Source organism: Halorubrum trueperi, from assembly GCF_042662525.1.
Taxonomy (GTDB): Archaea; Halobacteriota; Halobacteria; order Halobacteriales; family Haloferacaceae; genus Halorubrum; species Halorubrum trueperi.
Genome location: NZ_JBHSXI010000010.1, coordinates 50,983 through 107,303 on the forward strand (window position 1 = coordinate 50,983; position 56,321 = coordinate 107,303).

A 56,321-nucleotide genomic window follows, 5' to 3' on the forward strand; every position below is an offset into this window, starting at 1 on the left:
CGGCCGCTTATAAGCGGCCGCGGGCTCCCTCAGTTCTATCTTTAAATACTACATCGCCGGCGGCGGTCTGCAATACCTACTCCCGGTATCGTTCGGCCGCTTCACGAACCGACCCGCGCACAATACCGAGTAGCGCCGCCGCTCCGCGAGTCGCGTCGAAACGAGAGAACCGCAAAACGCGTCTCGTCGGTTCGAAAACGTGAACCGGTGTTAGCGGGCCGCGGCGGCGACGCGCTCGCGCTCCTCCTTCTGCGAGATGGAGTAAGAGGCGTTCGCGTCGTAATCGGCGGCGGCGATCAGCTCGTTGGCGAGCGCGTCGGCGGCGGACGTGCTCGACTTGTACGTCGCGCTGGCGACGCCGTCGGAGATGAACAACAGCGCCTGGTCGACGCGGCGCTGGGGCGCGACGTCGACCGCCTTCGGGACGGAGATCCCGCCGTACTTCAGGCGGACGGTCTCCTCGCGTGGCGCGGCGTTCTCGACGGCCGTGACGAGAATCTGAACCGGGTTCTCCTCGGTCCGTTCGTGGACGATGTCGAAGGCGTCACGAACGATCCGCGTCGCCTGCTGTTTCTTCCCCGTGTTCTCATCGGTCTGCATCAGGCGATTGATCAGGCGCTCGACCAAGGAGATCTCGCTTTTCTTGAACTGCTTGGACGCGTGACGTCCCATGGTGTGTGCGATGGGCGTCACGGTCATGTACCGCTTCGTCGAGGGATCCTCGTAGGCGATCTCGGTAACGTCCCAGACGCCGAACAACTGCGCGTTCTCGTTGGCGGCCTCGCTGGCGGCGGGCGCGTCAGGCTCCGGCTCGTCGGCGGCGACGTCCGCGTCGGACTCCGCCTCGGCTTCCTCCCCGCTCATCTGACGGGCTTCTCCGCGTTTCCGCGAACCAGTTCGATCATCGAGACTCCGTTGACCTTCTCGACTTTGTAATTGACGCCGGAGAGGTCGCCCATCGCGCGACCCTTTGCGCCGCCGATCCCGGCGATCGTGACCTCGTCGTGCTCGTCGATGAACGAGATGGCACCGTCACCGGGACAGAACGCGGTGACCTGCTTCCCGTTCTTGATGAGCTGCACGCGGACGCACTTTCGAATCGCCGAATTCGGCTGCTTTGCCTCGATTCCGACCTTCTCCAGGACGATCCCGCGGGCTTGCGGGGCTCCCTCGAGGGGGTCGGACTTCTTCTTGAGCCCGCGCTCTCGCCGAGCGTACTCGGAGTCGGACCAGCGACGCTTCTGCCGGTCCTGTTTGAGCTTACGGGCCGCGTATTTGCCGTTCGCCATCGTACTTCCACTTCCAAGCGAAGCTACTTAAGCGTCGTCTTTCGGTGCGACGAAACGCCCTCAGATCGCTCGAACGGTACCTCTCGTCCGTTCTGAGAGTGTTTCTTCGGTCTCGCCGAGCGCAAAGGACGGCTGCTCGTTCCCGCTGAGACGGTAAGCGGACGCGAGCGGCCGTCGTTGGCGTCGTTGAGATAGTTTCATCTTTGTCGCTTGGCGTCTCGCTCGGCCCGCCGTGTGGATCACTTGTTCGCGGTATCCCGGGCGTTCCGGGCGTCTGCCGCCCAGTCGGGCTCCGGTATTTCCGCGCCAGGGTCGCGGTAGTCGATACCGACGTCGACGGTCGCCGTCCGCCCGTCGTGTTTGCCCTCCCACGACTGCTCGAGCCGAGGGACGACGCCCGACTCGAATACGTGCAGCGTTGCCGATGCGGTCTCTATCGACTCAGGAATGGTCCGATCGCCGTCGAAGGCGTCGGCCGTGAATCGAGCGGTTCGATCACCGCGAACCTCGCTCCCACCGTCGCTCGCCATGTTCCAGCGGTTCAGCCCCTCGTACTCCGCAGCTCCGTTCGCGGTCTCGCCCTCGACGCGGATCCCCGTCAGGGCCTCCGAGCGCATCGCCTCGGTGAGCCGATCGGCCGAGCGATCGACCGATTGCCGGTCGTACTGGGTCTCCTCGCCGATCACCTGCCGGATCAGCGCTTCGCCCTCAGCGATGTACAGCTCTGAGACGTCCGTCTCCTCGGTCTGGGTCAGTTCCTGTCGCACGTACCAGCGTCCGTTGGTCAGATCGTATCCGGACTCGTACTCCTGCGTGGGGAGCCACGGGGCGGGTTCTTCGTCGCCGTCGTGACTCGTCTCCGCGGTCGAGAAGAGGGTGACTCCGCCGGCATCTACGAGCGTTTCGACGTGGCTCTCGGCGAGCGTATCGAGCGCGAGTTCGTCTCCCTCGCGCCACTCGGCGTCGGCGAACGGTCGATCGGTCCCCGAGTCCGTGCAGCCGGCGGTCCCCACGGCGGTCACGGTGCCCAGCGCGGCGAGAAAGCGTCTCCGATCCATGCGCCGAGAAACGGCCCGGTCGGCAAAAGGTCGCGGGTTTCGTTCAACGATCGCGAGTCGTCACGTTAGCTGGATGTCGTCGATGTCGTGGTGACGCTTCGCCAGCGTCCGCGCCGTCTCGATGTTCCTCCCGTCCGCGCCGATGGCGACGCCCCGATCCGGGTCCGGCACCTCGACGTACGCGACGCGGTCGTTCTGCTCCGAGATCGTCACCGCGTTGACCGCGGCGGGCGAGAGCGCGCTCGCGACGAACGCCTCGGTTGTGTCGGCGTCTTCGACCAGTTCGATCGACTTATCGAGCCGACGCTCCGCTTCCTCGACGGTCTCACCGGCCTGTCCGATCGCGGCGGCCATCTCACCGGCCGGTACGAGGAACACGAGCCGGTCGCCCTCCACGAGGCAGTCCTTCGGCGCGACCCCGGTCAGTTCGTCGAACCGACCGATGTATCGCCTCGCCTCGTCGGAGAGCTCGACGTACATTAGTCGTCGCCGACGACGCGCGACCCCATCCGCAGGTCGACGTCACCCGTACCGAGCGAGATCGGCTTCCCGGCGATGACGTTCTCGATGACGCCGTCGAGTTCGTCGTACTCGCCGTGGATCGCCGCGTCGAGCAGGTGATTGACCGTCACCTCGAACGCCGCGCGCGCGAGCACGGAATCCTTCGAACCCGAGATGCCGTGACGACCGATCGAGTCTATCTCGCCGTTGTTCGTCATGATGTCGGCCACGAGCATGAGGTGACGAACGTTCACGTCGTCGAGCCCTTGCTCTTCGAGCGTGTTCTTCGTCTCGTCGATGATCGTTTCGCGGGCCGCCTCGACGCCGAGATTGCGGTAGATCTCGTGGATGTTGTTACACGTCGTGCGCGAGGCGTCGACGCCCTCGATGTCGAGGGTGTCGCCGAACGCCGATCCCTCGGTGTAGAGGACGAACTCCTCGTCGCCGTCGATCTCCTCTTTCCGGATGACGACGCGCTCGATCTCCTCTATCCCCTTGAACACGATGTCGCGGAGTTGCTCGACGAGCTGGAGTAGCTCGCGGTAGCTCGGCTCGTTCGGACCGAACTCCACGATGGTTCCCGACTGCCGGGCGTCGACGCCGAGCGAGTCCTCGATGGTCTCCGCGATGATCGCGGCGACCTCGGACGGGTCAGAGTGGGTCGGCCACCGTTCGAGGAGGGTGTCGTCGTTCAGGTCGATCCGCACCAGCATGTCCGCGACGTTCGTCGACACGTCGCCGAGCGCGAGGATTCGCGTCGCCTCGATAGACCAGACGACCTCGTGGGCCTTCTGGCGGTCCGTCGCGTACTCGCCCTCGAGATGCACGGTCATCATCGGCGTGTCCGGCGTCTTCCGGGCGTCCACCAGTTCGATGAGCCGGGGGAGCCCCTGGGTGACGTCGATCTCCGCGACGCCGGCGTAGTGGAACGTGTTCATCGTCATCTGCGTCCCGGGTTCACCGATCGACTGTGCAGAGACGGTCCCGACGGGGTCCAGGGGATCGACCCGCGTCTCGACGTAGCGGTTCTCGACGCCGGTCGCGATGTCGGTGGCCTGCTCGACGGTGACCTCGCCGGTCTCCTCGGTCTTCCGATCGATCGCCCCGTACACCTCGTCTTTCAGGCGGGCGGGCAGCTCCGTGGCCTCCACGACCGCCTCCATGTCGTCGGTGACGTGGTCGTACTCAGTCATCCGACTCCACCCCCGCGGCCTTGTTCAGTCCGGGTCCAGCGTGCTCCGAGAGGTTCGTCGGCGGCGCGCGCTCGCCGAGGAACCGCTCCTTCTCGTCGGCGGAGTCGAACTCGGCGTCGACCACGCGGTCGACGATGTCGTCGACGTCGATACCGTCGCCCTCGCCGGAGGAGACCTTGACCGGAGAGGTGCCGTCCTCGCCGAACTCGAACTGCACGATCCGGCCCGAGGTGTCTCGGACCGTACCGTCGTACTGCGCCTCCAGTTCCGACAGCGCGTTGATGAGCCGGCGTTGGAGGTAACCGGACTTCGAGGTCCGGACCGCCGTGTCGACGAGCCCCTCGCGGCCGCCCATCGCGTGGAAGAAGAACTCCTCGGGCGTGAGCCCTCCGCGGTAGGAGTTCTCCACGAAGCCGTGCGCCTCCGCGGACAGGTCGTTCTCGCGGTAGTGCGAGAGCGTCCGGTCCTCATAGCCGCGGTTGATCCGCTCGCCGCGAACCGCCTGCTGGCCGACGGAGCCGGCCATCTGCGTCAGGTTCAGCATCGAGCCACGCGCGCCCGAGCGAGCCATCACGACCGCCGGGTTGTCGTCGCCGAAGTGCTGGTCGGCGATCTCGCCGGCCGAGTCGCGGGCCTTCCCGAGCGTCTGCATGATCTTCATCTCCAGCGTCTCGTCGACGCCGCGGCCCGGTAGTGACTCCAGTTCACCGGCCTCGTACGTCGCGATCAGCTCCTGGACGCGCTCGTACGCGCTGTCGATCGCGTCGTCGACCTGTTCTTCGGCCTCCGGCGGGATCGATTCGTCGTCGATCCCGATCGAGAACCCGAAGTGCATGATCGCACGCATCGCGAGCGAGGCGATCTCGTTGATGAACACGCGCGAGCGCGTCTCGCCGTACTCCTTCGTGAGGGTGTCCACGACCTCGCCGCCGAACGCGCCGACGGCGTCCTCGTCGATCGTCCCCTCGACGAGCTGACCGCCCTCGATGACGACGTCGTCGCCGGTCGAGGAGGTGAACTCCAGCGAGAGGTCGTCGGGGAGGAGCTCCGAGAACAGCGTCTGGCCGGTCCAGAACTCGCGGCCGTCGTCGTCGACGCCGTCCGCCTCGGGCAGTTCGTCCACTCGGGTCGCCCGCAGCAGGTCCAGCGCCTGCGTCTCGGTGAATTCGGGATTCGAGTGCGTGAGCAGGTACGTCCCGGAGATGTGGTCCTGGATCGCGCCGATGATGTTCCCGCCGAACCGCGGCGAGAGGATCTGCTCTTGGACGCGCATGAGGACGCGTGCCTCCGCGCGCGCCTCCTCGTTCTGGAGCGCGTGCATGTTCATCTCGTCGCCGTCGAAGTCGGCGTTGTACGGCGGACAGACGACGGTGTTGAGCCGGAACGTCTTGTACGGCATCACCACGACCTCGTGGGCCATAATGGACATCCGGTGGAGCGACGGCTGCCGGTTGAAGATCACGATGTCGCCGTCGACGAGATGTCGGTTCACCTCCCAGTCGGCTTCGATCTTCTCGGCGAGCTCCTCGCAGTTCTTCTCGGTCACCTTCAGCCGCCGCCCATCGGGCCGACGGACGTAGTTCGCGCCGGGATGCGCCTCCGGTCCGTTACGGACGTACTGGCGCGCCTCCTCGACGTTGCGCTCGGTGACGTTGAGCGTCTGAGTCATCTCCTTTGCGACCCGGTCCGGGACGCCGACCTCGTTCAGGCTCAGGGTCGGGTCGGGCGAGATGACGGTCCGCGCGGAGAAGTTGACGCGTTTCCCCGACAGCGAGCCGCGGAAACGACCTTCCTTACCCTTCAGCCGCTGGCTGAGCGTCTTGAGGGGTCGGCCGGAGCGGTGCCGAGCCGGGGGCGTTCCGCTGATCTCGTTGTCGACGAACGTGGTGACGTGGTACTGAAGGAGTTCCCAGAGGTCCTCGATGATGAGTTGCGGGGCACCCGCCTCGCGGTTCTCCATGAACCGCTGGTTGATCCGGATGATGTCGACCAGCTTGTGCGTGAGGTCGTCTTCGGAGCGCTGGCCGTTGTCGAGCGTGATGGAGGGACGCGTCGTGACCGGCGGAACGGGGAGGACGGTCAGGATCATCCACTCCGGGCGGGAGTGCTCGGAGTCGATGCCCAGCACCTCCAAGTCCTCGTCCGGGATGTCCTCGAACCAGTCGCGGATATCCGAGGGCATCAGCTTGTTCATGTCCTCCTCGGTGAGGTCGATGTCGAGCGCCGACTCGATGGCACGGCGGTCCTCCTTGCGCGGGCGGAACTCGCCGGCCATGATATCGTTGATCCGATCGAGCGCGATGTCGGTCTCCTCGGCGAGCTCCTGCGGCGAGGTACCGGGCTCGTCCTCCTCCTCGTCGGGCTGCATCGCGGCCGCGATTCGCTCGGAGTACTCGCCCGAGAGCACGTCTTGGACCTCGTAGTACGTGGTCGGCTTCTCGTGTTTGATGTCCGCCTGCGGCTCGCCGCAGAACGGACACGTCGACGCCTTCCGGGCCTGCCGAACGGCCGCCTTCAACACGTCGTGTTCGTCGTCGCCGAGCTCCTTCGCTCGCTCGTAGCGGTCGCGGAACTCGTCGCGCTGCGCCTCGTCCAAGGCGAGTTTGCCGCACTCCCGACACGTCGAGCGGAGTAGCCGCCGGATGAGCTTGGTAAAGCCCACGTGGATGACGGGGGCCGCGAGTTCGATGTGACCGAAATGACCGTTACAGGAACCGGAGTGCGACCCGCAGGTCCGACACTCCAGACCGGGGTCGATAACGCCCAGTCGCGGGTCCATCAGTCCCATGTCGATCGGGTAACCGTCGTCGTCGTACGTGTCGGCCGTGATCACCTTCGTCGCGGACATGTCCCGGTACGTCTCCGGGTCCATGAGGCCGAAGTCGATGCCGCCGAGCACTTTCGGTGTTTGCATTGACATTTAAATCGCGTCCTCCAGTTCGAGCTTCGGTCGGATGCCCAGGGCGATCATCTCGTCGAGGAGGAGCTTGAACGCGTAGCTCACCTCGAGCTCGTGGATGTCGTCTTCGTCGCCCGTGACGGGATCGTACACCCGGCGCTGTTCGCGGTCTTCGACGGCGACGAGTCCGGTCTCCGCGGAGACGTGTACCGTCTCGGCGTCGGAGGACTCCAACAGTCGCTCGTTGAGCACCATCGACGCGCCGTGGCCGATGATCGTGTCGCGCTCCATCTCCCCGACGCGCAGGCCGCCCTCGCGGGCGCGCCCCTCGGTCGGCTGTCGGGTGAGTACCTGCACCGGACCGCGCGAGCGGGCGTGGAGCTTGTTCGACACCATGTGGTACAGCTTGTGGTAGAAGATCGTCCCGACGAAGATCTCCGCGTCGATCTTCTCGCCGGTGACGCCGGAGTACATGACCTCCTTGCCGGAGGACTTGAACCCGTGCTCTTCCAGCCCACCACGGAGCTCCTCTTCGTCCTCGCCCTGGAACGGCGTCCCGTCGACCCGCGAGCCGCGCAGCGAGCCGACCTTCCCGCCGAGCATTTCCAGCACGTGCCCGACCGTCATCCGGGAGGGCAGCGCGTGCGGGTTCATCACGAGGTCGGGGACGACTCCCTCCTCCGTGAACGGCATGTCCTCCTGGGGCGCGAGGTGACCCACGACGCCCTTCTGTCCGTGCCGTGACGCGAACTTGTCGCCCAGCTCGGGGACGCGCTGGTCGCGCACCTTCACCTTCGAGAGCTTCGAACCGTCCTCACCCTCCATCAGCGTCACCGTGTCGACGACGCCCGATTCCCCCGAGCGCATCGTCACGCTCGTCTCCCGACGCTTCTGCGGCGAGAGGCCGCCCATGTCGTCGGGCTCTTCCAGGAAGCGCGGCGGGCTGGTCTTGCCGAGCAGGACCGAGGATTCGTCCACCTTCGTCTCCGGATTGACGAGACCGTCCTCGTCGAGGTGGGTGTACGCGTCCTCGCCGCGTGCGCCGCGGACGTCCTGGTCCGGGATCTCGAAGCGGTCCTCCTGTCCACCGGGGTACCGCCGCTCCTCGCCCTCGTAGGTCCGGAAGAAGTGCGAACGGGTGAGCGCCCGGTCGACGGAACCCTGGTTCATCACCAGCGCGTCCTCGATGTTGAATCCCTCGTACGACATCACGGCGACGACGAAGTTCTGGGCCGCCGGCCGCTTGTCGAAGCTGATCTGGTCGGACGTCTGCGTCTTCACCATCGCCAGCTGCGGGTAGTGCAGCAGGTGCTGACGCGTGTCCGGCCGGATCCGATAGTTGGCGGAGGGGAGTCCGAGCGACTGCTTCATCATCCCCGCGCCCATCGTAATCCGGGGGCTCGCGTTGTGCTCGGGGTACGGAATCATCCCCGCGCCGATACCGAACACGAGCTGCGGGTCGATCTCGAGGTGCGTGTGGTCCTCGGACACGTCCTCCTCGTCGACGGCGACGAGGATGTCCTCCTCCTCCTCGGCGTCGATGAATTCGACGTAGCCGCGATCGACGAGATCCTCGAACTCCACGTCGCCCCGTTCGAGCGCGTCGATCTCCTCGTCCCCAAGGAGCGGTTCGCCGTTCTCGACGACGATCAGCGGACGGCGGGCGCGTCCCGCGTCAGCGTTGACGATCACTTCCTGGGTTCGGTCCTTGACCGAGACGTTCACCATCTCCGAGACGTCGCCGCGTCGACGCGCCTCGCGGATCTGTTCGGCGAGTGCCTCGGGGTCCGGATGGGTCCCCACGAGGCTCCCGTTGACGTACACCTTCGCTTCGCGTTCTGCCTGAGCCATGTTAGTCGTCCGCCGTCTGTCGTTCGACGCCCTCGATGCCGGGGATCCCCTCGACACCCATCGACGCCAGTTCTCGCTTCAGTCCCTGTTCGTCCTCGACGGTCTGTGAGAGCTCCATCGCCTGCGCGAAGTTCTTCACGAGCCCGCAGTTCGGCCCCTCCGGGGTCTCGGAGGGACAGATACGACCCCACTGGGTCGCGTGAAGGTCCCGCGCCTTGAAGTGCGGCTGCGAGCGCGACAGCGGCGACCGCAGGCGACGCAGGTGCGAGAGCACGCCCATGTAGTCCGTTCGGTCGACGAGCTGGGAGACGCCCGAGCGCCCACCGACCCAGTTGCCCGTCGCGATCGGGTGTTCGAGGCGCTCGGTAAGCACGTCCGAGCGGACGACCGTGTTTACGGTGAGCTGCCGGTTCCGCATGTTTGCGCGCTCCAGCTGGTACTTCACGTCGCGCGCCAGCTTGTTCAGGGCGGTCCGGAACAGGTCGCGCATCAGATCGCCGGAGACCTTCAGGCGCTTGTTTGCGTAGTGGTCCTTGTCGTCGGACTCGCGGCGGTCCAAGGCGAGTTCGAAGCACGCCTCGGCCATCCGGCAGAGGTAGTACGCCTTGTTGATCCGGACGTCTTCCTCGTCGACGCCCTCTTCGTGGAGGTGCGGGAGGAGGTAGCGGTCGATGACGTAGTTCGCCCGCTTGAGCTGGTAGTTCTTCCCCTGTCCGCTCGCGACGCGCTCGCCGAGGGTCTCGATGGCCTCCTCGGTCGTCTGCACGTCGGCTTCCTCCAAGTTCTCCAGCATGAACTTCACGATCTCGGGGTCGTCCGAGACGCGGTGGACGATCTCCTCGTCTGATTCGAGTCCGAGCGCGCGCACGAGGGTCACGAAGTCTATCGAGCCCGAAACGGACGGGAACGACACTTCGAGCAGCCCCTCGCGGTTGCGCTCACAGAGCACCAGCGCGCGGTACCCGCGGCGCTGGGAGAACGTCTTCGCGACCTGGATCTCGTCGCCGTACTTCGAATCGTACTCGGCGAGAATCTTGTTCGGCGCGAGGTCCTCCGAGGTCATCAGCACGCGCTCGGAGCCGTTGACGATGAAGTAGCCGCCTGGGTCGACGGGGTCTTCGCCGATGTCGATGAGTTCCTCGTCGGAGAAGCCGGCCATGTTGCACTTGTTCGACCCGACCATGATCGGCATTCGGCCGACCTTCGTTTCGGTCGTGTCGACGACCTGCTCGGGTTCCTCTTCGCCGCCGCGCACGATGGACATCTCCATGAACACGGGCGCGGAGTAGGTGATGTTCCTGAGCCGAGCCTCCTGCGGGTACAGCAACTCCTCGGAGCCGTCGGCTTCGCGGACGCGCGGAGTGACCATCCGCACGTCGCCGAGTTCGACGTAGACGGGCTCTTGGCCTTCCTTGTCTCCGATGTCGGTTTCGATCGTCTCCTTTTCGTCGACGACCTCCTGCATTCCTCGGTCGAGGAAGTTGTTGAACGATCGGAAGTGGTGTTCGGCGAGCCGTTCGTCCGAGAAGTACTCGCGTGACACCACGCGTCGGTCTTGCCTGTTCATGAGACGACTAATCGGTACACGACTGCCTCCTCGGTCGTGCGGGAGTTTCGAACGATCTTCACCACGTCGCCGACCTCTGCCTCGTCGGGGAGCGCGGGATCCGTACGTTTGATCTTCGGTAGGTTCGTCCGCTTCACGTCGTACTCCGCCAGGACCTCGTCGATCTCGTCGGCGTCGAGAAGGACGTGATCCGGGACGAGTTCGTGTTGGCTTACGTCTACCATGGGTGGTGGTTATTGAGAGAAGCTATCACGAGATACTACAGATCGCTATATGCGCCAACGGCATAAGACTTACCAACCACGTCCGCCGCGCACGGCTCACGACGACGGGGGCGTACGATACTCCTACTCATGCGGGTATCACACAAAAGCGTACCGCCGCGATCGCTCTCGCGACACCCCGCCGTCCCCTGTCACCGGTCACCACCGTCGCCGACGATGACAAGCCTTATTTGCCAGACAGGGGTACGAACGAGTGCGACAAGCCCGGATGGTGTAGTGGCCCATCATACGACCCTGTCACGGTCGTGACGCGGGTTCAAATCCCGCTCCGGGCGTCCCCTCTTCGGGGCGCTGTCGCTGTTTGCCCGGATGGTGTAGTGGCCCATCATACGACCCTGTCACGGTCGTGACGCGGGTTCAAATCCCGCTCCGGGCGTATTCTGTCGCCGCCGACTACGAGTGAGGAGCGGAGCAACGAGCGAGTCCGACGGCGGCGAATCGTTTCATAGGGATTTGAACCAGGGAGAGGAGCGAGCGAAGCGAGCGGAACGACTGGGGTTCAAATCCCGCTCCGGGCGTCTTTCTCGGTCGCAACAACGAACGAGGAGCGACGGGAGTCGGTGTTTTTCGCCCCTGGAACACAGCCTCGCCCTCGGCGGAATCAGTTGTCGGCGCTACAGCTCCAACAGCGATCGCAGCTCGTCGACCACGCTCTCCGTCTTCTCGTCCGGTCCGTCGTCCCCCTCCACCGGCGTTCGCCCGTCGTACGTCTCGTGGACCATCGAGACGCCCTCGGCGAGCGTGTCGAGCCCGTACCCTCCCTCGAGAACGTAGGCCTCGGCTGCGCCGACGTCGTCGGCGACCGTCCGTATCCGGTCGGTCATCAGCGCGTATCCCTCCGAAGAGACGCGCATCCGCGAGATCGGGTCGTGTCGATGCGCATCGAACCCGGCCGATACTATCACGAGATCCGGACCGAACCGGTCGAGAGCCGGGGCGATCGCTTCGTCGATAGCGTAGAGGTAGTCGGCGTCGCCCGCGCCGGCGGCGAGGGGGAGATTCACCGTGGTTCCCTCCCCCTCGCCGCCGCCGATCTCGTCGATCTCGCCGGTGTCGGGGTAGAGTCCCTTCTCGTGGATCGACGCGTAGAGCACGTCCTTGCGGTCGTAGAACACGTCCTGCGTGCCGTTTCCGTGGTGGACGTCCCAGTCGAAGATCGCGACGCGGTCCGCGGCCCCTTCGTCGAGGACGGTCTGGGCCGCGATCGCGGCGTTGTTGAAGAAACAGAATCCCATCGCGTCGTCGGGCACCGCGTGGTGGCCCGGCGGGCGGCCGATCGCAAACGGCGTGTTCCGGCCGTCCGCCCCGTCAAGCGCGGACCGCGCCGCCCACTGTGCGAGGCCGGCCGAGGTGAGCGCAGCATCCCAGGTCCTCTCGCTGGCGACGGTGTCGGGATCCCAGCTTCCGCCGCCGTCGTCGACAAACGCCTCCAGTTCGTCCACGTACCCCTCGTCGTGGACGGCGATGACCTCCTCGCGCCTCGCCGGATCCGCGTCGGTGTACTCGACGCCGTGGCGTTTCGCCAGTCCTCGACGGATCGCGCGCAGCCGGTCCGGGTTCTCCGGGTGTCGCTCCCCCGTGTCGTGTGCGAGACACCGCTCGCTGTAGCCGAACCGCATCTACTCGAACAGCGCGAAATACGTCTCGATATCCTCGGCCTGTACGGTCCGCCGGTCGGCGTGACGCGCGAGCGTCGCTGCAGCGCTCGCGACGTTGTCGGCGTAATCCTCCAAGATATCGGCCAACGCGATCCGCGCGTCGACGCCCACGCGGTATCGGTCGTCGATCCGAAGCCGAGCGATCCGATCGATGGGCGCGACGGGCAGCGTGAGGCCCTCTCGACTGATCACCTGCTCGACGCCGAAATCCGACGCCATCAGGGTCTTTCGATCGTCTTCAGTTGCTCGCTCGGCCGCGTCGATCGCCAGCTCAGCGCCGTGCGCTTGGATACGGCGGGCCAACTCCTCGGCGGCGTCCGCGCTGACGCGGAGCTCCCCGGCGTTCCGCCGGATGATCCCGTCGACCGGCGCGAACGGCAACTCGACACTCATACACACAGTCGCGTCCGTGTACCGTATAACGCTTTCCGTTACCGGCGTCTCCGCCCCCGAGCGGCGGCGTCGCGGCTACTCAACGCCTCGATGCGAACCGACGCCGATCGGCGGCGTCTCGGACGGTCAGCGCCTTCGACGCTTCCGGGACGTTCGCGGTCGCGAACACCGATCCGACAGGAACTACCACAGACCGACAGGAACTACCACAGACCGACCGGAATTGCTTCAGAAGACGTCGTCCGCGTGGAGCGTTCCGTCGCGCTCCGCGCCGCGAACCGTGATCTCCTCGCCCAGCCGTAGGTTCGCGTCCGTCTCGACGCTCTTCGTCCGCTGGCCGTCGTCCAACACGACTGGGTCTCCGGTCTGCACGACCGTGCCCGTGAATTCGACCTCCCCCGCGTCGGCTTGCTCCGCGGTTGCCGTCGTCGCGCCCCCGCCGTCCGCGGTGACGACGTCGTCGGACGGTTCCGTCTCTCCGTCGTCGGCGAACGCGCCGAGTCCCGTCTCGCCTCCGCCGGTCCCGTCGCTTCCCGACCGGTCAGGGGTATCGCTCCCGCTTCCCGCGCCGGCCGCTTCGCTTCCGTCGTCCAGCACGCTGACGGTTGAGCGCCAGTTGGCGGACGCCTCGAGGTCGTCCTGCCAGCCGTCTTGAATCTCGATGTCGGTGAAGACGATGCGGTCGGCGAGGTCGATATCCCGGTCGGCCTTGTCCCCCCACAGGGCGACGCGAATCTCCCCCGTCTCGTCTTTGATCCGGACGTTTCGAACCTGCCCCTCGGAGCCGTCGTCGCGGTCGAAGGTCCGCACGGGGTCCGTCTCGATAACGCCGCCGCCGATATCGACGGTCTCGCCGATCTCCAGGTCGGCGATGTCGGTCGTCTCCGGAACGTACTCGACGTTCTCGTCGACGCGCTCGACGGTGCCGCGGTCGCCGACATGAAGCTCCAGATCGCCGTCGCGCTCGCGGACGTAGCCGTCGCCAACCTCGACGACCTCCCCGGCCTCGAACTCCTCGGCGAGGTCGGCTTTGCCGTCCCAGAGCGTCACGCGCACGCGGCCCGTCTCGTCGCCGACGGTGAGGTTTGCGACGCGTCCCTCGGAGCCGTCGTCGCGGTCGAACGTGCGGATCGAGTCCGTGTCGAGCACCTGTCCGACGAGATCCACGTCGGACGCGCCGAGAGAGAGGTCCTCGACCCGATAGGTGTCGAGCACCTGCACGTCGACCTCGGCGTCCTCGTCCGGTTCGACCTTGTCGGCGCTCACCTCCAGCCCGCTGTACCCCTCCTTCGGTCGGCCCATGACGCGGAGCACCTGTCCGACCTCCAGCTGTTCTTCGACCGCCACCGCCATCTCGTCCCACAGCGCGACCCGCACGGATCCGGACGCGTCCGCGACGTCGACGTTGCAGACGCGCCCCTCTTCGTCGTCTTCGTCGTCGCGCTCGAACGTCCGGATCTCGCCGATGGAGGTCACCTTTCCGAGGAACTTCACGTCGTTCATTCCCGGTTCGATGTCGGCGATCGTGTCGGCCTCCTCGTCGCGGAGCTCGTGGGCGATGAGCATCGCGGCGGTCTCATCGTCGGCGAGCCCGCCCATCTGTTCGACCTTGTCCTCGACGGCCGCCTCGAACTCCTCGAACTCGACGTCGGTGTCGAGATCCTCGTAGACGTCCTCTATCACTCCCATACGCGTACCACCACGGTTGTCGAGTCTGCGGATAAGCGTTGTCCTTGCGGGGGTTGTGCGGCCGTCTTCGCCCTCGCAGCCGGCCGTTTCCGCGGCGTCGCCGTCGCGGCTCGAATCCTCGTCATACCCGTCCATGGTCCCCGCCGATACAAAAGGTGTGCAATCCGGATCGGCGGATCGGTCCCCGTGTCGCTCAGCCGGGCGATCCAGTGCTCCACGAGCCCCGTCGATCATCACCGCGTCATCGGCCGGCATCGATTCGCGTCGCGTGCGATCCACCGCCACGCGACCCGTGGACCGTAACCGTCTTAAGTTCCACCGCGATACGCTAAGATGAGTCCTGGTAGGGTAGTGGACTATCCTCTTGGCTTGCGGAGCCAGGGACCGGAGTTCAAATCTCCGTCAGGACGTTTTTCGGATGCACAAACGGTGAGCATCGCGAGCCGTGCGTGCATCCGAAAACTCCCCGGTGATTTGAACCCTGCCAGTCACATGCAGCGAACGGCTGCCACTTGAAATGTTATTACCTTCGAGAATAATCTCTTCCCTGTCAATAATGCTATTGGTTCGCATACACGAGCAATTATTAATTCGATTGCTGTTCTCTGTGGGAGTACGTCCGAGCGGACCACTGCCGGGCGCAGACCGATGACCTCCCGCACCACCACTCCGACGCTCGACTCTTGGAAGAGCGTCGGATATCGGGTTCGCGGGGGGATCGTCGTTCGCTTCGACCTCGTCTCCGCGTAACCCCGACGCGGGGCGAAACGCGTTCGCCCATCGGAGCGAATCCCCCGCTTTCTCTCCCCACTTCCGACACGTAGGCCCGGTAGCTCAAGCGGCAGAGCCTCGGGGTGAGGAATCGACTCCCTCCCGGGTCCGTATGGCAGCACCACCCTGTCACCGCGCGATCGACGTCGCGCTCCGGTTGGCGGTCCCCCGCGACGCCGCGGGCGACCTCCACGCCGGGGTCCGATCCAAACTCGCCGGCTGCGACGACCTCGACGCGATCCTGCACGTCGACGTCGTCGGCCTCCAACCCCGACTCAACGACCTCACGGTCGATGTCGACGCCTCGCTCCGGCTCGCGCCGGACGCGGAGATCGACGACCTCATCGATATCGTCGGGGTCCACGAGGTTCGTCCGCGATAGCGGTCGCGGAGCCGCCGCTTCGCCGACGAAATCGCGATTCGATCCACGCGACGAGGCCGCCAACTGACGAATCGACTTCCACCACGGCGCGAGGGCTCGCGGCACGACGCGACAACACCACCCACCCCAGCCGCCTCACGACGATGTCACGAGACCACTTCCCCTCCGATCGACCCGCGTACACTCACCCGAGCGACGGTTCCGCTCCGTCCCCCCGACCACCGACGGTGACGGTGATCGCGATCCTCACGGTGATCCCCGTGCTGTCGATCCTCGCCGCCTCCTTTCCGATCGCGTCCGCGATCGCACTCGCAGCCCTCGTCGGCGTCGCCGCCGGCATCACTTTGCAGCGGCGGTGTCCCGAGATCCTCGATGAGATCCTGTCGCTCGACGCGGGAGATCCGGCCCCCGCCAGCGATCGTTGACCCGCCGACGCAACGAGCCTCACTCCTTATCCGTGGCCGCCTCCGAGGATCGGCATGACCGATCGCGAGCACGACTCCGGCGACGTCGCCGCCGCGATCTGTGCGGGCAGCGCTCTGTTCAACGAGGGCCACGCCCTCGCGGCGCACGAACCGTGGGAGGCCGCGTGGCTCCCGCTCGACGCCGACGGTGATGAGCGCGAGACGGCCGACGAGCGACTGCTTCACGGGCTGATCGCGTCCGCGGCGGCGACTCACCACGCCAGATCGGGAAACTGGTCCGGCGCGGTCGGCTGTGCGGGGAACGCGGTCGAATACCTGGACGCGATTGTCCCGGATCACCGCGACGTCGATGTCGGCTCCGTGATCCGGTGGTGCCGGCGACTCGCCGTCGATCCGGAGACGATCGAGCGCGCGAGCCCGCCGCCGGTTCGGATCGACGGCGAGTCGCCGGACTTCGGCGATCTCGACTTCACGGCGGCGTTGCTCGCCGCACCCGCGTTGGCGGGAGCGATCGCCGTCGGCGACGAGGAGACGATCGAAACGGCGGCGTCACTCGCGCGAACGGAGCGCGGTACGGGTCGAACCCGGTTCGCTGAGCTGCTGTTCGCGTTCCTCCGCGAACCGGAGACGCGGCCGCAGGTCGCTGCGCGACTCGCCGATCACGTGGAACTGGCCGACAGAAAACGCCGGGACGTCGATGACCTCTTTTGATTCTCCCTCAGGCACCGTCGGTCGGCGTATCGGGGTCAGCGGGGAAATTGGGTTCCGCCGGAGCGTCGTCGTTGGGGCCGCCGTCGGTCCGCTCGTCGACTTCCTCACCGTCGCCGCCCCCGGAGCCCGTGCCGGTCCCGCCCTTCGGATCGCCCTCGAACGTGTAGTCCGCGGAGTTGTCGGCGGGGTCGTACCCGAGCGCCTCGCGGGCGCGTTCGATGGAGTAGTATCGCCGGTCGTTGTTCGAGATCCCGTAGACGATTTCGTAGCCGTAGTCGGCGGTCAGACACCGGTCGAACAGATGCGCGCAGTCGCGGTGTGACAGCCACATCGCCTGTCCGCGCTCGTACTCCCGTGGTGGGTGATCCTTCGTGAGATTCCCGATCCGGACGCAGACGACGCGCATCTCGTGCTCGTCGTGGTAGAGCCGGCCGAGCGCCTCGCCGGTCGCCTTGGAGACGCCGTAGAGGTTCCCCGGCCGGGGGAGTTCGGTACCGTCGAGACGGAACTCGTCGTCGGTGCGGTACAGATCCGGGGTCCGGTCGTCGGTCTCGTAGCCGCCGACCGCGTGGTTCGAGGAGGCGAACACGAACCGGCCGACGCCGGCGTCGACGGCCGCGCGCATCACGACCTGCGTCCCGTCGATGTTGTTCCGGAGCACCGAGTCCCACGGTGCCGTCTTCCGCGGGTCGCCGGCGAGGTGGACGACCGCGCCGACGCCCTCCATCGCCTCCGCGACCGCGCGCTCGTCGGTGATATCGGCGACGTACCTGTCGGCGTCGGAAACCCGGTCGGGGACCTTCGCAGCCGGGAGCGGTTCCCTGTCGAGGAGCCGCCACTCGTAGTCGTCGCCGATGCCGCGGAGGATGGCTTGCCCCACCCGTCCGCCGGCACCAGTTAGCAGGACCGGCTCGTCCATTCAGTCGAAGGTGGGCGGGAAGCGGGCATATATGCCACGGTTCGGCCGTGTACCGACTGATCGGTGATCGAACGGTGTGGGACGCGGCGGAGTGCCCGAAACGCGAGGTGTGCCGAGAAAGCGGAGATCGGTCGCTACAGCTTCTCTCGCGAGATGCTGACGCCGGTCGGCGTGACGACGATCTGGTCGTCGCCCTTCTGGACGATGTCGCCGTCGACCTCCTGGGCGACCTGTCGGAGCTCGTCGATGATGTGTTCGATCGTCCGGTCGGACGTGGAGTGACGGGTGATGTCCGCGATGACGAAGTCGCCGTCGTAAACGGCGTCTTTGATCGGAATGACGTCGCTCTGGTCGCCGATCTCCGCGATGTGTACCTGCATGCCCGTTTCCGCGTGCGCCTCGGCGAAGTCGTCGAGGTCGAGCTCGACGTAATCGTCGACGGAGCGGTTCCCGCCGCCGCCGAGGATCTTGCTCATAATGCCCATACACACCACACGAGGAGGTCGGACATTAGTTCTTGCGTCAGACGCTCTCGTCGGCCCGGCCGTCAGCGGTGCTCGTCGGCCCGGATGTCAGCGGTTCTCGTCGAGACGCTCCTGCCACTCCTGGACCCGAGACAGCAGCTCCACCGGCGCGGTCGCCGTGACGTCGACGTCGCTCAGCTCCTCGATCACCGCGCGCGTCTCGGCGTCGAGTCGGTCGACCTCCTCGCGTTCGGTCGCCGGCTCGGGTGCGGTGTTAGCGGTCGCCGTCCCGCCACCTGCTCGGTCGCTTCCCCCCGCGAACGACCCCGACGAAAGGTCGAAGACGACCTGCCTCGTGTCGCTTCCGGCGTCGCCGTCTCCGTTCCGCTCCCCGCCCCGCGATCCCCCCTTCGCCTCGATCGCCTTCTCCTCGCGGAGCCGGTCGAGCACTCGGTCGGCGCGGTCGACCACGGGGGTCGGAACTCCGGCGAGATCGGCAACGTGGACCCCGTACGAGCGATTCGTCGGTCCGTCGCGGACAGTCCGGAGGAAGGTCACCTCACCGTCGCGCTCGTCGACGGCGACGTGGACGTTCGCGACGCGCGGGAGGTGGTCGGCGAGCGTCGTCAGCTCGTGATAGTGGGTCGCAAAGAGGGTTCTGGCGCGCACCTCGTTGTGGAGGTACTCGGTCGCGGCCCACGCGATGGAGATCCCGTCGTAGGTCGCGGTGCCGCGACCGACCTCGTCGAGGATGACGAGCGAGTCCGCCGTCGCGGAGTGGAGGATGTTCGACAGCTCCTGCATCTCGACCATGAACGTCGACCGGCCCTGCGCCAGTTCGTCGAGCGCGCCGACGCGGGTGTAGATCCCGTCGACGAGCCCGACGGTGGCCGCCCGCGCGGGAACGAACGATCCCGCCTGCGCGAGCAGCTGGATCAGCGCCGCCTGTCGCATGTACGTCGACTTCCCGCTCATGTTCGGCCCGGTGACGATCAGGAAGCCGCGCTCTTCGTCCAGTCGGAGGTCGTTCGGTACGAAGTCGGTCGTTCGCTCGACGACGGGATGCCTTCCGGCGTCGACGTCGAGCCGCCGCTCGTCGGTCAGGTCGGGCTTGACCCAGTCGTTTCCGGCCGCGTGGGTCGCGAGCGACGCGAGCGCGTCGATCTCGGCGACGACCCGCCCGACGTCCTGGAGCAGCTCCGCATCGTCGGCGACGCGCTCGCGCAGCGCCTCGAACAGCTCGTACTCCAGCTCGCCGCGGGCCTCCTCCAGTCGGAGCACCTCGCGTTCCCGCTCTTCCAGTTCGTCGGTGACGAACCGCTTGGAGTTCTTCAGCGTCTTGATCTCGCGGTAGTGCTCCGGCACTTGGTCGGCCACCGACTTGCCGACCTGGATGTAGTAGCCGTCCGTCTTGTTTCGGTCGACGGTGACGTGGCTGAGCCCGTACTGACGCTTCTCGCGCTCCGCGAGCGAGTCGAGCCACTCGTTCGCCTCCTCGTGGCTCGCGATCAGCTCGTCGAGCTCGTCGTCGTATCCCTCGCGGAGGAGGCCGCCTTGCGTCTTCGTCTTCGGCGGGTCGTCCGCGAGTGCGTTCGCGAGTTCGTCGCGGAGGGCGGCGGCGCGGTCGCGGTCGACGCGGTCGAGCACCGCGGCGATCGGCGAATCGGCGAGTTCGGTCCCCTCGATCGCGTCGACGAGCGACGGCACCAGATCGAGGGTGTCGCGAACCGAGAGGAGCTCTCTCGCGCCCGCGCTTCCGCTCGTCGCCCGCGCGGCGAGCCGTTCGAGGTCGTACGCTCCCCCGAGGGTTTCTCGGATTCGATCGCGCGCGAGCGCCGCCGCCGCCAGCGCCTCGACCGCGTCGAGCCGCCGATCGAGCTCCGATCGGTTGCGCCGCGGACGCGTGAGCCACTCCCGCAGGAGCCGGCCTCCCGCCGCGGTGACGGTGTGATCGACCGTCTCGAACAGCGACCCGTCGGCGTCGCCCCGCATCGTCTCAGTCAGTTCGAGGTTGCGCTGGGTGGTCGCGTCGAGTTCGACGTGATCGCCGTCTCCGTACGCGGTGAGCCGGGTCATCGAAGCCAACACGCCCGCGCCCGTCTCCTCAACGTACCCGAGCACCGCCCCCGCCGCGCGGAGCGCGAGGTCGGAATCGACGCCGACGCTGTCGGCCGTCTCGCGGCCGAACTGGTCCCGGACCGCGTGACTCGCGCGTCCAGGCGCGAACGCCTCGGCGTCGAAGACGGAGAGCGACCCGGCCAGGTCTTCCCGGACCGCTCCGAGCAGGTCGTCGTCGTTCCGAACGCGCGGCCCCGGAAGTACCTCCGCGGGGTCGAACCGGTAGAGCTCCGCCCGGAGGTCACTCGCGTCGTCGAGTTCGGTGAGGAGGAACCGCCCCGTCGTGACGTCCGCGAGCGCGAGGCCGTAGGGGCCGTCGGCGTCGTCGCCTTCGCTCGCCGACGCGCCAGCGCCCGGTCCGACCCACTCGCGGACGACCGCCGCGAGGTACCGCGCGTCGTCGTCGGCCGTCTCGAGGATCGTTCCGGGCGTGACGACGCGGGTTATCTCCCGAGCATGGCCGTCGTCGGTCTCGTACTGGTCGGCGACGGCGACCCGGTAGCCGCGCTCGACGAGCGCCTTCACGTACGGCGTTAGTTCGGTGAGGGGAACGCCAGCCATCGGATACGACGAACCGTGCGAGGACTTCTGTGACACCGTCAGGTCGAGCTCATCGGCGACTAACTCGGCGTCGTCCGCGAAGAACTCGTAGAAATCGCCGCACTGCATCGCGAGCACGTCAGCGTCGGTCTCCGCCTTGAGATCGAGGAACTCCCCGACGATCCCCGTTGGCATACGTCCGTACTCCCGGCGTGGGAGGGTAAAACCCTACGGGTGTCGTCTGTCGGAACGCCTCGGCCCAATTAAGTCCCCGGTGATCGAAACTCCGGTCGGACATGATCGCCTTCGACGCGTTCGCGTTCGTCTTTCTCGCCGGGCTCGTCACGGCGCTCGCGACCGGGATAGGTGCCCTCCCGTTCTTCTTTCTCGACTCGATCAGCGACCGCGGGAACGTCGCGCTGTGGGGGTTCTCGTCGGGAATCATGCTCTCGGCGTCGCTGTTCGGACTCGTTCAGGAGGGGCTCGCCGAGGGAGCGCCCGCGGAGATCGGCGTCGGCGTGCTCGCGGGGGTCGTCCTCGTAGTCCTCGCGCACGAGGTGCTGATGGACGCCGACGTCGATCCGCGGGCGTACGAGGAGGCCGACTTCAAGAAGCTGATTCTCATCCTCGGCGTGTTGACGGTTCACAGCTTTCCCGAGGGAATCGCGGTCGGGGTCTCCTTCGCGGACCTCGGGCTGGCGGGCGGGACGCAGCTCTTCGGGTTCGCAGTGCCGCTGCTGGCGGTGTTCATGACGGTCGCGATCTCGATCCACAACGTCCCCGAGGGGACCGCCATCTCGATCCCGCTGCGGGCGATGGGCGTCTCGAAGTGGAAGATGGTCTGGTGGTCGGTGTTCTCCAGTCTGCCCCAGCCGATCGGCGCAGTCCTCGCGTTCGCGTTCGTCCGGTACGCTCGCGAGTTCCTCCCGTACGGCTTCGGCTTCGCCGCCGGCGCGATGATCTACCTCGTGCTCACCGAGTTCGTCCCGGAGGCGCTCGACACCGGCGCAGACCTCCCTCGCGGCGGGAAGCCGACGCTCGTCGGCGGAATCGCGCTTGGCGTCGCGCTGATGGTCCCGCTCGCGTTCATTTAAGACGCCTCTTCGGTGCTGATGGTCTCCCGCTCGTTCGTTCCACTTTCGCTCGAATCATCGGTTCGCCGAATGATGTCTTCCGCCTAACATCGGGAGTGGGTATTGCAGACCGCCACCGGCGGCGTGGTATTTAAAAGGAGCAAGCGCGAGAGCGGCGACTGCTTATAAATAAACGCGCTGTGCGGTGGCGTGCCTCCGAGCGGCCGACAGGCCGCGAGGAGCCCGCGAGGGACGCGGTGAGCGCTCGAAGAGCGCGAACCGCGAGGCTGGGGAGGTGAGAGGTGCGGTCGCTGTGCGGTTGGGGTGGGATTCAAAGGGGCAGCCGCGAGGCGGGCGCAGGCGACGTAAGCAGAGAGGGACCGGAGGTCCCTCATGAAGCCGGCGCTCCGCGCCGGCGACACCGCAACGAGGGAGCGTGAGCGACCGAGTGAGGAGCGAAGCGAGCGCGCGCCCGCCTCGCGGCTGGGGCTTTGTAAGTGTTCACCGCACCGTCAACGACGTATAAGCGAGCGGCTGGGGCTTTGTAAGTGTTCACTGCACGGTCAATCACTTATAAGCAATCAACACCAGAAACACAGCAATTCACCGCGCCCGCAGCGATATATAAACAGCCGACGGCAACACCACTCGTTCACTTATAAACGATCACCTCAACACAACGAGATCCCTACTCCCGGACTCGCTCGGCTCCGTCTCTGTATCGACTGCAGCCAGATCAACGGCTGGTTCGTGCCGCGGAATTCATCGGAGACACCTGTCCAGCGGTATCCTCGACGGCCAGGATTCGTCACTCTCGGTCGTCCAGTACGGTCGGATTCACCGCTCCCGGCCCCTCGCCCACGTCGTAGCCGCGGCGGATCGCCGCTCCCATCTCGTCTACCGCACTGGCGACCGCGTCCGTGAGCGACTCACCGCGAGCCAGCCGCGCCGCGATCGCGCTCGACAGCGCGCAGCCGGAGCCGTGCGTCGCGCCGGTCTCGACGCGAGGGTTCTCGAACCGAGCGACGATCGCTTTGGGGTTGACCCCGTCTCCGTCGCCCCCGTCGGCGTCGCCCACGACGAGCGTGTCGACCACGGTCTCCCCGTCGAGGTGTCCGCCCTTGACGAGGGCGGCGTCCGCCCCGTGAGCGACGAGTTCGCGCCCCGCGCGTTCGGCGTCGGAGGGGGACTCGACGCGCTCGTCGACCAGCACCGCCGCTTCGTCGGCGTTCGGCGTGACGAGCGTCGCCGCCTCGATCAGCCCGTCGTAGGCGGCCTCCGCCTCGGGCGACAGGAGCCGATCGCCGGTCGCCGCGACCATCACCGGATCCACGACCACCGGGCCGGCGAACTCGGCGAGCAACCCCGTCACGGTCTCCACGGTCTCCGCGGTCGCCAGCATTCCGGTCTTGACGGCGTCCGCGTCGAAGTCCGCGACGACGGCGTCGTACTGGCTCGCGACGTGGTCCGCGGGAACCGCGTGTACCTCGCGAACGCCGCGGGTGTTCTGCGCGGTCGTCGCCGTCACGACCGACGTTCCGAACACGCCGTGTGCCGTCATCGACTTCAGGTCCGCCTGTATCCCCGCTCCGCCGCCGGAGTCGCTGCCGGCGATCGCGAGCGCGACGGGCGGTGAGACGGGCTCGTACGCGGGTGTCATATCTGGGTGGTACCATGCGATTATCTTAAATCGTGGCGATCGCCGCCGCGGATCGCCGCCGCGGATCGCCGCCGCCGAACGTCCTTTCCCCCTCGCGGCCGAATCAACGGTCATGTCGAACACCCGATCCGATGGCGACGCGGCCGACGGCGACGCCGACGCAGCCGACGCCGACGCAGCCGACGCTGACGCCGACGCAGACGCGACGGTCACCGACGAGATCGAGTCGATAACCGTCTACTCCGACTACGTCTGCCCGTTCTGTTACCTGGGGCGGCGGTCGCTCGCTCGGTATCAGGAGACGCGCGAGGAGCCGCTCGCGGTTGACTGGCACCCGTTCGACCTCCGGGCCGGCAAGCGCGGACCGGACGGGGAGATCGATCAAAAGGCCGACGACGGGAAGGACGACGACTACTACGCGCAGGCCCGGGAGAACGTCCGGCGACTCCGGGAGCGGTACGACGCCGACGAGATGACTCTGGAGATCGCGACCGACGTCGACTCGCTCCCGGCGCAGATCGTCTCCGTCCACGTGAAAGAGACCGCTCCAGAGGCGTGGCCCGCCTTTGATGACGCGATCTTCGCGGCGCTCTGGGAGGAAGGCCGAGACATCGGCGACCGGGAGGTGCTCGTCGAGATTGCGAGCGGCGTCGAAGGGCTCGACGGTGATGCGGTCGACACCGCGCTCGCCGCCGACGATCTCCGCGACCGCGTCACCGACCTGTTCACGGCGGCGAAACGGCGGGGCGTCACCGGCGTTCCGACGTTCGCGTTCGACGGACACGCCGCGCGCGGAGCGGTTCCGCCGGAGCAGCTGAAACGACTCGTCAAAGGCGCGTGATCCAGAAGCAGCGGCGTCCCCGTTAGGATTCTCGCGGCGCTCGCTCGTCGGCCGTCTCGCTCTGCCGTTCGGTCGCCGATCCCCGTCCGTCCGTTTCGTCCGGATCGACGATCCGATACGCGAGGTACACCGACCCGAGTGCGAGCGCAATCCCGCCGACGATGTCGGTGAGCCAGTGGATCCCGAGGTACATCGTCGCGATCACCACGGACGTGGAGAGCCACAGGGCGATCGGCGTCCACACGGGATACTCCCGGCGCGTCAGGACGGCGAACGCCCCGACGGTCACCGACAGCGATGTGTGCAGCGACGGGAAGACGTTCGCGGGCTCGTTCACCTCTCCTGTCAGCGCCATGATGTTCGGGTTGTGGGTGAAAAGCAGCGAGGTGACCGTGTCGGGCATGACGTTCCGCGGTCCGTGCGCGAACACGATGGTGTAGATCACGAGCCCGATCGCGTAGTTGAACGCGTACGCCACGAGCAACCGCCGCACTGTCGTCGTTCGCGGAAGCGCGAGATACGCGAGAAACGGGAACGCGAGGAGGAACACGTACCCGTACACGTAAATCCACGAGAAGTACATCGTCAGCTCCGGCGTGACGTACGTCGCTTGGATCCACGCGACGAAATTGCCCTCCAGCCAGTAGATGATCCACGTCGCTTGCAGGCCGAACAGCTCCGAGACCGTCTGTAGGGAGCTCCGTCCGATCGCGCTCGCGATCAGCACCGCCGTCAGCGCGGCGAGCGGCATCCGGATGCGGATCAGCCGCGGTACGAGGTCGTCCCAGAGCGCGTACAGCCGCCGCGGTCCGACTATCGCCACCCCGGCGACGAGCAGTGCCGACACGATCCAGACGACGAGCGTTCCGACGACCGACAGTAGCGGATTCATGTGCCCTGCGAGAGCAGCCGGCCGTCGTCGTCAAATCGATACCCCGCGTCGCGGAGCCGACTCCGGGCGTCCTCCGCGTCGAGCGATCCCGACTCACCCGCGAACGGGAACACCGGATCCTCCCCGTCGTCCTCCCACCGAAGGTCATCCGGTACCCACTCTGGGGAGGCGGCCAGCGGCGACGCCGCCGCCTCCGCGTACCCGTTGAACGCGGTCTCGACGAGGGACTCCTTGTCGATCAACGACGCGAGGATCCCACGGAATCGCGGGTTCGAAAGCGGCGCACGCCGCGTGTTGTAGCCGACGTGGTAGAACCCGCCGGATCTCCCGGTCACGAGCCGCGCGTCGGCTTCGCGACCGATCCGCGGGACGGAATCCGGGCCGAGGTTCGAGACCGTCGCGTCCGCGAACCCGTCTCCGACCGCCTGCACCGCGGCGATGTCCGAACCCATCACCCCGATCTCCAGACGGTCGAACGCCGGTTTCCCGTGGAACCGCTCGGGGATCCTCGCTCTCGGTCCCGGCGTATCGCCGGTCGACGTGTCCGGCCGAACGAGGAAGTGGTCCGGATTCCGTTCGAAGACGACCGACTCCTCGGGCGTCGTCTCGACGAACCGAACCGGGCCGCTCCCGATCGGCTCCTCGTTGTTCGAGACGACCGCTTCGGTCGTCTCGATGTCGAACTCGAACCCGGCGATCGTCGCCAAGTCGGTCCGCTCTTCCCAGACGTCTTTCGGGAGGATCGGAACCTGCAGTGCACGTACTCCGACCGCTTCGTTGACGTCGCCAATCGTAAGCCGAACCGTCGCGTCGTCGACGACGCTCGTCGAAGTGACGACCGAACTCCGGCCGCGGAACGTGGGGGTCGGGATGGGGGTCTCGACGGAGCCCATCGACGTGTCTCGGAGAAACTCGTACGTGAACGCGACGTCGTCGGCGGTCACGGGACTGCCGTCGTGCCACTGCGCGTCGCGCAACGTGATCTCGATCGTCTCGTCGTCGATCAGCCCCCAGTCCGCGGCGAGCCACGGGATCACCTCCCCGTCATCGAGCAGCGCGAGACGGTCGTACAGTAGCGACGTGAACGTTCCGTAGTGGCGGTACTCGGCCGCGATCGGGTTCCAATTCTGCGTGATCCGCTCGTCCGTCGTCACGAGCCGAAGCGTGGCGTCCCCATCGGCCGCTTCGGCCTCGACGGTCGTCTCGTTGGTGGTCGTCCCGTCGGCGGTCGTCCCGTCGTCGACTGTCCCGTCGGCGGTCATCATGTCGGCGTTCATCGCGTCGTCGACTGTCCCGTCGGCGGTCATCATGTCGGCGTCAGCGTCGGTGGTCGTTTCGTCTTCGACGGGCCCGCCGGCGGTCGTCTCGCTGCTCTCGCCGTCGGTAGTCCCCGACCGTTCCAAAGCGAGCAGCCCACCAACCGACAGCGGCTGTCGATTCGTCCAGTTCTCGAACCGCGATTCGCGGACCGCGGTGAGCGGATCGGGGAACGCGACGACGGTGAACGGCTGCAGTTCACAGAGGGACTGCTGTAGGTCCGCGACGACCTCGGTGCGTCCTCGATCGGTGCGTCGCTGGCTCTCAAGCAGGTCGTCGACGCCGTCGACATCGGTGAATCCGAACGGGTTCTGCCACCCCGCCTCGGCGATGAACTTCGAGTGAGTGAACGCGTACATCGCATCCGGGTCGAACGGCTCCGATTCCCGGAACTGGCCGACGTACACGTCGAAGTTGTGATTGATCAGCACCTTTCGACGGAGGTCGAGTTGCCCGAGGGTATTGATCCGTGCGTCGATTCCCACGGCATCCAGATTCTCCGCGAGGTGTCGGGCGATCCGGATCGCGTTCGGATCTCTGTCGGCGGGTGCCGCGCTGATCTCCAGCGTCAACTGCGAGGACCGTTCGCGTCCCGCGATGTTCCGGGACCGACCGAGACAGCCGGCGCTCAGCGCTGCCAGACCGATTCCCGCGAGGGCTTCGCGACGACCGACTCTCCGCGTCATCTGTTGGTTCCTCTTTCGCCCCTGATGTATATCTCTTCTGTGGTCCGTTCTCCGGTACGGCGTCCGAATCGGACTCAGATCACGTCCGCGAGCGGCAGCGCCAGCCCGATCGCCCACGCCAGCAGTCCCGCGATCAGTGTCGGCCGATCGCCGGCTGCGCGCCCCATCGCAACGATCCCGAGCGCGGCGAGCAGGGAGACACGGTGGACGATGAGGTCCGGCGGTACGGCGACGCCGAGCGCGGCGAAGTCGAGCACGAAGCCCGCTCCGAGCCCCACGACGACGCCGAGAAACGCCGCGGTCGGATCACATCGACCCGCACTCGCGACGACGAGTGCGGGGAGTCCGACCGCGATGATCAGGTACAGCGGTGCGGCGATCGCCTTCGGCGCGACACCGGCCGAAGCCGTCTCCAAGGCGACCCCCGCCACCCGGACGCCGACGAGGAGCGCGGCGAGCGAGACGCCGAGCAGCGCGGCGTCCGCGTGCCGGTTCGCTTCCCCTCGAACGCGTCGCGCGAAATCCGTCGCGGCTTCCCGGGTGCGCCGTCGGAGGAGGGACCCGGCCAGCATCGCGGTCGCCGCGAGCTCGATCACGGTTACCCAGCCGTCGCTCCAGCCGTCGTCGATGCCGCGGTACTCGCGACGAACCTCGGCGTCCATCCCGCCGTGGATAAACTCGTCCTCCAGTCGGGTGGCCGGGGCGTCGATTCCCGGGACCGTGTGGCGGAGGCGGAACCAGTCGTAGTACTCCTCGTGCGCTTGGGCCACGGTGTACGATCCGTCGGGGGACTCGTACGCCCGGATGTGGTCGCGCGTGCCGAGGTACGTCCCGTGGTGAACCTCAAACGTCTCGGCGAGCCAGATCCCGCCGTCTGGCCCGTCGAAGTACGTGTACCGCGTCGAGCTTCGCGCGTCTTCCCAGTCGCGCTCGACGAGTTCCCGAACCTGTTCGGTCTCGGCGGTGGATTCCGACTCGTTCTCGTCGGTCTCCTCCCACTCCGTACCCGGCTGTCGTTCTATCGCCCGCCGGGTCGTCTCCGCGTCGGCGTGAAACACGACGTTTATCGCCAGCGTCCGTCCCCTGACGGACGTCGTTCGACTCGTGTACGGCCACGCCCGATAGTCGCCGTCGACCTCGATAAGCGATCCCTCGTCGACCTCCGGCGACGGGGGTTCGTCGGTCGTATCTGCGAAGAATCCGGAGAGGACGAGCCCCACGACCACGACGACGAGGAGCCCCACGACCACGGTCGTCCGCTTCATATCCCCAGCGTGGGCGTCGGCGTAGAAACGTGTTCGGGTCAGCGGTTCCCCGGTGAGCGGCTCCCGATCGCGGCGTCCCGAGCGTCAAAACGCCTCGATCACCACGTCACCGTCTCGATCACCACGTCACCGTCTCGATCACCACGTCACCGTCTCGATCACTCCGTCACCGTCTCGATCACTCCGTCACCGTCTCGATCACTCCGTCACCGTCTCGATCACTCCGTCACCGTCTCGATCACTTCGTCACCGTCTCGATCACTCCGTCACCGTCTCGATCACCACGTCTCGACGAACCCCTCCCGCACGTCCTCAGCACAGCCCTCGCAGTCTGGATGTCCGTCCTCGAAACACGACGGCCGCCCCTCGAGATCGATCGACACCGCACGTCGCTCCGCGTGTCGCCGACAGACGATCCTGCCCCGACCCTTCTCGTCGGTCGGGAGGTCGAACCGCCCGGCCCCCGCCCCGTCACCGTGGTGATCCTCTTTTCCCTCGGCGTACGCCCGCTTGGCCTCCTCGAATCGCTTTCCCGCCTTTCTGAGTTGTTGGCGGATGACGCGTTCGAGATGGTCGTCCATACCGTCCGTTTCGGCGCTCCGGATATAGGTCCGTTGCCGACGGCGGTGCCAGGACCGTTCGATCGACGCGGGCGGGTCCTGAGAACCCGAACCGTGGTACCGTTCCACTCGAAACGAAGCCCGCGTCTGGCTGACGTGCGTCAGACGAAACCCCTCCGTAGCGACGCGTCGGTGCTCCGTCCAGATCGCGAATCCTCCCGGAGAGGAGCCGTCTGCGGAGAAAATATCCACTTTCACTTCGCTTGCGGGATTTTTAATACGGTGAGGACCCAACCGTCGTACGCCTCCCATTGAAACACGACCGGAGGCGGAGACACCCCATGAGCGAATTGCGACAGGAAGCGGAAGCGATAGCGGAACAGTTCTCGGACCACCTGAGCGTGGACGCCGACGACGTCGAAGAGCGGCTGGAAACGCTCGTCAACGAGTACCGCGTCCCGCTCGACGAGGCGCGCCGGAGCGTCACCAACAGCTACCTCGAAGACGCCGGCATGGAGCGCGACGAACTCGGCCGCGGCGGCAGCGAGTCGGTCCTCGTGAACGACATCGACGAGGACGAGCAGTGGGTCGACTTACGGGTCAAGCTGGTCGACCTCTGGGAGCCCCGCAGCGACTCGATCTCTCAGGTCGGCCTCGTCGGCGACGAGTCCGGCACGATCAAGTTCGTCTCGTTCGAGACCTCCGACCTCCCCGAACTGGAGGAGGGCGCGCGCTACGAGCTCTCGAACGTCGTCACGGACGAGTACGAGGGCAGCTACTCGGTGAAGCTCAACCGGACGACCGGTATCACCGAAATCGACGAGGAGATCGAGGTCGGCGACAACGCCGACACCGTCGAGGGTGCCCTCGTGGATATCCAGTCCGGTTCCGGGCTGATCAAGCGCTGTCCTGAGGAGGACTGCACCCGCGTCCTCCAGAACGGCCGGTGCTCCGAGCACGGACAGGTCGAGGGCGAATTCGACCTCCGTATCAAGGGCGTCCTCGACGACGGCGAGACCGTTACCGAGGTCATCTTCGACCGCGAGGCCACCGAGGACCTCACCGGCATGGGTCTCGAGGAGGCCAAGGACATGGCGATGGACGCGCTCGACACGACCGTCGTCGCCGAGGAGATGGCCGACGACGTGCTCGGGCGGTACTACCGCGTCACCGGGCCCACATTCGGTCGGTACGTCCTGGTCGACGAGATGGAGAATCCAGGTGCCGTCGACGTTGAAAGCGCGCTGATCGAAGCGAGGTCGATTTAAATGAGCCAGTCAGCACCCACCCGAGAGGTCGCCCGGCGCGTCTTCGCGAGCGAGTTCAACGACGCCGGCTTCACGTTCACCGAGTCCGACGACGAGCGGGCCCCCGTCTACGCGCTGCTTCCGACGGGCGAGTCCTCGAACCGCGTGTTCTTCGTCGGCACCCTCACCGAGAAGGAGGACGTCGGTGACGAGTCCGAGTACTGGCGCGGCCGAATCGTCGACCCGACGGGCACATTCTTCGTGTACGCCGGCCAGTACCAGCCCGAGGCCGCGTCCAAGCTCCGCGACCTGGAGCCGCCCGCCTACGTCGCTGTCGTGGGGAAACCCCGGACGTACGAGACCGACGACGGCACGGTCCGCGTCTCGGTCCGCCCCGAGTCGATCACCGAGGTCGACGCCGACACCCGCGACCGCTGGGTCGCGGAGACGGCCCGCCGGACCATCGAACGCGTCGCCGCCTTCGACGACGAGGGGAATGAGTACGCGCGGATGGCCCGCGAGGAGTACGACCTGGACCCCCAGACGTACAAGGCCGCGGCGCTCTCGGCGCTCGAAGACCTCGACGAGGGCGACGGTGACGAGCTCGCCGGCGACGACCCAGCGAGCGGTGAGGCCGCGCCCGACGATCCGACCGGAACGCCGGAACCCTGACGCGGTCGTCTCGAACCAACATTCGAACGGGCTTCGAATGTTCTCACGGATCCCGTTTTCGTTCTCACTGCAGATCTCGCGTTTCGGTCTTGCGAACGTCTGACAAATGCTTAAGTGATTTCCGTGAGGATCTACCCGGTAATGGGCAACAAGAACAAGACGATCTCGTTCCGCGTCAACGAAGACGCGTTCGAGACCCTCCGCGACATCGCCGAGGAGCGGGACATCTCGCTGTCGGCGGTCTTCCGGGACTACGTGGACACGCTCGTTGCCCACGACGGACAGGTCCGGGTCGTCCCGGAGGGCGAACTGGAGAGCATGGGTGAGAGCGGGGAAACGTTCCCGCCGAAGATCGAGGTTCCGAAGAGCTTCGTCCGTGAACACGAGCGACTGGAGCTCGAAGCCGACCACCTCCGTGAGCAGCTAGAAGAACACAAGCGCTACGTCAACTACCTCCGCGAGCAGCTGGAGGGGGACGACGAAGACGTGATCCAGCTGGAGGACCTCGACGGCGAGCCCGACGAACCCTCCTTCCGACTCGGGTGATTCGGTCGCCGGGAGCCGTCCCGAGGCGACCGCCGCTCCCCGCCCGGTGTCCCGACAGCGTGTAGCGACTGTCGCCGCCGACCGCGACCTACCGCCGCCGACCGCGACCTACCGCCCCCGATCGGTACGGCCTCGGGGAGTTCGGCTCCTTCGACTGGTTCGACTGGTTCGACTAGTTCGGCTCCGTCGATCGGTTCGAAGCCTCCGAGGAGTTCGATCGGTCGGACAGATGAGATGCGCACCGAAACGTTCCTGTTTGTTCGTTACTTTCCGAGGAACCGCCGATGTCGCCGAAAATATTGCCGTGCCTGGTCTTGTTTGTTCAAAAACGTCTGGTTCTCTCCGGATCTGGTGGACAGTTCCTCAGCGCTCTCGCGGATTTTTGACTATACTACATTATTTACGAAAACAATATTACCCGGGCGGAGAACATTTGGTGTATGCACAGGTGGGTCTGACCGTGAGCGTGTTCGACAGAGCGTACGACGATCCGGTCCGCGTGCTCGACGAGGACGGCGAGGTCGTCGGCGACGTTCCCGACCTCGGCGACGAGGAACTCGTCGACATGTACCGGCACATGCGGCTCGCCCGTCACTTCGACGGCCGGGCGGTGAGTCTCCAGCGGCAGGGCAGGATGGGGACGTACCCGCCGCTGTCCGGCCAGGAGGGGGCTCAGATCGGATCCGCGTCGGCGCTCGCGGAGGACGACTGGATCGTCCCCTCCTACCGCGAACACGGTGCCGCGCTCGTTCGCGGTCTCCCGCTGAAACAGACGCTCCTCTACTGGATGGGCCACGAGGACGGGAATAAGGCTCCCGAGGGCGTCAACGTCTTCCCCGTCGCCGTTCCCATCGCCTCGCAGATACCCCACGCCACCGGCGCGGCGTGGGCCTCGACGCTCCGCGGTGACGACGACGCCTTCCTCTGTTACTTCGGCGACGGCGCGACCAGCGAGGGCGACTTCCACGAGGGGATCAACTTCGCCGGCGTGTTCGACACCCCCACCGTCTTCTTCTGTAACAACAACCAATGGGCCATCTCCGTACCGCGCGAGCGCCAGACCCGGAGCGCGACGCTGGCACAGAAGGCGGAGGCGTACGGCATTGACGGGACCCAGGTCGACGGCATGGACCCGCTCGCCGTCTACCGGGTGACGAAGTCTGCCGTCGAGAAGGCGCGCGACCCGGACGCCGATCGACCGCGACCGACGCTGATCGAGGCGATCCAGTACCGGTTCGGCGCGCACACGACCGCCGACGACCCCACGGTCTACCGCGACGACGACGAGGTCGAGCGCTGGAAGGCGAAGGACCCGATCCCGCGACTGGGGGCGTACCTCCGCTCGGAGGGGATTCTCGACGACGATAGCGTCGCCGAGATCGAGGCCTCGGTCGAGGAACGAGTCGCCGCCGCCATCGAGGCGGCGGAGTCGGAGGCGCGACCGGAACCGAAGGCGCTGTTCGAGCACGCGTACGCGGACCTCCCGTCCGAGTTGGAGCGGCAGTACGAGGAACTCGCCGCGCTCCGCGAGGCGCGTGGCGACGCGGCGTTCACGGAGGAGTGACATGAGCGAGACACAGAATCTCACCCTAGTGCAGGCGGTGCGGGACGGATTGTACGCCGAGATGCGCGAGGACGACGACGTCCTCGTGTTGGGCCAGGACGTCGGGAAGAACGGCGGCGTCTTCCGGGCGACGGAGGGTCTGTTCGACGAGTTCGGCGGCGACCGCGTCGTCGACACTCCCTTAGCGGAGTCGGGGATCGTCGGCGCGGCGGTCGGCATGGCCGCGATGGGGCTGAAGCCGGTCCCGGAGATCCAGTTCTCCGGGTTCATGTACCCCGGCTTCGACCAGATCGTCTCGCACATGGCCCGATTCCGGGCGCGTAGTCGGGGCCGGTTCACCCTGCCGATGACGCTCAGGGCCCCCTACGGCGGCGGCATCCGCGCGCCGGAGCACCACTCCGAGTCGAAGGAGGCGTTCTACGCGCACGAGGCCGGACTGAAGGTCGTCATGCCCTCGACGCCCCACGACGCGAAGGGGCTGCTCGCGGCGTCGATCCGCGACCCCGACCCCGTGATATTCCTCGAACCGAAGCTCATCTACCGGGCGTTCCGCGAGGAGGTTCCGCAGGACCCGTACACGGTCCCGATCGGCGAGGCCGCCACGCGTCGCGAGGGCGACGACGTGGCGGTGTTCACCTACGGCGCGATGACGCGCCCGACGCTCGAAGCGGCCGATCGCCTCGCCGAGGAGGGGATCGAATGCGAGGTCGTCGACCTCCGCACGGTCTCTCCGTTGGACCGCGAGGCGATAATCGAGGCGTTCGAGCGCACCGGCCGCGCCGTCGTCGTCCACGAGGCACCGAAGACCGGCGGGCTCGCGGGGGAGATCACGGCGATCGTCCAGGAGGAGTCGCTGTTGTACCAGGAGGCCCCCGTGAAGCGGGTGACCGGCTTCGACGTTCCCTACCCGCTGTACGCGCTGGAGGACTACTACCTCCCGACCGCGGCGCGAATCGAGGACGGGATCCTGGAGGCGGTCGAGTTTTAAGATGGCTCCCGAGGAAACTGGTCCCATGACCGTCGAAGAGGCCGATACATGACCGTCGAAGAGTTCAGACTGCCCGACGTCGGTGAGGGAGTCGCGGAGGGCGAGTTGGTCACGTGGCTGGTCCAGCCCGGTGACCGCGTCGAGGAGGATCAGCCGGTCGCGGAGGTCGAGACCGACAAGGCGCTCGTCGAGGTTCCGTCCCGCTACGACGGCGTCGTTGAGGAGCTGTTCGTCGCGGAAGGGGACGTCGTCCCCGTCGGCGACGTGATCATCTCGTTCCGCGTCGACGATGGCGAGAGCGCCACGGGCGATGGCGAGAGCGCCACGGGCGATGGCGAGAGCGACACGGACGAGGCGGTCGACGAGAGCGGCGTACCGACCGAGACCGCGGCCGCCGGCTCGGAGACAAAACCGGATCCGAGCGGTGATGGGCCCGCCGACGAGTCCGACGCGCCCGCTGGTCGGACGTTCGCACCGCCCTCGGCCCGCCGACTCGCCCGAGAGCTCGGCGTCGATATCGCCGCGGTCGACGGGAGCGGTCCCGGCGGTCGGGTCGACGAGGCCGACGTCCGGGCGCACGCCGAGGGGGACGCCGACTCCGTCGGCGGTACCGACGATGCGGGAGCGGGATCCGCGGACGCGCCCGAGCCGAAACCCGCGCCGACGGACGTCGGATCCGGCAACCGGACGTCGGCCGTGAGCAAGCGCGGATCGGACGGTACCGCCGCGGATCCGGCGTCGCCGGTCCCCGGTGCATCCGCGTCCGCGGCCGTCGATCCGGCCGGCCGCGACACCACGCTCGCGACCCCCGCGACTCGGAGGGCCGCCCGCGACCGCGGCGTCGACATCGACGACGTGCCGACCGACGAATCCCGTGACGGCGAGGCGTTCGTGACGGGCGAGCACGTGCGGGCGTACGCGGACGCGATGGAGTCGGCCGTCGCCGGTGAGGACGGCGCTGACGGCGACGCGGCCGGCGGCGCTGACGACGACGCAGCCGGCGGCGCTGACGACGACGCGGCCGGCGGCGCTGACGACGACGCGGTCGACGCCACCGGTGCGGTGGAGGCGAGCACGCCCCGCGCAGGCGATGAGACCGTTCCCTATCGCGGCGTTCGGCGCACGATCGGCAAGCAGATGGAGCGGTCGAAGTTCACCGCGCCGCACGTCACCCACCACGACACCGCCGAGGTCGACTCCCTGGTCGAGGCGCGCGAGGAGCTGAAGCCGACGGCGGAGGAGAGGGGGGTTTCGCTCACTTACATGCCGTTCGTGATGAAGGCGATCGTCGCCGGACTGAAGCAGTATCCGTACCTCAACAGCGAGCTCCGCGAGGAGGAGGAGGAGATCGTCCTGAAGGGAAGCTACAACCTCGGGATCGCGGTCGCGACCGACGCCGGCCTGATGGTCCCAGTCGTCGAGAACGTCGACGAGAAGGGGCTCTTCGAATTGGCCGCGGAGGTACGAAACCTCGCGGCTCGCGCCCGGGACCGGAAGATCAAGCCCGCGGAAATGAAGGGCGGGACGTTCACGATCACCAACTTCGGTGCCATCGGCGGGGAGTACGCCACGCCGATCATCAACTACCCCGAGACCGCGATCCTCGGGCTGGGGGCCATCGAGGAGCGGCCGGTCGTCCGCGACGGCGAGGTCGTCGCGGCACCGACGCTCCCGCTGTCGCTGTCGATCGATCACCGCGTCGTCGACGGCGCGGTCGCGGCCGAGTTCGCGAACACCGTCATGGAACACCTTGAAAACCCGCTGCTGCTGTTGACTCAATAATGGTCGTCGGAGACATCGCAACCGGGACGGAGGTACTGGTCATCGGCGCGGGACCGGGCGGCTACGTCGCCGCCATCCGCGCCGCACAGGAGGGGCTCGACACGACGCTCGTCGAGAAGGACGCCTACGGTGGCGTCTGCTTAAACCGCGGCTGTATCCCCTCCAAGGCGCTCATCACGGGGAGCGGACTCGCCCACGAGGCCGGCAACGCGGAGTTCATGGGCGTCCACGCCGACCCCGCCGTCGACCTGGGCAAGATGGTCGAGTGGAAAGACGGTGTCGTCGACCGACTCACCGGCGGCGTCGAGAAGCTCTGTAAGGCGAACGGGGTCAACCTCGTCGAGGGGACCGCGTCGTTCGTCGACGAGCACACCGTCCGCGTCGCCCACGGCGGCGAGGGTCAGGGGTCGGAGTCAATCGAGTTCGAGCACGCGATCGTCGCGACGGGCTCGCGCCCGATCCAGATCCCCGGCCTCGAGTTCGAGGCCGAGCACGTCTGGACCTCCGCGGACGCGCTCGACGCCGACGTCGTCCCGGACCGGCTGGGGATCGTCGGCGGCGGGTACATCGGCATGGAGCTGGCCACGACGTACGCGAAGCTCGGCGCGGACGTGACGGTCGTCGAGATGCTCGACGACATCCTCGATCCCTACGAGGACGACGTGAAGCGGATCGTCCGCAAGCGCGCCGAGGAGCTCGGCGTCGAGTTCCGCTTCGGCGAAGGCGCGAGCGGCTGGTCGGAGGGCGGCGACGGCGGCTACCTCCTCCACGCCGAGACGGAGGCGGGCGAGGAGTCAACATACGGCGTCGACAAGATCCTCGTCGCCGTCGGCCGTCGGCCGGTCACGGACGGGCTCGACCTGGAGAACGCCGGGATCGAGACGGACGACCGCGGGTTCATCGAGACGGACGACCGGACGCGGACCGCGGTCGAGCACGTCCACGCCGTCGGCGACGTGGCCGGCGAGCCGATGCTCGCGCACGCGGCCTCGAAAGAGGGGATCGTCGCGGCCGAGGTGATCGCGGGGGAGCCGGCCGCGATGGACCAGCGAGCGATCCCCGCGGCTGTCTTCACCGACCCGGAGATCGGGACGGTGGGGATGACAGAGGGGGAGGCCGAGGCGGACGGATTCGACCCGGTCGTCGGCGAGATGCCCTTTAACGCTTCGGGGCGCGCGATGACCACGGGTCACACCGAGGGGTTCGTCCGGATCGTCGCCGACGAGGAGACGGAGTTCGTGCTCGGCGGACAGATCGTCGGGCCCGAGGCTTCGGAGCTTATCGCCGAGATCGCGCTCGCGGTCGAGATGGGCGCGACGCTCGAAGACGTTGCCGCGACGGTGCACACGCATCCGACGCTCGCGGAGGCGGTGATGGAGGCCGCGGAGAACGCCCGCGGGCAGGCGATCCACACGCTGAATCGGTAGAAGACGGCAGAGTTCATGCGGCGGATCGACCGTCGTTCCCTTATGCGGACGCGTCGTAACCCGCCCCGACCACCGCCGCGACGAGTGCGTCCGGTCGGCGTCGCCCTCGTCGGTCGCGGACGCGCTCTCGCGGTCAGCGGTCGCGCGTTCGACCCCGGCGACGCCCTCCAGCGCCTCCGCGACGCACCGTTCGCAGCGCTCCCGCGACATCCCCTCGACGGTGACGGTTCGGATCACGGTGGACGTACCTGGGGGACGGGAGGATTTTCTCGCTTTTCTATTCGACAACGATATTCAAAGGCCCGATCGGCTTTCGAATCCAAAGTAAATTCGGGTAAGTGTCTTGTGCGTCGCGGTCGTATCACCGCGTATGCGCGACCTGGACGAGACTGACCTCGAGATCCTGTCGCTACTGGCCGCGGACGCCCGACGCCCGTTCAGCGAGATCGGCGAGCGCGTGGGGCTGTCGGGGCCGGCGGTCTCCGACCGCATCACGCGGCTGAAGGAATCGGGCATTATCGAGGGATTCACGGTCGACGTCGACCGGACGAAACTGCGCGCGGGCGTTCCCGTGTTGATAGACGTGGAACTGCCGGTCGGTGCCGAGTCGGCCGACGGATCGGACGCGCTCGAGGCGGCTCGCGAGCGCGCCCGCGACGCCGACGCGATCGAGCACGTCTTCGTCACGGCCGAGGGCGATCTCCGAGTGTACGCCCGTGTGGAGGGACTGAACGTCCGAGAATGGGTGCGGGGATTGTTCGACGGCGTGGCGGTTGACGACTACGCCGTCACGCTGGTCGACGAGTTCGAGTGGACGCCTTCTATCGAGGGCGTGGAGTTCGCGCTGACATGCGCGGAGTGTTCCAACACCGTCGACAGCGAGGGCGAGACGACCAGGATCGACGGCGAGGTGTATCACTTCTGTTGTTCGTCCTGTCTGTCTCGATTCCGGGAACGCTACCAGCGGTTGGAGGCGGGGGCGTGATTCCTCCGCGGTCGGGGGGAGGAGGTCAATAGGCCGCTCCGACCGATTGCACTCGACGCTCGGCGTCGCTCGGTGTGTCAGCACGTCACAGCGGGACGACCGCGACCAGCAGCTTGGCGTAAATGACCATCGCGAGGAGGGCGAACGGATAGGTGTTCCCGTAGCCGGCGGCAATCTCGTCGGAGTCGGTGGCGTCGATGGCCGCGGCGAGCCCCTTCGTGTCGGTGTGTCCGCCGACGATCCCGCCGGCCGCGTGGATCCAGTCCATCTCCCAGATGAATCTGGTGACCACCAGCCCGCCGAGGATCGCGATGATGCTGTTGAGCCCGGAGGCAACCACGATCTGGAGGCCGTACTCCGAGATGGTCTCGATCAGTCCCGCGCCGGCGTCGATGCCGGTCACCGCGAGGAACATCGCGAGCGTGAACGCCCGTATCTCCGAGAGGATCCCCGTCTCCATCCGCACGGTGATCGGACCGACCCTGCCGAGATATCCGAGCACGAGCGCGGCGATGAGAACGCCGCCGGTGGTGCCGAGGGTTATCAGCCCGATTGGACCGAGTGGTATCGGAATGCTCCCCAGAACGGATCCCACAACCAAGACGAGGGCGAACCCGATCACGCTGAACGTGACCTCCTCGACACCGGGGCCTTCCTCGTCGACGACCTCGCTCACCTTCTCGGAGAATCGCCGTTTTTCGGCGTCGATATCCATCCCGGTAACCACGGGGTAGAGCTGCTGGAACATCACGATGACGAGGACGCCGACGACGTAGCCCACCGAGTGGCCGATCTGATACTGCTGTGCGGCCGCTTCGGGGAGGGCTTCGATCGCCGACCCGAGCCCCGGACTACTCGTCAGCGCTCCGGAGAACGACCCCATCATCAACCCCGTCGACGCGTCCGCGAACACGACCGTCACCCAGACGTAGGTGAGCGCGACGCCGATCGTGGGCATCAGGACAGAGATACCGATGAAGTTGAGGCCGTAGGTTTTGACCGTCCCCTCGATCTCGTGGGCCGCGATCAGTCCGACCGCCGCGACGAACAACGCGAGGGTCAACCCCGAGTACGAGTTCGGAACCGTAAGCCCGAGGTGACCGAGCACCAGTCCGGCGAACAGCGGTCCGGCGACACCGAACTTGATTCCGCGGCCGAAGTCGATCCGGCCGAACCCCATCCCGATCAGGACCGCGAGGAACAGGACAAAGATGCCGCTGCCGAGCAGCGTGTCGATGAGCGTCATACCCCGATCACCCCTGCTGAACTGCGATCCGATCCGGTCGTGTTGATTCGCCCGTCGCGCCACGTATTGTGTGATCGCCCGTCACGCCTCGTACTGTGTGATGGGTGTGTGTCGCACGTGAACATCCTTACGGCCTCGTTTTCTCTCTTTCACCATTGATCCGACACCGCACGATCCGCTTCGGCCATCCCCGCGAATCATCACTGATACGCCATATCTCGACGTTGACAGTTATTGCGCTTATAATTTGCTCCGATTCCCGAACAGCGAATAGCCGCTCTCCGGCCACCCCCGTTCGGCGGTCGCGGTAGTTCCGTCCGATTCGCTCGTCGCACCGCCCGTCGGCTCGATAGAGACCGGCGTCGCGTCGAACTCGACGAGCGCGGCTGACAGGCCAGCGAGGGGAGTCCGTCGGTGCATACCGCCCCTCAGCGTGTGAAGTGTCTCGTGGGGCCCCCTCGAAGTGGCTCTCCGAAATTCGAACTTGGAGTCGGCAGCCGAATACCAATTTAATATAGCGATATAATATTTATACACTTCTCCGGGGGATCCCTACTCGATCCGCGGATACGACCGTTTCGGCAGCCGTTTTCGGTCGTGTCGGCATCGATCGACCGCCTTTTTCCCGGCCGCGCCGTCCGATCGGATATGGCCGACGAGTTCGACCCCGAGAAGTTCGAGGACAAGTACGCCCACTACTTCAAGGAGCTCCAGCGGGCGTATAAGAACGCGTTCAACCACATGAACGAGCACCACGACTCCCAGCTCATCCACGGGATCGACCAGACGGTGCTCAACGAATCGGAGCCGTTCTACGATGACGGCGAGTTCCGCGTCGAACTCCCCGAGAACCCCCGCGATCGCCTCCGAGGCGTCGCCGTCGACGACGAGACGTTCGAGGAGACGCTGTCCGAGTACGTCGAGCGGATCGAATCGGAACTCTACCGAACCCTACAGGTCGATCCACCGGAGTAACCTCGTTGCCGTCGGTCGAATCCGACGCGCGTCTCCGACGATCGAACGGCCCTCATTCGGGCGAACCAAAGGCATAAGCCGGCCGAACGCCAACTCTCGCGCATGAGCACGGATACGACTGACGCGGACAACGACCTCCGCGAGCGGATCACGAACTTCCTGCGGCGCAACTTCCCGCAGATCCAGATGCACGGCGGGAGTGCCGCCATCAGCCACCTCGATCGCGAGAACGGTGAAGTCACGGTCCAGCTCGGCGGTGCCTGCTCCGGCTGCGGTATCTCTCCGATGACGATCCAGGCGATCAAGTCCCGGATGGTTAAGGAAATCCCAGAAATCGAGACGGTCCACGCCGACACGGGTATGGGAGCGGGCGCGGACGGCGACCTCGGCGGCACCAGCAGCGGGGGCATGTCTCCCTCATTCCCCGGCGAGACGACCGACGACGGCGACGACGAAGGACCGCAGGCACCGTTCTGAGCTCGCAGCGGCCGACTTCTCCGCTGTTCTTTCTGTTTTCTCGCTTCTCAGCCCCGTAGCGGTTGGTTCTGTGTATCTCACTTGTGACGTCGCGCGCCTGGATTAAATTCTATATCGCTATATCAATTTCATCCCGCCGGCCGCTCGCGCCGCGACTGAAGGCTTTTTGCCCCCCGCGGCCGTTGGCGGTTCCTATGCACCATCGGGAAGTCGAGACGACGGCGGAGTACGTCGCGCGGTTCGAGACGGGGGCCGACTGGCGCGAGGAGATCGATGACATCGCCAGGGCGGAGGACGTCGAGGCGGGCTGGTTCACGGCGCTCGGTGCCGTACAGGACGCGGACGTCTGGTTCTACGACCAGGACGACACCGAGTATCAGTCTGTAACCTTCGACGAGCCGCTGGAGGTCGCGGCCTGCGTCGGGAACGTCTCGTTGCTCGACGGCGAGGTGTTCGCGCACACCCACGCCGTGTTATCGCGGCCGAGCGGGCAGGCGCTCGCGGGACACATCGACTCCGCGACCGTCTGGGCGGGGGAGTGCCACCTCCGCGCGTTCGACGAGCCGCTGGAGCGCGAACACGATCCGACGACCGACCTCGACTTATGGCTCTGAGTCGACGTCGACGGCGATGAGGCCGGACGACGAGAGCTACTTCGCCCGGATAGAGGACCGGCTCGACGAGGCGTGGGAGGTCGCCGAGACCGCGAAGCGGCAGGGCCACGATCCGAAGCCGGAGATCGAGATTCCGATCGCGCGCGACATGGCCGACCGCGTCGAGAACATCCTCGGGATCGACGGGGTCGCGGAGCGCGTCCGCGAACTGGAGGGCGAGATGTCCCGCGAGGAGGCAGCGTTGGAGCTCGTCACCGACTTCGTCGAAGGGACCGTCGGCGATTACGACTCCCGTGCGGGCAAAATCGAGGGGGCGGTCCGAACCGCGGTCGCCCTGCTTACCGAGGGGGTCGTCGCCGCGCCGATCGAGGGGATCGATCGCGTCGAACTGCTGGAGAACGACGACGGCACCGAGTTCGTCAACGTCTACTACGCCGGTCCGATCCGCTCGGCGGGCGGAACCGCGCAGGCGCTGTCCGTGCTCGTCGCCGACTACGCCCGATCGCTTCTCGGCATCGACGAGTACAAGCCGCGCGACGTGGAGGTCGAGCGTTACGCCGAGGAGATCGCCCTCTACGACACGGAGACCGGGCTCCAGTACACCCCGAAGGACAAGGAGTCGAAGTTCATCGCCAAGCACATCCCCATCATGCTCGACGGGGAGGCGACGAGCGACGAGGAGGTGTCCGGCTTTCGCGACCTCGAACGCGTCGACACCAACTCCGCGCGCGGCGGAATGTGTCTCGTCGCCGCCGAGGGGATCGCGCTCAAGGCCCCGAAGATCCAGCGCTACACCCGCGACCTCGACGAGGTCGACTGGCCGTGGCTTCAGGACCTGATCGACGGGACGATCGGGAAGGACGGGGCCGGCGACGGGGCGGACGCGGACGATGTCGACGGGGCCGGCGATGCGGGCGACGGGCAGACGGCGGGAGACGGCGACGAAGGGACGGGGGGCGACGGGACGGCGGATGGCGATGAGGGGACGGACGGCGACGGCGCTGCCGGCGGCACGTCCGTGGGGCCCCTCCGCGCGAAGCCCTCTCAGAAGTTCCTCCGGGACCTGATCGCGGGACGGCCGGTCTTCACCCACCCGAGCGAGGCGGGCGGGTTCCGTCTTCGGTACGGTCGCGCGCGCAACCACGGGTTCGCGACCGGCGGCGTCCATCCGGCGACGATGCACCTCGTCGACGACTTCCTCGCCGCCGGCACCCAGATCAAGACGGAGCGACCGGGGAAGGCACACGGGGTCGTCCCCGTCGACTCCATCGAGGGGCCGACGGTGCGGCTCGCGAACGGCGAGGTCCGTCGGATCGACGATCCGGAGGAGGCCAAGGCCGTGCGCAACGGCGTCGAGAAGGTGCTCGACCTCGGCGAGTACCTCGTCAACTACGGCGAGTTCGTCGAGAACAACCACCCGCTCGCGCCCGCGTCGTACGTGTACGAGTGGTGGGTCAAAGAGTTCGAAGCGGCCGGCGCAGACGTGCAGGCGATGCGGGACGATCCGCACGTCGACCTCGAACACCCCGACGTCGACGAGGCGTTCGCGTGGGCGCGCGAGTACGACTGCCCGCTCCATCCCGAGTACACCTACCTCTGGCACGACGTGTCGGTCGCGGCGTTCGAGGCGCTCGCGGACGCGGTCGTCGACGGCGACGTGGTCGAGGGGGTCCTCGCCGTCGAGCGCACGGAGACGATCCGGTCGGCGCTGGAGTCGCTCCTCGTCGAACACGCCGCGACGCCGGACGCGCTTCGGATCCCCACGTGGCGTCCGCTGGCGCGGTCGCTCGGGGTCGACGACGGCCTCCGAAGGACGTGGGATGCGGGCGACCTCTCGGAGGCGGCCCGCGAGTGGAACGACGGCGAGAACGCCGTGAAGGCCGTCAACGAGGTCGCGCCCTTCGAGATCCGCGAGCGCGCCCCGACTCGGATCGGAAACCGGATGGGTCGCCCCGAGAAGTCCGAGAGCCGCGACCTCTCACCCGCGGTTCACACCCTCTTCCCGATCAATGAGGCGGGCGGCCCCCAGCGCGACGTGGCGGAGGCCGCGAGCGTCATGGACGATCAGGGTCGTCGCGGCCGCCTGGAGGTGGAAGTCTCCGAACGAGTCTGTCCGGACTGCGACGAGCACACGTACGAGGCCAGCTGCCCGGACTGCGAGGCGCATACCGAGCCGCACTACGAGTGCGGCGGCTGCGGCACCGTCTGCGAGCCCGACGAGGCCGGCCGCGTCGAGTGTCCGCGCTGCGAGTGGGAGGTCACGGCGGCGGCGTACCGGGAGGTCGACCTCAACGACGCGTACCGCTCCGCGCTGGAGAGCGTCGGCGAGCGCGAGGCGTCCTTCGAGATCCTCAAAGGGGTCCAGGGGCTCACCTCGCGGAACAAGACGCCCGAACCGATCGAGAAGGGCGTCCTGCGCGCGAAGAACGGCGTCACCTCGTTCAAAGACGGCACCGTCAGATACGACATGACCGACCTCCCCGTCACGTCGGTCCGGCCCGAGGAGCTCGACGTCACCGCCGACCACCTCCGGGAGATCGGCTACGAGACCGACATCGACGGCGAGCCGTTACGCCACGACGACCAGCTCGTGGAGCTTCGGGTGCAGGACATCGTCCTCTCGGACGGCGCGGCCGAGCACATGCTGAAGACCGCGGACTTCGTCGACGACCTCTTAGAACAGTTCTACGGCCTCCCGCGCTTCTACGAGGTGAACGAGCGCGACGACCTCGTCGGAGAACTCGTCTTCGGGATGGCTCCTCACACGAGCGCCGCAACTGTCGGGAGAGTGGTTGGATTCACCTCGGCCGCCGTCGGATACGCTCATCCGTACTTTCACGCCGCCAAGCGTCGCAACTGTGATGGCGACGAGGATTGTGTAATGCTCCTCATGGACGGACTTCTCAACTTCTCGAAAACATTCTTGCCCGATCAACGCGGCGGTCGCATGGACGCGCCACTCGTGATGTCCTCGCGGCTCGACCCCTCCGAGATCGACGACGAGGCGCACAACATGGACATCGTGCGCGAGTACCCGCGCGAGTTCTACGAGGCGACGCTGGAGCTGACGGACCCGGAGGAGCTGGAAGACCGGATCCAGCTCGGCGAGGACACGCTCGGGACGGACGAGGAGTACCACGGATTCGACCACACCCACGACACGACGGACATCGCGATGGGGCCGGATCTGTCCGCGTACAAGACGCTCGGCGACATGATGGAGAAGATGGACGCCCAACTGGAGCTGGCTCGGAAGATCCGCGCGGTCGACGAGACCGACGTGGCCGAGCGCGTCATCGAGTACCACTTCCTGCCGGACATAATCGGGAATCTGCGCGCCTTTTCGCGACAGGAGACGCGCTGTCTCGACTGCGGCGAGAAGTACCGACGGATGCCCCTGTCGGGCGACTGCAGGGAGTGCGGCGGCCGGGTGAACCTCACCGTCCACCAGGGGTCGGTGAACAAGTACGTCGACACGGCCATCGAAGTCGCCGACCGGTTCGGCTGTCGCCCCTACACGAAACAGCGGCTGAAGGTGTTGGAGGAGTCGCTCGAATCGATCTTCGAGGACGACACCAACAAGCAGTCCGGCATCGCGGACTTCATGTAGTGGATCGGGTTCGTCGGGCGTTTTCTGGCTCCGTTGAACCCCTCACCGAGAGACGCGTTTGGACCCGGTTTCGGTCAGTACTGGACAGCGGTGAGCGATAGCGGGAGTGGGTATTGCAGACCGCCGCCAGCGACGTGTTATTTAAAAAGGACAAGTGCGGGAGTGACGATTGCTTATAACTGAGCGGTGCTGTCGGCGCGCCTCCGAGCGCCCTCTCGGGCGCGAGGAGCCCGCGAGGGACGCCGCGAGCGCCTTTTAAAGGCGCGAAGCGGCGAGGCTGGGGAGGCGTGAGGTTGCGGTGCTGAGCGGTGCTGTGTGGGGTGGGACTCAACGGGGCAGTCGCGAGGCGGGCGCAGGCGACACTGCAGGGAGCGAGCAACGCGAGCGACCGAAGCGCGCAGCGAACGTGCGCCCGCCTCGCGGCTGGGGCTTTGGAGGTGTTCACCGCGCCAGCAACGATATTCAATCGTCCCAGAAACACAGGAGATTGCCCCACCGTCAACCGCTTATAAACAGCCGCCAGCAACACCACTCTTTCACTTATAAACGACCACTCCTCCGAATTGATATACCCACTCCCGCAGTCGATCAAGTAGCGCTCTTCGGCGACGAGGATTTTTCAGACGGGAATACGTCTGTCAACGAGATCTTCACCAGAGCCGATTATTTATAAACAACCGCCGTCTCAGTCGTCGCGCGCCTCTTCGACGACCCGCGTGAACTCGCGGGCGGTCTCGGTGATCGCCTCGTACTCGCCGCGCGCGGCCGCCTCGTAGTCGACGAGCGCACCGCCCGCGCCGACGGCGAACGCGCCGGCGTCGATGTAGTCGGCCGCGTTGTCGGGACCGACGCCGCCGGTCGGCATCATCGGGATCTGGCCGAGCGGCCCCTTCATCGCGCCGAGGTGCCCCGGCCCGACCGTCTTCGCGGGGAACACCTTCACGAAGTCGGCACCGGCCTCGTAGCCCCGGATCGCCTCGGTCGGCGTCATCACGCCGGGCGCGGTAACGACGCCGTAGCGGTTGCACGTCTCGATGACGTCCTCGTGGAGGCTCGGGGAGACGACGAACTCCGCCCCGGCCATCAGCGTGGTTCTGGCAGTCTCGCTGTCGAGGACGGTCCCGGTGCCGACGACGACCTCGTCGCCGAAGGAGCCGGCGACTTCGCCGAGGAGGTCGGCGACGTCCGGCGTGTCCGCGGTTATCTCGACGGCGGTGACCCCGCCCTCGCGGAGCGCCTCCGTGATCTCGATGAGCTGGTCGGCTGCAACCCCGCGCAACACCGCGACGACGCCGGTGTCGGCGAGTCGGGAGAGCGTCTCGTTCATGTTTTCACGTTTCCGAGTGATCACTTAAATCCGCCTGACGCGTCTCGCCCGTCTCGCATCGACTCCCTCGTCCCGATAGATTCGTTCCGACAGCAGCGCATCTCTCGTCTCGACAGCGACGAAGTTCCCGCCCCGATCGTTGCGTTCCCCCGCCGATCGTGGTACGTGAGAGCGCCCCGATCGTGGGATTGATAGGCACGAAATCGGCGGCTATCGGGGGCGATTCACCGCGAAACGCTCGCGGCGAAACACTACCCTTTTGACCCTGCTATCGGTATCAACCGGTATAATGGGCCGACGCAAGAAGATCGTTCAAGAGTGCGAGCGGCTGATGGACAACCCGGAGCACATCCGGAACATCGCCATCGCCGCCCACGTCGATCACGGCAAGACGACGCTCTCCGACAACCTGCTGGCCGGTGCCGGCATGATCTCTCAGGACACCGCGGGCGAGCAGCTCGCGATGGACACGAAGGAGGACGAACAGGAGCGCGGCATCACCATCGACGCGGCGAACGTGTCGATGACTCACGAGTACGACGACACTAACCACCTCATCAACCTCATCGACACGCCGGGCCACGTGGACTTCGGTGGCGACGTGACCCGCGCGATGCGCGCAGTCGACGGCGCGCTGGTGGTCGTCGACGCCGTCGAGGGCGCGATGCCCCAGACGGAGACGGTGCTCCGGCAGGCGCTCCGCGAGGGCGTGAAGCCGGCGCTGTTCATCAACAAGGTCGACCGGCTCATCTCCGAGCTTCAGGAGGGGCCCCAGGAGATGCAGGAACGGCTGATGTCCGTCATCGCCGACGTCAACGAACTCATCCGCGGGATGGCCGAGAACATGGACGACATCCCCGAGGACTGGACCGTCTCCGTCGAGGACGGGACGGTCGGGTTCGGCTCCGCGCTGTACAAGTGGGGCGTCTCGATGCCGTCGATGCAGCGGACCGGCATGGACTTCGGCGACATCATGGAGCTCGAACAGAACGACAAGCGCGACGAGCTTCACGAGCGAACGCCGCTTTCGGACGTTGTGCTCGACATGGTCTGTGAGCACTTCCCGAACCCGGTCGACGCACAGCCCCGCCGCGTCCCGCGCATCTGGCGCGGCGACCCGGACTCCACGCTGGCCGAAGGGATGCAGCTGGTCGACGAGGACGGCGAGGTCGTCTTCATGGTCACCGACATCTCGATGGACCCGCACGCGGGCGAGATAGCGACGGGCCGCGTTTTCTCCGGCACGCTGGAGAAGGGCCAGGAGCTGTACGTCTCCGGCACCGCCGGCAAGAACCGTATCCAGAGCGTCGGTCTCTTCATGGGGTCCGAGCGCGAGGAGGTGGAGCACGTCCCGGCCGGTAACATCGCCTCCGTCACCGGGCTGCGCGATGCCATCGCCGGCTCCACGGTCTCCTCCGTGGAGATGACGCCGTTCGAGTCGATCGAGCACATCTCCGAGCCGGTCATCACGAAGTCCGTCGAGGCCCAGAACATGGACGACCTGCCGAAGCTCATCGAGACGCTTCAGCAGGTCGCCAAGGAAGACCCGACGATCCAGATCGAGATCAACGAAGACACGGGCGAGCACCTCATCAGCGGGCAGGGGGAGCTCCACCTCGAAGTGATCACCCAGCGGATCCGGGACAACCAGGGCATCCCGGTCATCACCGGCGAACCGATCGTCGTCTTCCGCGAACAGCCCCAGGAGGCGTCCCGCGAGGTCGAGGGACAGTCGCCGAACCGTCACAACAAGTTCTACATCACCGTCGAGCCGATGGCTCAGGAGATCGTCGACGCCATCCAGCTCGGCGAGGTTTCCATGGACATGCCCGAACTGGAGCGCCGCGAGGCCCTTCAGGAGGCCGGCATGGACAAGGACACCTCCCAGAACGTGGAGGACATCCACCGGACGAACATCCTCATCGACGACACGAAGGGGATCCAGCACCTCAACGAGACGATGGAACTCGTCCTCGAAGGGCTTCAGGAGGCCCTCGACGACGGACCGCTCGCAGCCGAGCCGGTTCAGGGGTCGCTGTTCCGTCTGCACGACGCGAAGCTCCACGAGGACACGATCCACCGCGGGCCCGCGCAGGTCATTCCCGCGGTTCGCGACGCGGTTCACCGCGCGCTGATCGACGGCGAGGTCCGCTTGTTGGAGCCGATCCAGGACGTCCGCATCGACGTTCCCTCCGAACACATGGGTGCCGCCTCCGGCGAGATTCAGGGACGCCGCGGCCGCGTCGACGACATGTACCAGGAGGGCGACCTCATGGTCGTCGAGGGAATCGCGCCAGTCGAGGAGATGATCGGCTTCTCCTCCGACATCCGCTCTGCCACAGAGGGACGCGCCTCGTGGAACACCGAGAACGCGGGCTTCCGCGTGCTCGTCGACAACCTCCAGCGCGAGAAGATCATGGAGATCCGCGAGCGCAAGGGGATGAAGCTGGAACTGCCGTCGTCGATCGACTACTTCTAAGTCGACTACTTCTAAGTCGACTACTTCTAAGTCGTCGACCGGCTCGGGTTCGAATCGGTTCCCAGCGGCTCTTCGTTTTGTTTTCGCTTCTCCCAACCCAGTTCTTCGCTCCTCCTTCATCCCGTTCTTCGATTACCTCCTCACATTTCTCGCTTCGGACGCTCTCGACTCTCACAATCTGTGCCGTGAGTTGACACACTCGAAAGCGAGGCAACGCCTGCCATCGCCGAAGGCTTATACCGGATCGTCCGACTGCTTTGAGGTATGCAGACGGGCACGACTCCCGCTCGGCGCATCGCGACGGAGCCAGCAAGCGACCGCTCCGCCCCGCCGACAGGGACGTGCCAGACCGGTACAGTCAGGACCGCTCCCGCGACGGGGGTGATCGCGTGAGCGACGATCGCGACGGCGTGCCCGAGGGAGTCGACGTCGACGGGGCCGACACCTCGCCCGACGGCGGTCGCGCCGCGGCGACCCCGTCGACGCACACGGTGCGGCTGGAGCTCGTCGACGAGCCCGGACAGCTGCTCGCGGCGCTCCATCCGATCGCGGACAACGGCGGGAACCTCCTCTCGATCTACCACGAACGCGGGAACAAGACCCCCCGCGGACGGATCCCGGTCGAGGTCGACTTCGAGGCGACCCAAGAGCGCTTCGAGGGGATCGTCGACGCCCTGCGTAGTGAGGGCGTGAACGTGATGCAGGCGGGGACGGAGCGGTACGCCGAGGAGGTGACGCTGCTGTTGTTCGGCCACCTCATCGACACCGACCTCTCGGACACCCTCTCGCGGATCGAGGCCTGCGAGTCGGCGTCGGTCGCCGACGTGTCGCTGGCGGCACCCCAGGGGACCGAAGAGGCGTCGAGCGCACGGCTTCGACTGGAGGCGCGCGCCGGGGAGACGGAAGCGGCGCTCAGCGCGGTCCGGGATCTGTCCGACGAGAAGGGGCTCCGTCTGGTCGAGCCGCTCACGGGGGTGGACACGTGAAACTCGCCGTCATCGGGGCCGGCGCGGTCGGTCGATCCGTGGTCGAGCTCGCCGGCGAGTACGGCCACGAGGTCGTCGCGGCCGCGGACTCCTCGACCGCGGTCGTCGCGGACGGGACGGACGGCCGAGCTTCCGGTGTCGACCCGGATGCAGTGGTGGCCCGCAAGGCGGAACGGGGAATCGTCGGCGACGCGGAGCCCGCGGACGCGCTCGCGGCCGATTACGACGTCCTCGTCGAGGCGACCCCGACGACGCTCGGCGACGCGGAGCCCGGATTCTCGCACGTGACGACCGCGCTGGAACGCGATCGACACGCCGTGCTCGCGAACAAGGGGCCGGTCGCTGAGCGGTTCGGCGACCTGCGCGCGGCCGTCGACGACAGCGAGGGCGACATCCGCTTCGAGGCGACCGTCGGCGGCGCGATCCCCGCGGTGTCGACCGTCGAGGACATCGAGCCCGGGCACGTCACGGCGGTGCGGGGCGTGCTCAACGGGACGGCGAACTTCATCCTCACCCGGATGGCCGCCGAGGGGCTCGATTACGATCACGTGCTCGCTGAGGCGCAGGACCTCGGCGTCGCCGAGGCGGACCCATCCTTCGACGTCGACGGGACCGACGCGGCGCTCAAGTGCGTCATCCTCGCGAACGTGCTCTCGTTCGGCGCGGCCGACGACCCCGCCGACGCTCGGGAGTTCTCGCTTGCAGATGCCGACGTGGAGGGGATTCGCGACGTGCCGGGCTCCGCCCTCCGGCTCGCGGCAGAGGACGGACGAACGGTCAGACTCATCGGCGAGGCGACCGGCGAAACCGTCCGCGTCGCCCCGCGGCTCGTCCCCGAGAACGGGACGCTCGCGGTCTCCGGGACGCAGAACATCGTCCAGATCGAGACGTCTCACGCAGGTCGGCTCAACATCTCCGGACGCGGTGCCGGCGGCCCGGAAACGGCCAGCGCGGTGCTGGGCGATGTCGGTCGGCTGGAGTAGGGTATTCGGAGGTTGACGTCGGCTGGAGTAGGGTATTCGGAGGTTGACGTCGGCTGGAGTAGGGTATTTGGAGGCTGACGTCGGTTGGAGTAGGGTATTCGGAGGCTGATTGCGTCACGCGGTAACGGAAATCCCCCGTTACGTTGTTCCGGACCGTGTGTCGTTCTCTCGTGATCCGCGTTGTCGAGAATCGCCCGACGGCGTCGCGATCATCTGTGGTCCGTATCGAAACCGTTTTAGTGGAATCTACCGAAACTTACTCACAGAGCGCCTTAGCGCGTGATTACCCCATGAGTGACAAACCGCACCAGAACTTGGCCATCATCGGCCACGTCGACCACGGCAAGAGTACGCTCGTGGGTCGCCTCCTCTTCGAGACGGGGAGCGTCCCCGAGCACGTAATCGAGCAGCACCGCGAGGAAGCCGAGGAGAAGGGCAAGGGCGGCTTCGAGTTCGCCTACGTGATGGACAACCTCGCCGAGGAGCGCGAGCGTGGTGTCACGATCGACATCGCCCATCAGGAGTTCGACACGGACAACTACTACTTCACCATCGTCGACTGTCCGGGCCACCGTGACTTCGTGAAAAACATGATCACGGGTGCCTCGCAGGCCGACAACGCGGTGCTCGTCGTCGCAGCCGACGACGGTGTCGCGCCCCAGACACGAGAGCACGTGTTCCTGGCCCGCACGCTGGGCATCAACGAGCTCATCATCGGCGTCAACAAGATGGACCTGGTCGATTACCAGGAATCCACGTACGACGATGTCGTCGAGGAGGTCAAGAACCTGCTCAACCAGGTCCGCTTCGCGACCGACGACACGACGTTCGTGCCAATCTCGGCGTTCGAGGGCGACAACATCTCCGAGGAATCCGAGAACACGGGCTGGTACGACGGCCCCACCCTGCTGGAGTCGCTCAACGACCTGCCGGAGTCCGAGCCGCCGACGGACGCGCCGCTCCGACTCCCCATCCAGGACGTCTACACCATTTCCGGTATCGGGACCGTCCCCGTGGGACGCGTCGAGACCGGCATCCTCAACACGGGAGACAACGTCTCCTTCCAGCCGTCCGACGTGGGCGGCGAAGTGAAGACCGTCGAGATGCACCACGAGGAAGTGCCCAAGGCCGAGCCCGGCGACAACGTCGGGTTCAACGTCCGCGGCATCGGCAAGGACGACATCCGCCGCGGCGACGTCTGTGGCCCCGCCGACGACCCGCCGAGCGTCGCGGAGACGTTCAAGGCGCAGGTCGTCGTCATGCAGCACCCCAGCGTCATCACGGCCGGGTACACGCCCGTCTTCCACGCCCACACGGCGCAGGTCGCCTGCACGATCGAGTCGATCGACCAGAAGATCGACCCGTCGTCCGGCGAGGTCGCCGAGGAGAACCCGGACTTCATCAAGTCCGGCGACGCCGCGGTCGTGACCGTGCGTCCCCAGAAACCGCTCAGTATCGAGCCGTCGGGCGAGATCCCGGAACTCGGCAGCTTCGCCATCCGCGACATGGGTCAGACCATCGCGGCCGGCAAGGTGCTCGAAGTCAACGAGCGATAATCGATGCAGCAGGCACGCGTCCGCCTCGCCGGCACGAGCCCCGAGGACCTCGACGACATCTGCGACGACGTCCGCGAGATCGCGGACTCGACGGGGGTCGCCCTGTCGGGCCCGATCCCGCTGCCGACGAAGACGCTCGAGATCCCGTCGCGTAAGTCCCCGGACGGTGAGGGGACGGCGACGTGGGAGCACTGGGAGATGCGCGTCCACAAGCGTCTGATCGACATCGACGCCGACGAACGCGCGCTCCGTCAGCTCATGCGCGTCCAGGTGCCCAACGACGTCAGCATCGAGATCGTTCTCGAAGACTAAGCGCTAGGGCGTCCGTTCACACGCTCTCTTCGTTTTATTTCCCCGATAGCGCCCGCCGTCGCCGTCGTTCCGTTAACGGCGCTCGGCGGTCGCCTCCGTGGTCTCACCGAGCGTCCAACAGCCCGACCCGTCCGGCCACGAGGCCCGAGAACGCCCCGACGGCGTGCGCGATCAGCGCGACGCCGGGTGCCGCGGTCGTCGCCGTCAACAGAAGGGCGGCGAGTCCGAACAGCGCGAACTGCGCTCGGGCGGAGAGCCGCAGGCGGTCGAACAGCGTCGCGCTCACGACGTTTCCCGCGAGGAGGTAGCCGCCGAGCGCGAACGCCGCGCCGCTCAGTCCCAACACGGCGGGCGAGGGACCGAGCAGACCACCGAGCGTCACCTGCGCGATCCCGGCGAGCGCGCCGGTCGTCACCACGAACGCGTGAAATCGGAGTCGCGTCGTCCGTCGCTCGACGAGGGGGCCGACGAGCAGCAGGGCGATCGCGTTCGCCAGCAGGTGGCCGATCGACCCGTGGGCGTACACGCTGGTGACGACGGTCCACGGGGCGAGCGAAAGCGGCGTCGACAGCGCGAACATCCCCGCGAGTCCGACGACGCTCAGCGCCGCCTGCGCGATCACGAACAGCGACGCGATCGCGAGCGTTTCGATCGTGGCGCGCATCGGACGACCATTCGCATTCCGTCGACTTAACGCGATCGCGCTGTTCACGCGGTCGTTCGGTACGGCCGACGGTTTCAGATCACGTCGTCGGGATCGTGGGCCCGCTTCATCCGCTCGGCCTCGGCGGCGTACCGCTCGCGGTCCGCCGGGTCGTCGACCGCGCCGACGTTCTCGGGATCGGCGTCGACGGCGGCCGTCGTGTCGCGGACGTCGGTGAAGGAGGTGAGCGCCCGCTCCTTGCGGAAGTACCGCCCGCCGTCCAGGGTGGCGTACGTGAGGATCACCATGTTCTGCTCGTCGTCGGAGTAGGTGCGCTCGACGAGCCACATCCGGATGGATTCGGCGTCGGTGTCGGCATCGCTCTCGGCGTCGGTGTCGTCGTCGCTTTCGGCATCGCTCTCGGCATTGCTCTCGACACCGGCGTCGCTCTCGGCGTCATTGTCGAACTCGATCTCGGTCATGCGTTGTAATTCGAATTCTACACACAAACGATTTCCGGCGGGACGATTCGAGCCTCCCGCCAGAGGCGACGCGGACCGTCAGCGTTAAGTTATTTAGGCCGACCTAAATCAACGTATGCACGCTGAACGCCCCTTCGAACGCCGTCGAACGGCGACAGGCCGATGACTGACGGCCGCGTTCGAGGTCGGATCCGGGGTCACCTTTCGAGGGAACGGCTCACGGTCGTCGGGACGCTCACCGTTCTCGCGGTCGGCGTCGCCGTCATGGTCCGAACCCTCGACGCCGACGCGGTCGTCGCGGCGGCGATTGCGGCGGACCCCGTGCTTCTCGGTGCCGCCCTCGTCGTCTACGTGCTCTCGTGGCCGGTCCGCGGGCGTCGGTACGCCGACGTGCTCGCGGCGATGGGACGGCGCTGTCGAACCGGGTTCCTCACGGCGACGGTGTTCGCCAGCCAGACCGCGAACCTCGCGATCCCCGCGCGGGCCGGCGACGGGGTTCGCGCGTACCTGCTCAAGGAGCGGCGCGACGTGCCCTACCCGACCGGCGTCGCCTCGCTCGCGGTCGAGCGCGCCTTCGACCTCGTGGCGATCGGCGTCCTCGGTGGCGTCGCGCTCGCGCTCCTGCTCCCGACCGGTCGGTCACCCGGGTCGGGTGAGTCGGTCGGCGCTGTCGCCCCGTCCACCGCGCTCGCGGCCGCGGCCGGTATCGCCGCCGTCGCCGCGATCCTCTCGATCGCGACCGTCGCCGTCGCCCGGAGCGACCGGCGCTTCGGTCCCGCGCTCCGTGCCCGGGTCGATCGGCCGCGACCCTCTCGGGCCGTCGGCGCGGCCGTCCGATTCGGGTCGTCGGTTCGAGTCGTCGCCGCCGCTCCCCGACGTCTCGGTGCCGTGTTCCTCTGGAGCAGCGTCGTCTGGGCGCTCGACGTCCTCACGGCCGTCCTCGTGCTCGCGGCGCTCACGGGCGGGATGGGGGGGTTCGTTCCGACGCCGACGCTGCTCGTCGTCGGGACGCTCGCGGTCAGCGTCGGCAATCTCGCGAAGGTCCTCCCGCTCTCGCAGGGCGGGATCGGGCTCTACGAGGCGGCGTTCACCGGCCTCGTCGTGAGCGCGACGAGCCTGCCCGTCGAGACGGCGCTCGCGGCGGCGATCCTCGACCACGCGCTGAAGAACGCGGTCACGCTCGCCGGCGGCGGGGTCGCGGCGCTCGCGCTCGGCCTTTCGCCCACGGCCGGCTCCGCGACGGACATCGATCCGACCCCTTCGGCGAAGGCTGACGGCGGAAGCGTCGTCGGAGAGTCCGAACCGGGGAGCGTCGCCGGCGACACGGCGACGAACGCGTCCGGCGAGAGCGAATCGTCGAGTCCCGGACCGTCAGATTTTTAGGCAAGCCTAAAAACATCAGACCATGGAAGAACGCCGCTCAGCCGCCGCGAGCGGGGACATCTGCGTGATCGTCCCCACGATCCGGGAGTACGAATGCGTCCGCGCGTACGTCGAAAACGCCCGCGAGCACGGGTTCGACGTCTCGCGGCTCCACTTCGTGCTCGTCACTGAGGACTTCTGTGACGCGGACGAGATGCGCGCGATGCTCTCAGACCTCGACGTCTCCGGCGACGTCTTCGACGGCGGCCGCCGCGAGGAGTGGTACGAGGCCAACGGTATCTCGGAGTACGGGCACGTCATCCCGGCCGCGAGCCACGCCGAGACGAGCTTCGGCCTCCTCTACATGTGGACCGATGAATCGTTCGAGTACGGGTTGTTCATCGACGACGACACGCTCCCCCACGACGACGAGAATTACTTCGGTCGGCACATGGAGAACCTCGCGTTCGGCGGCGAGGTCGAGCGCGTCAGCTCCGACGAGGACTGGGTGAACGTCCTCTACCAGAACGCCGACGAGCACGGCCTGTACCCCCGCGGGTACCCGTACTCGGCGATGGACGAGACGGTGGAGACGGACGCGGTGGAAATCGAATCCGGCGAGGTCGTCGCCTCGCAGGGGCTGTGGACGAACGTCCCGGACCTCGACGCCGTCAGAATCTTGATGGACGGCGATCTGGAGGGACAGGCGCAGACCCGGACGACCGCCGACGACTTCGCCGACGACTTCGTCGCCGCGCGCGGCAACTACCTCACGGTCTGCTCGATGAACCTCGCCTTCCGTCGCGAGGTGATTCCCGCCTTCTACCAGCTCCCGATGGACGACAACGAGTGGGACGTGGGTCGGTTCGACGACATCTGGAGCGGCGTGTTCCTGAAACGCGCCTGCGACGTGCTCGGCACGCGCGTCTACAACGGCGGGCCGCTGTGCGAGCACAACAAGGCCCCGCGCTCGACGTTCGACGACCTCCATAACGAGGTCGCCGGGCTCGAACTCAACGAGCACCTCTGGGAGCTAATCCGCGACGCCGGCG

50 protein-coding genes and 3 tRNA genes (1 of these 53 running past the window's edge) are annotated in these 56,321 nt (G+C 66.8%); 28 read left to right on the top strand and 25 right to left on the bottom strand.

Going from position 1 to position 56,321, the window contains the following annotated elements:
* Positions 1–210 precede the first annotated feature (210 nt).
* The 9 genes from ACFQEY_RS09430 to ACFQEY_RS09470 form a co-directional block, all read right to left on the bottom strand.
* On the bottom strand, positions 211–864 hold the full coding sequence (locus ACFQEY_RS09430; protein ID WP_379767695.1) for a 30S ribosomal protein S7: 654 nt from the start codon (positions 862–864) through the stop codon (positions 211–213).
* The gene (locus ACFQEY_RS09435; RefSeq protein WP_004048726.1) at positions 861–1,289 is read right to left on the bottom strand and encodes a 30S ribosomal protein S12; all 429 of its coding nucleotides are present in this window, start codon (positions 1,287–1,289) and stop codon (positions 861–863) included. Before ACFQEY_RS09435 ends, ACFQEY_RS09430 begins: the two co-directional genes overlap by 4 nt.
* Positions 1,290–1,528: 239 nt before the next feature.
* A complete protein-coding gene (locus ACFQEY_RS09440) occupies positions 1,529–2,347 on the bottom strand; it encodes a hypothetical protein (protein WP_379767698.1) in 819 nt (272 codons plus the stop codon).
* Positions 2,348–2,407: 60 nt separating this feature from the next.
* Complete coding sequence (locus ACFQEY_RS09445) at positions 2,408–2,827, bottom strand: NusA-like transcription termination signal-binding factor (RefSeq protein ID WP_379767701.1); 420 nt, start codon at positions 2,825–2,827, stop codon at positions 2,408–2,410.
* A complete protein-coding gene (gene rpoA2 / locus ACFQEY_RS09450) occupies positions 2,827–4,041 on the bottom strand; it encodes a DNA-directed RNA polymerase subunit A'' (RefSeq protein WP_379767704.1) in 1,215 nt (404 codons plus the stop codon). Before rpoA2 ends, ACFQEY_RS09445 begins: the two co-directional genes overlap by 1 nt.
* On the bottom strand, positions 4,034–6,955 hold the full coding sequence (locus tag ACFQEY_RS09455) for a DNA-directed RNA polymerase subunit A' (RefSeq protein WP_379767707.1): 2,922 nt from the start codon (positions 6,953–6,955) through the stop codon (positions 4,034–4,036). The genes rpoA2 and ACFQEY_RS09455 overlap by 8 nt, the downstream gene beginning before the upstream one ends.
* A gap of 6 nt (positions 6,956–6,961) precedes the next feature.
* The gene (gene rpoB, locus ACFQEY_RS09460; RefSeq protein ID WP_379767710.1) at positions 6,962–8,791 is read right to left on the bottom strand and encodes a DNA-directed RNA polymerase subunit B; all 1,830 of its coding nucleotides are present in this window, start codon (positions 8,789–8,791) and stop codon (positions 6,962–6,964) included.
* A gap of 1 nt (position 8,792) precedes the next feature.
* A complete protein-coding gene (locus ACFQEY_RS09465) occupies positions 8,793–10,358 on the bottom strand; it encodes a DNA-directed RNA polymerase subunit B'' (protein ID WP_379767712.1) in 1,566 nt (521 codons plus the stop codon).
* Positions 10,355–10,582 (bottom strand): DNA-directed RNA polymerase subunit H, encoded by a 228-nt coding sequence (locus tag ACFQEY_RS09470; protein WP_123113668.1) that lies wholly within the window; start codon positions 10,580–10,582, stop codon positions 10,355–10,357. Before ACFQEY_RS09470 ends, ACFQEY_RS09465 begins: the two co-directional genes overlap by 4 nt.
* A gap of 262 nt (positions 10,583–10,844) precedes the next feature.
* Between ACFQEY_RS09470 and ACFQEY_RS09475 the strand changes: the two genes are divergently transcribed.
* Positions 10,845–10,917 (top strand) — tRNA-Asp (locus tag ACFQEY_RS09475).
* Positions 10,918–10,945: 28 nt separating this feature from the next.
* Positions 10,946–11,018: transfer RNA gene (locus ACFQEY_RS09480), tRNA-Asp, on the top strand.
* A 238-nt stretch (positions 11,019–11,256) separates the two neighbouring features.
* Here the strand turns inward: ACFQEY_RS09480 and ACFQEY_RS09485 are convergent.
* The 3 genes from ACFQEY_RS09485 to ACFQEY_RS09495 form a co-directional block, all read right to left on the bottom strand.
* The gene (locus tag ACFQEY_RS09485; RefSeq protein WP_379767715.1) at positions 11,257–12,261 is read right to left on the bottom strand and encodes a histone deacetylase family protein; all 1,005 of its coding nucleotides are present in this window, start codon (positions 12,259–12,261) and stop codon (positions 11,257–11,259) included.
* Positions 12,262–12,693, bottom strand: a complete 432-nt coding sequence (locus ACFQEY_RS09490) for a histone (RefSeq protein WP_379767718.1) — start codon at positions 12,691–12,693, stop codon at positions 12,262–12,264.
* Between the two features lie 228 nt (positions 12,694–12,921).
* The gene (locus tag ACFQEY_RS09495) at positions 12,922–14,382 is read right to left on the bottom strand and encodes a single-stranded DNA binding protein (RefSeq protein ID WP_379767721.1); all 1,461 of its coding nucleotides are present in this window, start codon (positions 14,380–14,382) and stop codon (positions 12,922–12,924) included.
* A 337-nt stretch (positions 14,383–14,719) separates the two neighbouring features.
* Here ACFQEY_RS09495 and ACFQEY_RS09500 point away from each other — a divergent pair.
* The 4 genes from ACFQEY_RS09500 to ACFQEY_RS09515 all read left to right on the top strand — a co-directional run bounded on the left by ACFQEY_RS09500 (position 14,720) and on the right by ACFQEY_RS09515 (position 16,671).
* A tRNA-Arg gene (locus tag ACFQEY_RS09500) sits at positions 14,720–14,792 on the top strand.
* Positions 14,793–15,265: 473 nt separating this feature from the next.
* The gene (locus ACFQEY_RS09505) at positions 15,266–15,535 is read left to right on the top strand and encodes a hypothetical protein (protein WP_379767724.1); all 270 of its coding nucleotides are present in this window, start codon (positions 15,266–15,268) and stop codon (positions 15,533–15,535) included.
* 143 nt (positions 15,536–15,678) lie between these two features.
* Positions 15,679–15,960, top strand: a complete 282-nt coding sequence (locus ACFQEY_RS09510; RefSeq protein WP_379767726.1) for a hypothetical protein — start codon at positions 15,679–15,681, stop codon at positions 15,958–15,960.
* 54 nt (positions 15,961–16,014) lie between these two features.
* Positions 16,015–16,671 (top strand): DUF309 domain-containing protein, encoded by a 657-nt coding sequence (locus ACFQEY_RS09515; protein ID WP_379767729.1) that lies wholly within the window; start codon positions 16,015–16,017, stop codon positions 16,669–16,671.
* Positions 16,672–16,678: 7 nt separating this feature from the next.
* Here the strand turns inward: ACFQEY_RS09515 and azf are convergent, their stop codons facing one another.
* The 3 genes from azf to mutS form a co-directional block, all read right to left on the bottom strand.
* On the bottom strand, positions 16,679–17,590 hold the full coding sequence (gene azf, locus ACFQEY_RS09520) for an NAD-dependent glucose-6-phosphate dehydrogenase Azf (protein WP_379767732.1): 912 nt from the start codon (positions 17,588–17,590) through the stop codon (positions 16,679–16,681).
* A 134-nt stretch (positions 17,591–17,724) separates the two neighbouring features.
* Positions 17,725–18,075 (bottom strand): cell division protein SepF, encoded by a 351-nt coding sequence (locus ACFQEY_RS09525; RefSeq protein WP_379767734.1) that lies wholly within the window; start codon positions 18,073–18,075, stop codon positions 17,725–17,727.
* A gap of 87 nt (positions 18,076–18,162) precedes the next feature.
* Positions 18,163–20,907: a DNA mismatch repair protein MutS gene (mutS, locus tag ACFQEY_RS09530; RefSeq protein ID WP_379767737.1), complete on the bottom strand. Its 2,745-nt coding sequence runs from the start codon at positions 20,905–20,907 to the stop codon at positions 18,163–18,165.
* 101 nt (positions 20,908–21,008) lie between these two features.
* On the opposite strand from mutS, the gene ACFQEY_RS09535 reads away from it, so the two are divergent.
* Positions 21,009–21,806: a ZIP family metal transporter gene (locus ACFQEY_RS09535; RefSeq protein ID WP_379767740.1), complete on the top strand. Its 798-nt coding sequence runs from the start codon at positions 21,009–21,011 to the stop codon at positions 21,804–21,806.
* Between the two features lie 787 nt (positions 21,807–22,593).
* Here the strand turns inward: ACFQEY_RS09535 and thiD are convergent.
* Positions 22,594–23,445, bottom strand: coding sequence for a bifunctional hydroxymethylpyrimidine kinase/phosphomethylpyrimidine kinase (thiD, locus tag ACFQEY_RS09540; protein WP_379767743.1), 852 nt, complete (start codon positions 23,443–23,445; stop codon positions 22,594–22,596).
* 112 nt (positions 23,446–23,557) lie between these two features.
* Between thiD and ACFQEY_RS09545 the strand changes: the two genes are divergently transcribed.
* Positions 23,558–24,286: a DsbA family oxidoreductase gene (locus ACFQEY_RS09545; protein WP_379767746.1), complete on the top strand. Its 729-nt coding sequence runs from the start codon at positions 23,558–23,560 to the stop codon at positions 24,284–24,286.
* Between the two features lie 22 nt (positions 24,287–24,308).
* Here ACFQEY_RS09545 and ACFQEY_RS09550 read toward each other — a convergent pair whose 3' ends face one another.
* From ACFQEY_RS09550 to ACFQEY_RS09565, 4 genes are all read right to left on the bottom strand, one after another.
* Positions 24,309–25,178 carry a phosphatase PAP2 family protein gene (locus ACFQEY_RS09550; RefSeq protein WP_379767749.1) on the bottom strand — a complete coding sequence of 290 codons (870 nt, stop codon included), beginning with the start codon at positions 25,176–25,178 and terminating at the stop codon, positions 24,309–24,311.
* Positions 25,175–27,181 carry an ABC transporter substrate-binding protein gene (locus tag ACFQEY_RS09555; RefSeq protein WP_379767751.1) on the bottom strand — a complete coding sequence of 669 codons (2,007 nt, stop codon included), beginning with the start codon at positions 27,179–27,181 and terminating at the stop codon, positions 25,175–25,177. Before ACFQEY_RS09555 ends, ACFQEY_RS09550 begins: the two co-directional genes overlap by 4 nt.
* 74 nt (positions 27,182–27,255) lie before the next feature.
* Positions 27,256–28,446 carry an MFS transporter gene (locus ACFQEY_RS09560; protein WP_379767754.1) on the bottom strand — a complete coding sequence of 397 codons (1,191 nt, stop codon included), beginning with the start codon at positions 28,444–28,446 and terminating at the stop codon, positions 27,256–27,258.
* 278 nt (positions 28,447–28,724) lie between these two features.
* Positions 28,725–29,027, bottom strand: coding sequence for a DUF7091 family protein (locus ACFQEY_RS09565; RefSeq protein WP_379767757.1), 303 nt, complete (start codon positions 29,025–29,027; stop codon positions 28,725–28,727).
* Between the two features lie 320 nt (positions 29,028–29,347).
* Between ACFQEY_RS09565 and ACFQEY_RS09570 the strand changes: the two genes are divergently transcribed.
* From ACFQEY_RS09570 to ACFQEY_RS09605, 8 genes are all read left to right on the top strand, one after another.
* Positions 29,348–30,274, top strand: coding sequence for a replication factor A (locus tag ACFQEY_RS09570; protein ID WP_379767760.1), 927 nt, complete (start codon positions 29,348–29,350; stop codon positions 30,272–30,274).
* Positions 30,275–30,925, top strand: a complete 651-nt coding sequence (locus ACFQEY_RS09575) for an RPA family protein (RefSeq protein WP_379767763.1) — start codon at positions 30,275–30,277, stop codon at positions 30,923–30,925.
* A gap of 141 nt (positions 30,926–31,066) precedes the next feature.
* Positions 31,067–31,471: a DUF8146 domain-containing protein gene (locus ACFQEY_RS09580; protein ID WP_379767766.1), complete on the top strand. Its 405-nt coding sequence runs from the start codon at positions 31,067–31,069 to the stop codon at positions 31,469–31,471.
* Positions 31,472–31,931: 460 nt separating this feature from the next.
* A complete protein-coding gene (gene pdhA / locus ACFQEY_RS09585) occupies positions 31,932–33,035 on the top strand; it encodes a pyruvate dehydrogenase (acetyl-transferring) E1 component subunit alpha (protein ID WP_379767769.1) in 1,104 nt (367 codons plus the stop codon).
* A 1-nt stretch (position 33,036) separates the two neighbouring features.
* Positions 33,037–34,023: an alpha-ketoacid dehydrogenase subunit beta gene (locus ACFQEY_RS09590; protein ID WP_379767772.1), complete on the top strand. Its 987-nt coding sequence runs from the start codon at positions 33,037–33,039 to the stop codon at positions 34,021–34,023.
* Between the two features lie 48 nt (positions 34,024–34,071).
* The gene (locus ACFQEY_RS09595) at positions 34,072–35,805 is read left to right on the top strand and encodes a dihydrolipoamide acetyltransferase family protein (protein WP_379767775.1); all 1,734 of its coding nucleotides are present in this window, start codon (positions 34,072–34,074) and stop codon (positions 35,803–35,805) included.
* Complete coding sequence (lpdA, locus tag ACFQEY_RS09600; RefSeq protein WP_379767777.1) at positions 35,805–37,232, top strand: dihydrolipoyl dehydrogenase; 1,428 nt, start codon at positions 35,805–35,807, stop codon at positions 37,230–37,232. Before ACFQEY_RS09595 ends, lpdA begins: the two co-directional genes overlap by 1 nt.
* Positions 37,233–37,602: 370 nt before the next feature.
* Complete coding sequence (locus ACFQEY_RS09605) at positions 37,603–38,217, top strand: AsnC family transcriptional regulator (protein ID WP_379767779.1); 615 nt, start codon at positions 37,603–37,605, stop codon at positions 38,215–38,217.
* Positions 38,218–38,302: 85 nt separating this feature from the next.
* Here ACFQEY_RS09605 and ACFQEY_RS09610 read toward each other — a convergent pair whose 3' ends face one another.
* Together ACFQEY_RS09610 and ACFQEY_RS09615 are read right to left on the bottom strand one after the other, a co-directional pair.
* Positions 38,303–39,463 (bottom strand): aspartate-alanine antiporter-like transporter, encoded by a 1,161-nt coding sequence (locus ACFQEY_RS09610; protein WP_379767782.1) that lies wholly within the window; start codon positions 39,461–39,463, stop codon positions 38,303–38,305.
* Positions 39,464–39,703: 240 nt separating this feature from the next.
* Positions 39,704–39,883, bottom strand: a complete 180-nt coding sequence (locus ACFQEY_RS09615; protein WP_379767785.1) for a hypothetical protein — start codon at positions 39,881–39,883, stop codon at positions 39,704–39,706.
* Between the two features lie 228 nt (positions 39,884–40,111).
* Between ACFQEY_RS09615 and ACFQEY_RS09620 the strand changes: the two genes are divergently transcribed.
* From ACFQEY_RS09620 to ACFQEY_RS09635, 4 genes are all read left to right on the top strand, one after another.
* On the top strand, positions 40,112–40,438 hold the full coding sequence (locus ACFQEY_RS09620) for a DUF5783 family protein (RefSeq protein WP_379767788.1): 327 nt from the start codon (positions 40,112–40,114) through the stop codon (positions 40,436–40,438).
* A gap of 102 nt (positions 40,439–40,540) precedes the next feature.
* The gene (locus tag ACFQEY_RS09625) at positions 40,541–40,915 is read left to right on the top strand and encodes a NifU family protein (protein WP_379767791.1); all 375 of its coding nucleotides are present in this window, start codon (positions 40,541–40,543) and stop codon (positions 40,913–40,915) included.
* Between the two features lie 194 nt (positions 40,916–41,109).
* Complete coding sequence (locus ACFQEY_RS09630; RefSeq protein WP_379767794.1) at positions 41,110–41,529, top strand: PPC domain-containing DNA-binding protein; 420 nt, start codon at positions 41,110–41,112, stop codon at positions 41,527–41,529.
* A 16-nt stretch (positions 41,530–41,545) separates the two neighbouring features.
* Entirely contained in the window at positions 41,546–45,139 is a 3,594-nt protein-coding gene (locus tag ACFQEY_RS09635) for a DNA polymerase II large subunit (RefSeq protein ID WP_379767797.1), read from the top strand.
* A gap of 685 nt (positions 45,140–45,824) precedes the next feature.
* Here ACFQEY_RS09635 and ACFQEY_RS09640 read toward each other — a convergent pair.
* On the bottom strand, positions 45,825–46,466 hold the full coding sequence (locus ACFQEY_RS09640; protein ID WP_379767800.1) for a bifunctional 4-hydroxy-2-oxoglutarate aldolase/2-dehydro-3-deoxy-phosphogluconate aldolase: 642 nt from the start codon (positions 46,464–46,466) through the stop codon (positions 45,825–45,827).
* Between the two features lie 289 nt (positions 46,467–46,755).
* On the opposite strand from ACFQEY_RS09640, the gene ACFQEY_RS09645 reads away from it, so the two are divergent.
* The 6 genes from ACFQEY_RS09645 (at position 46,756) to rpsJ (ending at position 52,782) form a co-directional block, all read left to right on the top strand.
* Entirely contained in the window at positions 46,756–48,945 is a 2,190-nt protein-coding gene (locus ACFQEY_RS09645) for an elongation factor EF-2 (protein ID WP_379767802.1), read from the top strand.
* Between the two features lie 264 nt (positions 48,946–49,209).
* On the top strand, positions 49,210–49,338 hold the full coding sequence (locus ACFQEY_RS09650; RefSeq protein WP_379767804.1) for a hypothetical protein: 129 nt from the start codon (positions 49,210–49,212) through the stop codon (positions 49,336–49,338).
* Complete coding sequence (locus ACFQEY_RS09655) at positions 49,335–49,931, top strand: amino acid-binding protein (protein WP_379767807.1); 597 nt, start codon at positions 49,335–49,337, stop codon at positions 49,929–49,931. The genes ACFQEY_RS09650 and ACFQEY_RS09655 overlap by 4 nt, the downstream gene beginning before the upstream one ends.
* On the top strand, positions 49,928–50,914 hold the full coding sequence (locus tag ACFQEY_RS09660; RefSeq protein ID WP_379767810.1) for a homoserine dehydrogenase: 987 nt from the start codon (positions 49,928–49,930) through the stop codon (positions 50,912–50,914). The genes ACFQEY_RS09655 and ACFQEY_RS09660 overlap by 4 nt, the downstream gene beginning before the upstream one ends.
* A gap of 290 nt (positions 50,915–51,204) precedes the next feature.
* Entirely contained in the window at positions 51,205–52,470 is a 1,266-nt protein-coding gene (gene tuf / locus ACFQEY_RS09665) for a translation elongation factor EF-1 subunit alpha (RefSeq protein WP_379767813.1), read from the top strand.
* Between the two features lie 3 nt (positions 52,471–52,473).
* Entirely contained in the window at positions 52,474–52,782 is a 309-nt protein-coding gene (rpsJ, locus tag ACFQEY_RS09670) for a 30S ribosomal protein S10 (protein WP_004048854.1), read from the top strand.
* 103 nt (positions 52,783–52,885) lie between these two features.
* On the opposite strand, the gene ACFQEY_RS09675 is transcribed toward rpsJ, so the two are convergent.
* Both ACFQEY_RS09675 and ACFQEY_RS09680 read right to left on the bottom strand, forming a co-directional pair.
* Positions 52,886–53,446, bottom strand: a complete 561-nt coding sequence (locus ACFQEY_RS09675; protein ID WP_379767816.1) for a rhomboid family intramembrane serine protease — start codon at positions 53,444–53,446, stop codon at positions 52,886–52,888.
* A gap of 74 nt (positions 53,447–53,520) precedes the next feature.
* Positions 53,521–53,781, bottom strand: coding sequence for a DUF7967 family protein (locus ACFQEY_RS09680; protein WP_465261633.1), 261 nt, complete (start codon positions 53,779–53,781; stop codon positions 53,521–53,523).
* Between the two features lie 288 nt (positions 53,782–54,069).
* Here ACFQEY_RS09680 and ACFQEY_RS09685 point away from each other — a divergent pair, with 288 nt between their 5' ends.
* Both ACFQEY_RS09685 and ACFQEY_RS09690 read left to right on the top strand, forming a co-directional pair.
* Complete coding sequence (locus ACFQEY_RS09685) at positions 54,070–55,290, top strand: lysylphosphatidylglycerol synthase transmembrane domain-containing protein (RefSeq protein WP_379767819.1); 1,221 nt, start codon at positions 54,070–54,072, stop codon at positions 55,288–55,290.
* A gap of 22 nt (positions 55,291–55,312) precedes the next feature.
* Positions 55,313–56,321: the 5' portion of an alpha-1 4-glucan-protein synthase gene (locus ACFQEY_RS09690; RefSeq protein ID WP_379767822.1), read on the top strand. The gene runs 173 nt beyond the window's last position; only the first 1,009 of its 1,182 coding nucleotides appear in the window; it begins with the start codon at positions 55,313–55,315; its stop codon lies beyond the right edge, outside the window.

What these genes read in the sequence shown, in the direction of transcription:
- ACFQEY_RS09430 (WP_379767695.1), bottom strand. Translation starts at nt 864, where the DNA reads ATGAGCGGGGAGGAAGCCGAGGCGGAGTCCGACGCGGACGTCGCCGCC.
- ACFQEY_RS09435 (WP_004048726.1), bottom strand. Translation starts at nt 1,289, where the DNA reads ATGGCGAACGGCAAATACGCGGCCCGTAAGCTCAAACAGGACCGGCAG.
- ACFQEY_RS09440 (WP_379767698.1), bottom strand. Translation starts at nt 2,347, where the DNA reads ATGGATCGGAGACGCTTTCTCGCCGCGCTGGGCACCGTGACCGCCGTG.
- ACFQEY_RS09445 (WP_379767701.1), bottom strand. Translation starts at nt 2,827, where the DNA reads ATGTACGTCGAGCTCTCCGACGAGGCGAGGCGATACATCGGTCGGTTC.
- rpoA2 (WP_379767704.1), bottom strand. Translation starts at nt 4,041, where the DNA reads ATGACTGAGTACGACCACGTCACCGACGACATGGAGGCGGTCGTGGAG.
- ACFQEY_RS09455 (WP_379767707.1), bottom strand. Translation starts at nt 6,955, where the DNA reads ATGCAAACACCGAAAGTGCTCGGCGGCATCGACTTCGGCCTCATGGAC.
- rpoB (WP_379767710.1), bottom strand. Translation starts at nt 8,791, where the DNA reads ATGGCTCAGGCAGAACGCGAAGCGAAGGTGTACGTCAACGGGAGCCTC.
- ACFQEY_RS09465 (WP_379767712.1), bottom strand. Translation starts at nt 10,358, where the DNA reads ATGAACAGGCAAGACCGACGCGTGGTGTCACGCGAGTACTTCTCGGAC.
- ACFQEY_RS09470 (WP_123113668.1), bottom strand. Translation starts at nt 10,582, where the DNA reads ATGGTAGACGTAAGCCAACACGAACTCGTCCCGGATCACGTCCTTCTC.
- ACFQEY_RS09485 (WP_379767715.1), bottom strand. Translation starts at nt 12,261, where the DNA reads ATGCGGTTCGGCTACAGCGAGCGGTGTCTCGCACACGACACGGGGGAG.
- ACFQEY_RS09490 (WP_379767718.1), bottom strand. Translation starts at nt 12,693, where the DNA reads ATGAGTGTCGAGTTGCCGTTCGCGCCGGTCGACGGGATCATCCGGCGG.
- ACFQEY_RS09495 (WP_379767721.1), bottom strand. Translation starts at nt 14,382, where the DNA reads ATGGGAGTGATAGAGGACGTCTACGAGGATCTCGACACCGACGTCGAG.
- ACFQEY_RS09505 (WP_379767724.1), top strand. Translation starts at nt 15,266, where the DNA reads ATGGCAGCACCACCCTGTCACCGCGCGATCGACGTCGCGCTCCGGTTG.
- ACFQEY_RS09510 (WP_379767726.1), top strand. Translation starts at nt 15,679, where the DNA reads ATGTCACGAGACCACTTCCCCTCCGATCGACCCGCGTACACTCACCCG.
- ACFQEY_RS09515 (WP_379767729.1), top strand. Translation starts at nt 16,015, where the DNA reads ATGACCGATCGCGAGCACGACTCCGGCGACGTCGCCGCCGCGATCTGT.
- azf (WP_379767732.1), bottom strand. Translation starts at nt 17,590, where the DNA reads ATGGACGAGCCGGTCCTGCTAACTGGTGCCGGCGGACGGGTGGGGCAA.
- ACFQEY_RS09525 (WP_379767734.1), bottom strand. Translation starts at nt 18,075, where the DNA reads ATGGGCATTATGAGCAAGATCCTCGGCGGCGGCGGGAACCGCTCCGTC.
- mutS (WP_379767737.1), bottom strand. Translation starts at nt 20,907, where the DNA reads ATGCCAACGGGGATCGTCGGGGAGTTCCTCGATCTCAAGGCGGAGACC.
- ACFQEY_RS09535 (WP_379767740.1), top strand. Translation starts at nt 21,009, where the DNA reads ATGATCGCCTTCGACGCGTTCGCGTTCGTCTTTCTCGCCGGGCTCGTC.
- thiD (WP_379767743.1), bottom strand. Translation starts at nt 23,445, where the DNA reads ATGACACCCGCGTACGAGCCCGTCTCACCGCCCGTCGCGCTCGCGATC.
- ACFQEY_RS09545 (WP_379767746.1), top strand. Translation starts at nt 23,558, where the DNA reads ATGTCGAACACCCGATCCGATGGCGACGCGGCCGACGGCGACGCCGAC.
- ACFQEY_RS09550 (WP_379767749.1), bottom strand. Translation starts at nt 25,178, where the DNA reads ATGAATCCGCTACTGTCGGTCGTCGGAACGCTCGTCGTCTGGATCGTG.
- ACFQEY_RS09555 (WP_379767751.1), bottom strand. Translation starts at nt 27,181, where the DNA reads ATGACGCGGAGAGTCGGTCGTCGCGAAGCCCTCGCGGGAATCGGTCTG.
- ACFQEY_RS09560 (WP_379767754.1), bottom strand. Translation starts at nt 28,446, where the DNA reads ATGAAGCGGACGACCGTGGTCGTGGGGCTCCTCGTCGTCGTGGTCGTG.
- ACFQEY_RS09565 (WP_379767757.1), bottom strand. Translation starts at nt 29,027, where the DNA reads ATGGACGACCATCTCGAACGCGTCATCCGCCAACAACTCAGAAAGGCG.
- ACFQEY_RS09570 (WP_379767760.1), top strand. Translation starts at nt 29,348, where the DNA reads ATGAGCGAATTGCGACAGGAAGCGGAAGCGATAGCGGAACAGTTCTCG.
- ACFQEY_RS09575 (WP_379767763.1), top strand. Translation starts at nt 30,275, where the DNA reads ATGAGCCAGTCAGCACCCACCCGAGAGGTCGCCCGGCGCGTCTTCGCG.
- ACFQEY_RS09580 (WP_379767766.1), top strand. Translation starts at nt 31,067, where the DNA reads ATGGGCAACAAGAACAAGACGATCTCGTTCCGCGTCAACGAAGACGCG.
- ACFQEY_RS09590 (WP_379767772.1), top strand. Translation starts at nt 33,037, where the DNA reads ATGAGCGAGACACAGAATCTCACCCTAGTGCAGGCGGTGCGGGACGGA.
- ACFQEY_RS09595 (WP_379767775.1), top strand. Translation starts at nt 34,072, where the DNA reads ATGACCGTCGAAGAGTTCAGACTGCCCGACGTCGGTGAGGGAGTCGCG.
- lpdA (WP_379767777.1), top strand. Translation starts at nt 35,805, where the DNA reads ATGGTCGTCGGAGACATCGCAACCGGGACGGAGGTACTGGTCATCGGC.
- ACFQEY_RS09605 (WP_379767779.1), top strand. Translation starts at nt 37,603, where the DNA reads ATGCGCGACCTGGACGAGACTGACCTCGAGATCCTGTCGCTACTGGCC.
- ACFQEY_RS09610 (WP_379767782.1), bottom strand. Translation starts at nt 39,463, where the DNA reads ATGACGCTCATCGACACGCTGCTCGGCAGCGGCATCTTTGTCCTGTTC.
- ACFQEY_RS09615 (WP_379767785.1), bottom strand. Translation starts at nt 39,883, where the DNA reads ATGCACCGACGGACTCCCCTCGCTGGCCTGTCAGCCGCGCTCGTCGAG.
- ACFQEY_RS09620 (WP_379767788.1), top strand. Translation starts at nt 40,112, where the DNA reads ATGGCCGACGAGTTCGACCCCGAGAAGTTCGAGGACAAGTACGCCCAC.
- ACFQEY_RS09625 (WP_379767791.1), top strand. Translation starts at nt 40,541, where the DNA reads ATGAGCACGGATACGACTGACGCGGACAACGACCTCCGCGAGCGGATC.
- ACFQEY_RS09630 (WP_379767794.1), top strand. Translation starts at nt 41,110, where the DNA reads ATGCACCATCGGGAAGTCGAGACGACGGCGGAGTACGTCGCGCGGTTC.
- ACFQEY_RS09635 (WP_379767797.1), top strand. Translation starts at nt 41,546, where the DNA reads ATGAGGCCGGACGACGAGAGCTACTTCGCCCGGATAGAGGACCGGCTC.
- ACFQEY_RS09640 (WP_379767800.1), bottom strand. Translation starts at nt 46,466, where the DNA reads ATGAACGAGACGCTCTCCCGACTCGCCGACACCGGCGTCGTCGCGGTG.
- ACFQEY_RS09645 (WP_379767802.1), top strand. Translation starts at nt 46,756, where the DNA reads ATGGGCCGACGCAAGAAGATCGTTCAAGAGTGCGAGCGGCTGATGGAC.
- ACFQEY_RS09650 (WP_379767804.1), top strand. Translation starts at nt 49,210, where the DNA reads ATGCAGACGGGCACGACTCCCGCTCGGCGCATCGCGACGGAGCCAGCA.
- tuf (WP_379767813.1), top strand. Translation starts at nt 51,205, where the DNA reads ATGAGTGACAAACCGCACCAGAACTTGGCCATCATCGGCCACGTCGAC.
- rpsJ (WP_004048854.1), top strand. Translation starts at nt 52,474, where the DNA reads ATGCAGCAGGCACGCGTCCGCCTCGCCGGCACGAGCCCCGAGGACCTC.
- ACFQEY_RS09675 (WP_379767816.1), bottom strand. Translation starts at nt 53,446, where the DNA reads ATGCGCGCCACGATCGAAACGCTCGCGATCGCGTCGCTGTTCGTGATC.
- ACFQEY_RS09685 (WP_379767819.1), top strand. Translation starts at nt 54,070, where the DNA reads ATGACTGACGGCCGCGTTCGAGGTCGGATCCGGGGTCACCTTTCGAGG.